The organism is Leptolyngbya sp. CCY15150 (assembly GCF_016888135.1).
Classification (GTDB): domain Bacteria; phylum Cyanobacteriota; class Cyanobacteriia; order RECH01; family RECH01; genus RECH01.
Window position 1 is genome coordinate 1 of sequence record NZ_JACSWB010000113.1, and the last position, 57,671, is coordinate 57,671.

At 51.4% G+C, this 57,671-nt stretch carries 47 protein-coding genes and 1 pseudogene; 23 read left to right on the plus strand and 25 right to left on the minus strand.

All coding sequences use genetic code 11. The annotated features are described in order from the left end of the window. Positions 1 to 524 precede the first annotated feature (524 nt). On the plus strand, positions 525 to 848 hold the full coding sequence (locus JUJ53_RS01480; RefSeq protein WP_204150211.1) for a Mo-dependent nitrogenase C-terminal domain-containing protein: 324 nt from the start codon (positions 525 to 527) through the stop codon (positions 846 to 848). A 52-nt stretch (positions 849 to 900) separates the two neighbouring features. Then, positions 901 to 1,473, plus strand: coding sequence for a phosphate-starvation-inducible PsiE family protein (locus tag JUJ53_RS01485; RefSeq protein WP_204150212.1), 573 nt, complete (start codon positions 901 to 903; stop codon positions 1,471 to 1,473). A gap of 212 nt (positions 1,474 to 1,685) precedes the next feature. On the opposite strand, the gene JUJ53_RS01490 is transcribed toward JUJ53_RS01485, so the two are convergent. Both JUJ53_RS01490 and JUJ53_RS01495 read right to left on the minus strand, forming a co-directional pair. Further along, positions 1,686 to 3,086 carry an acetamidase/formamidase family protein gene (locus tag JUJ53_RS01490; RefSeq protein WP_204150213.1) on the minus strand — a complete coding sequence of 467 codons (1,401 nt, stop codon included), beginning with the start codon at positions 3,084 to 3,086 and terminating at the stop codon, positions 1,686 to 1,688. 178 nt (positions 3,087 to 3,264) lie between these two features. After that, entirely contained in the window at positions 3,265 to 4,521 is a 1,257-nt protein-coding gene (locus JUJ53_RS01495) for a TetR family transcriptional regulator (protein WP_204150214.1), read from the minus strand. A 260-nt stretch (positions 4,522 to 4,781) separates the two neighbouring features. Between JUJ53_RS01495 and JUJ53_RS01500 the strand changes: the two genes are divergently transcribed. After that, complete coding sequence (locus tag JUJ53_RS01500; RefSeq protein WP_204150293.1) at positions 4,782 to 5,609, plus strand: fatty acid desaturase; 828 nt, start codon at positions 4,782 to 4,784, stop codon at positions 5,607 to 5,609. A 246-nt stretch (positions 5,610 to 5,855) separates the two neighbouring features. On the opposite strand, the gene JUJ53_RS01505 is transcribed toward JUJ53_RS01500, so the two are convergent. Both JUJ53_RS01505 and JUJ53_RS01510 read right to left on the minus strand, forming a co-directional pair. Then, positions 5,856 to 8,930, minus strand: coding sequence for an efflux RND transporter permease subunit (locus JUJ53_RS01505; RefSeq protein ID WP_204150215.1), 3,075 nt, complete (start codon positions 8,928 to 8,930; stop codon positions 5,856 to 5,858). Between the two features lie 244 nt (positions 8,931 to 9,174). Continuing rightward, positions 9,175 to 10,497 (minus strand): efflux RND transporter periplasmic adaptor subunit, encoded by a 1,323-nt coding sequence (locus tag JUJ53_RS01510; RefSeq protein WP_204150216.1) that lies wholly within the window; start codon positions 10,495 to 10,497, stop codon positions 9,175 to 9,177. Positions 10,498 to 10,601: 104 nt separating this feature from the next. Here JUJ53_RS01510 and JUJ53_RS01515 point away from each other — a divergent pair, with 104 nt between their 5' ends. Further along, entirely contained in the window at positions 10,602 to 11,174 is a 573-nt protein-coding gene (locus JUJ53_RS01515) for a PadR family transcriptional regulator (protein ID WP_204150217.1), read from the plus strand. 366 nt (positions 11,175 to 11,540) lie between these two features. Here the strand turns inward: JUJ53_RS01515 and JUJ53_RS01520 are convergent, their stop codons facing one another. The 5 genes from JUJ53_RS01520 to JUJ53_RS01540 all read right to left on the minus strand — a co-directional run bounded on the left by JUJ53_RS01520 (position 11,541) and on the right by JUJ53_RS01540 (position 17,791). Beyond that, entirely contained in the window at positions 11,541 to 12,287 is a 747-nt protein-coding gene (locus tag JUJ53_RS01520; protein WP_204150218.1) for a sulfite exporter TauE/SafE family protein, read from the minus strand. A gap of 155 nt (positions 12,288 to 12,442) precedes the next feature. Further along, complete coding sequence (locus JUJ53_RS01525; protein WP_204150219.1) at positions 12,443 to 14,059, minus strand: RluA family pseudouridine synthase; 1,617 nt, start codon at positions 14,057 to 14,059, stop codon at positions 12,443 to 12,445. A 187-nt stretch (positions 14,060 to 14,246) separates the two neighbouring features. Further along, positions 14,247 to 15,686 carry a sodium/glutamate symporter gene (locus tag JUJ53_RS01530; RefSeq protein ID WP_343327872.1) on the minus strand — a complete coding sequence of 480 codons (1,440 nt, stop codon included), beginning with the start codon at positions 15,684 to 15,686 and terminating at the stop codon, positions 14,247 to 14,249. Positions 15,687 to 16,224: 538 nt separating this feature from the next. Next, positions 16,225 to 16,695, minus strand: coding sequence for a hypothetical protein (locus JUJ53_RS01535; protein WP_204150220.1), 471 nt, complete (start codon positions 16,693 to 16,695; stop codon positions 16,225 to 16,227). 625 nt (positions 16,696 to 17,320) lie between these two features. Beyond that, complete coding sequence (locus JUJ53_RS01540; RefSeq protein WP_239124690.1) at positions 17,321 to 17,791, minus strand: hypothetical protein; 471 nt, start codon at positions 17,789 to 17,791, stop codon at positions 17,321 to 17,323. A 546-nt stretch (positions 17,792 to 18,337) separates the two neighbouring features. Between JUJ53_RS01540 and JUJ53_RS01545 the strand changes: the two genes are divergently transcribed. The 3 genes from JUJ53_RS01545 to JUJ53_RS01555 all read left to right on the plus strand — a co-directional run bounded on the left by JUJ53_RS01545 (position 18,338) and on the right by JUJ53_RS01555 (position 20,677). Beyond that, the gene (locus tag JUJ53_RS01545; protein WP_204150222.1) at positions 18,338 to 19,009 is read left to right on the plus strand and encodes a GntR family transcriptional regulator; all 672 of its coding nucleotides are present in this window, start codon (positions 18,338 to 18,340) and stop codon (positions 19,007 to 19,009) included. A gap of 34 nt (positions 19,010 to 19,043) precedes the next feature. Further along, on the plus strand, positions 19,044 to 20,168 hold the full coding sequence (locus JUJ53_RS01550) for a ring-opening amidohydrolase (protein ID WP_204150223.1): 1,125 nt from the start codon (positions 19,044 to 19,046) through the stop codon (positions 20,166 to 20,168). A 92-nt stretch (positions 20,169 to 20,260) separates the two neighbouring features. Further along, a complete protein-coding gene (locus JUJ53_RS01555; RefSeq protein WP_204150224.1) occupies positions 20,261 to 20,677 on the plus strand; it encodes a heme-binding protein in 417 nt (138 codons plus the stop codon). A gap of 180 nt (positions 20,678 to 20,857) precedes the next feature. Here JUJ53_RS01555 and JUJ53_RS01560 read toward each other — a convergent pair whose 3' ends face one another. Further along, a complete protein-coding gene (locus tag JUJ53_RS01560) occupies positions 20,858 to 21,091 on the minus strand; it encodes a WYL domain-containing protein (protein ID WP_204150225.1) in 234 nt (77 codons plus the stop codon). A 64-nt stretch (positions 21,092 to 21,155) separates the two neighbouring features. Here JUJ53_RS01560 and JUJ53_RS01565 point away from each other — a divergent pair, with 64 nt between their 5' ends. From JUJ53_RS01565 to JUJ53_RS01575, 3 genes and pseudogenes are all read left to right on the plus strand, one after another. Then, positions 21,156 to 21,407: a hypothetical protein gene (locus tag JUJ53_RS01565; RefSeq protein WP_204150226.1), complete on the plus strand. Its 252-nt coding sequence runs from the start codon at positions 21,156 to 21,158 to the stop codon at positions 21,405 to 21,407. Positions 21,408 to 21,452: 45 nt separating this feature from the next. Further along, a complete protein-coding gene (locus JUJ53_RS01570; RefSeq protein ID WP_204150227.1) occupies positions 21,453 to 22,067 on the plus strand; it encodes a 2OG-Fe(II) oxygenase in 615 nt (204 codons plus the stop codon). Positions 22,068 to 22,071: 4 nt separating this feature from the next. After that, positions 22,072 to 22,356 (plus strand): annotated as a pseudogene (locus JUJ53_RS01575) (CRISPR-associated endoribonuclease Cas6); the annotation flags it as partial. Between the two features lie 558 nt (positions 22,357 to 22,914). Here JUJ53_RS01575 and JUJ53_RS01580 read toward each other — a convergent pair. The 3 genes from JUJ53_RS01580 to JUJ53_RS01590 all read right to left on the minus strand — a co-directional run bounded on the left by JUJ53_RS01580 (position 22,915) and on the right by JUJ53_RS01590 (position 24,911). Beyond that, entirely contained in the window at positions 22,915 to 23,733 is an 819-nt protein-coding gene (locus JUJ53_RS01580; RefSeq protein WP_204150229.1) for a M56 family metallopeptidase, read from the minus strand. A gap of 20 nt (positions 23,734 to 23,753) precedes the next feature. Next, the gene (locus tag JUJ53_RS01585) at positions 23,754 to 24,176 is read right to left on the minus strand and encodes a BlaI/MecI/CopY family transcriptional regulator (RefSeq protein ID WP_204150230.1); all 423 of its coding nucleotides are present in this window, start codon (positions 24,174 to 24,176) and stop codon (positions 23,754 to 23,756) included. A 114-nt stretch (positions 24,177 to 24,290) separates the two neighbouring features. Further along, a complete protein-coding gene (locus JUJ53_RS01590) occupies positions 24,291 to 24,911 on the minus strand; it encodes a TetR/AcrR family transcriptional regulator (protein ID WP_204150231.1) in 621 nt (206 codons plus the stop codon). A gap of 246 nt (positions 24,912 to 25,157) precedes the next feature. Here JUJ53_RS01590 and JUJ53_RS01595 point away from each other — a divergent pair, with 246 nt between their 5' ends. From JUJ53_RS01595 to JUJ53_RS01630, 8 genes are all read left to right on the plus strand, one after another. Then, complete coding sequence (locus tag JUJ53_RS01595; protein ID WP_204150232.1) at positions 25,158 to 26,444, plus strand: HlyD family efflux transporter periplasmic adaptor subunit; 1,287 nt, start codon at positions 25,158 to 25,160, stop codon at positions 26,442 to 26,444. Beyond that, positions 26,444 to 28,375, plus strand: a complete 1,932-nt coding sequence (locus JUJ53_RS01600; RefSeq protein WP_204150233.1) for an ATP-binding cassette domain-containing protein — start codon at positions 26,444 to 26,446, stop codon at positions 28,373 to 28,375. Before JUJ53_RS01595 ends, JUJ53_RS01600 begins: the two co-directional genes overlap by 1 nt. Positions 28,376 to 28,423: 48 nt before the next feature. Next, positions 28,424 to 29,533 carry an ABC transporter permease gene (locus JUJ53_RS01605; protein WP_204150234.1) on the plus strand — a complete coding sequence of 370 codons (1,110 nt, stop codon included), beginning with the start codon at positions 28,424 to 28,426 and terminating at the stop codon, positions 29,531 to 29,533. 47 nt (positions 29,534 to 29,580) lie between these two features. After that, on the plus strand, positions 29,581 to 30,702 hold the full coding sequence (locus JUJ53_RS01610; RefSeq protein ID WP_204150235.1) for an ABC transporter permease: 1,122 nt from the start codon (positions 29,581 to 29,583) through the stop codon (positions 30,700 to 30,702). Positions 30,703 to 30,855: 153 nt separating this feature from the next. Next, positions 30,856 to 31,083: a hypothetical protein gene (locus JUJ53_RS01615; protein ID WP_204150236.1), complete on the plus strand. Its 228-nt coding sequence runs from the start codon at positions 30,856 to 30,858 to the stop codon at positions 31,081 to 31,083. Positions 31,084 to 31,397: 314 nt separating this feature from the next. Continuing rightward, entirely contained in the window at positions 31,398 to 32,162 is a 765-nt protein-coding gene (locus JUJ53_RS01620; protein WP_204150237.1) for an FkbM family methyltransferase, read from the plus strand. Further along, positions 32,152 to 32,970, plus strand: coding sequence for an FkbM family methyltransferase (locus tag JUJ53_RS01625; RefSeq protein ID WP_204150238.1), 819 nt, complete (start codon positions 32,152 to 32,154; stop codon positions 32,968 to 32,970). Before JUJ53_RS01620 ends, JUJ53_RS01625 begins: the two co-directional genes overlap by 11 nt. Before the next feature lie 240 nt (positions 32,971 to 33,210). Beyond that, positions 33,211 to 34,536, plus strand: a complete 1,326-nt coding sequence (locus JUJ53_RS01630) for a DEAD/DEAH box helicase (protein ID WP_204150239.1) — start codon at positions 33,211 to 33,213, stop codon at positions 34,534 to 34,536. A gap of 297 nt (positions 34,537 to 34,833) precedes the next feature. On the opposite strand, the gene JUJ53_RS01635 is transcribed toward JUJ53_RS01630, so the two are convergent. Continuing rightward, positions 34,834 to 37,557: an amino acid adenylation domain-containing protein gene (locus JUJ53_RS01635; protein WP_204150240.1), complete on the minus strand. Its 2,724-nt coding sequence runs from the start codon at positions 37,555 to 37,557 to the stop codon at positions 34,834 to 34,836. 1,302 nt (positions 37,558 to 38,859) lie between these two features. After that, positions 38,860 to 39,846: a methyltransferase domain-containing protein gene (locus JUJ53_RS01640; protein WP_204150241.1), complete on the minus strand. Its 987-nt coding sequence runs from the start codon at positions 39,844 to 39,846 to the stop codon at positions 38,860 to 38,862. A 190-nt stretch (positions 39,847 to 40,036) separates the two neighbouring features. On the opposite strand from JUJ53_RS01640, the gene JUJ53_RS01645 reads away from it, so the two are divergent. The 5 genes from JUJ53_RS01645 (at position 40,037) to JUJ53_RS01665 (ending at position 44,513) form a co-directional block, all read left to right on the plus strand. Next, positions 40,037 to 40,744 (plus strand): isochorismatase family cysteine hydrolase, encoded by a 708-nt coding sequence (locus JUJ53_RS01645; protein WP_204150242.1) that lies wholly within the window; start codon positions 40,037 to 40,039, stop codon positions 40,742 to 40,744. Beyond that, positions 40,734 to 41,786, plus strand: coding sequence for a ring-opening amidohydrolase (locus JUJ53_RS01650; protein ID WP_204150243.1), 1,053 nt, complete (start codon positions 40,734 to 40,736; stop codon positions 41,784 to 41,786). Before JUJ53_RS01645 ends, JUJ53_RS01650 begins: the two co-directional genes overlap by 11 nt. 283 nt (positions 41,787 to 42,069) lie before the next feature. After that, complete coding sequence (locus JUJ53_RS01655; protein ID WP_204150244.1) at positions 42,070 to 43,134, plus strand: potassium channel protein; 1,065 nt, start codon at positions 42,070 to 42,072, stop codon at positions 43,132 to 43,134. A gap of 21 nt (positions 43,135 to 43,155) precedes the next feature. Then, the gene (locus tag JUJ53_RS01660) at positions 43,156 to 43,680 is read left to right on the plus strand and encodes a hypothetical protein (RefSeq protein ID WP_204150245.1); all 525 of its coding nucleotides are present in this window, start codon (positions 43,156 to 43,158) and stop codon (positions 43,678 to 43,680) included. Then, positions 43,677 to 44,513 carry a sugar phosphate nucleotidyltransferase gene (locus JUJ53_RS01665; protein WP_204150246.1) on the plus strand — a complete coding sequence of 279 codons (837 nt, stop codon included), beginning with the start codon at positions 43,677 to 43,679 and terminating at the stop codon, positions 44,511 to 44,513. Before JUJ53_RS01660 ends, JUJ53_RS01665 begins: the two co-directional genes overlap by 4 nt. Before the next feature lie 139 nt (positions 44,514 to 44,652). Here JUJ53_RS01665 and JUJ53_RS01670 read toward each other — a convergent pair whose 3' ends face one another. From JUJ53_RS01670 to rfbF, 10 genes are all read right to left on the minus strand, one after another. Then, positions 44,653 to 46,503, minus strand: a complete 1,851-nt coding sequence (locus JUJ53_RS01670; RefSeq protein WP_204150247.1) for a GGDEF domain-containing response regulator — start codon at positions 46,501 to 46,503, stop codon at positions 44,653 to 44,655. 92 nt (positions 46,504 to 46,595) lie between these two features. After that, positions 46,596 to 49,751 (minus strand): CHASE2 domain-containing protein, encoded by a 3,156-nt coding sequence (locus JUJ53_RS01675; RefSeq protein WP_204150248.1) that lies wholly within the window; start codon positions 49,749 to 49,751, stop codon positions 46,596 to 46,598. Between the two features lie 441 nt (positions 49,752 to 50,192). Next, positions 50,193 to 50,456 carry a hypothetical protein gene (locus tag JUJ53_RS01680; protein ID WP_204150249.1) on the minus strand — a complete coding sequence of 88 codons (264 nt, stop codon included), beginning with the start codon at positions 50,454 to 50,456 and terminating at the stop codon, positions 50,193 to 50,195. After that, positions 50,447 to 51,043, minus strand: a complete 597-nt coding sequence (locus JUJ53_RS01685; RefSeq protein WP_204150250.1) for a DUF928 domain-containing protein — start codon at positions 51,041 to 51,043, stop codon at positions 50,447 to 50,449. Before JUJ53_RS01685 ends, JUJ53_RS01680 begins: the two co-directional genes overlap by 10 nt. Positions 51,044 to 51,511: 468 nt before the next feature. After that, on the minus strand, positions 51,512 to 51,805 hold the full coding sequence (locus tag JUJ53_RS01690; RefSeq protein ID WP_204150251.1) for a hypothetical protein: 294 nt from the start codon (positions 51,803 to 51,805) through the stop codon (positions 51,512 to 51,514). A 272-nt stretch (positions 51,806 to 52,077) separates the two neighbouring features. Then, on the minus strand, positions 52,078 to 53,415 hold the full coding sequence (locus JUJ53_RS01695; RefSeq protein ID WP_204150252.1) for a UDP-glucose/GDP-mannose dehydrogenase family protein: 1,338 nt from the start codon (positions 53,413 to 53,415) through the stop codon (positions 52,078 to 52,080). Beyond that, a complete protein-coding gene (locus tag JUJ53_RS01700; protein WP_204150253.1) occupies positions 53,416 to 54,528 on the minus strand; it encodes an NAD-dependent epimerase/dehydratase family protein in 1,113 nt (370 codons plus the stop codon). A 131-nt stretch (positions 54,529 to 54,659) separates the two neighbouring features. Beyond that, positions 54,660 to 55,970: a Gfo/Idh/MocA family oxidoreductase gene (locus JUJ53_RS01705; RefSeq protein ID WP_204150254.1), complete on the minus strand. Its 1,311-nt coding sequence runs from the start codon at positions 55,968 to 55,970 to the stop codon at positions 54,660 to 54,662. Further along, entirely contained in the window at positions 55,967 to 56,512 is a 546-nt protein-coding gene (rfbC, locus tag JUJ53_RS01710; RefSeq protein WP_204150255.1) for a dTDP-4-dehydrorhamnose 3,5-epimerase, read from the minus strand. The genes JUJ53_RS01705 and rfbC overlap by 4 nt, the downstream gene beginning before the upstream one ends. 73 nt (positions 56,513 to 56,585) lie before the next feature. Beyond that, positions 56,586 to 57,371 carry a glucose-1-phosphate cytidylyltransferase gene (rfbF, locus tag JUJ53_RS01715; protein WP_204150256.1) on the minus strand — a complete coding sequence of 262 codons (786 nt, stop codon included), beginning with the start codon at positions 57,369 to 57,371 and terminating at the stop codon, positions 56,586 to 56,588. Positions 57,372 to 57,671 lie beyond the last annotated feature (300 nt).

Below are 57,671 nucleotides of genomic sequence, written 5' to 3' on the forward strand. Positions count from 1 at the left end.
CAATGAATGTCCTATCTTGCCCTTGAACTCGCAGCCGCCCATTCCGCAAAACACCCCAGCGTCCATCGCTAGTCGATACTAAAGCCATTGAAAGAATCTCCTTACCAGTGACGTGAACTGAAGCAAGCTCATGCCTGTCTTCCAGCTATTCCTTGCGGTGGGCTGAGAATGCATCAGCGATCGCTCAACCATCGCCACGTCAGCATACCTGATCCTTTAGACCCTTTGAGGGATCATCATAAGAAAACCACACTCGCTCCATTTGAAACGCTAATGTTCATACAACCTTTACACTGCGGTATCGGTCATGGCCCAACGCCTAGGTGTTTTCTGGAGCCCTAGCATCATCGAACTCACCCACGAAATTCCAGAATGATGGGAGCACACAGAGTAAGAGCGATCGCGGAGAGGAGAGTTAAGCAAACATTATCAAACATAACTAAATTTTATATAAAAGAAGAGGTGTTATTTGCTGAAATTATAGCTAGTCTGTGAGGTAACCGTTGTACCTCCTTCTTAACGCCATGTTGAACTCATCCATCTTCAGATCTGTGCTAAAGAATGGCTGGCAGAGCACTAGTTCCTTTTCATGGGATATAGTCAAGCCGCTTCGTCAGTGGCTCAACCAATTAGCCATTCACAATCTCGCCCAGGCCCGTTTAATTTGTCAAATCATTCCCGCTCAATGCCCTTTCGAGCGAGAAATATGCCTGGGAAATCGTTTATCCATCAAAATTCCGCCTCTTTGCAAACTTAACCCGCTCTATGAAGAAGTGGTTGGTCTACGCTTTCGAGCGCTCACCTATCTAGCCGAAGAATGCCCTAACGATGTCCGTCACTATTGCTAAGTTTCCAGTACCTTAAGCAGTCATTCTCAAGCTCAATTTTTTTCAGAATATTATGACTAATCCTCGCCCTTCAACGCTTCCCTGGTATCGCTGGCTTAACAATAGCTATGTTATTCGGCTATTAGAAACCGTCCAAGATTTGATTGTGATTTGCCTTTGTATTGGGCTATTCAGCTTTATGGTTTTGCAGTTGCGAGAGATGGTGTTGTCGCTCCTGCCTCCATTACAGTTTCAGCCAGTCACATCAGACATTTTGTTTTTGCTCATTCTGGTTGAGCTATTTCGTCTGCTGATTATCTATTTACAGGAACACCGAGTTTCTATTGGGGTAGCTGTTGAAGTTTCAATCGTCTCAGTGCTTAGGGAAATCATCGTACGAGGCGTTTTAGAGACCCCTTGGGTGCAAGTTTTAGTCGCCTGCGTATTTCTGCTGGTGTTGGGCGCACTACTGATTATTCGAGTTTGGTTACCTCCAACATTTGATGGCATTGATCCAGAGCAATTAATATCAGAAAGGCATCGTTCACGTCTTCATCAGCAAGAAAAACCTGTCTCGTCTTCATCGACCGTTTTTACCCCCCCAAGGACAGAGGTATTGTCAGACCAACTCAGGAACTCACAATAACGCATTGGTTTAGAACCATGCCACTCTTATCAGCTTTGAGCAAGTGTATCGGTACTATTTCCCCGTTGCCCATGCAGTTGGGGTGACTCAAAGAGCGATCGCTCCCTACCATACCCATTAGCGTAGGAAGAGCGATCGCTCTGTTAGAACATCGAATCTAACTACCTTAACGTAAGATAGTTAGACCCATGACCTAGCGTCATTCATGACCTCTAGCTATCAGCGGGCTTGGGCTTCACATGGTCTGGATCAAAAATTCCCTTGGGTACAATACCATGAACGCCCCAGTTGCCATCCACCACTTGGGTAATAGCAAAATCTGCACCGACGGTGATCAGCGAAAACGCTTCATCTTCCGTGAGGTTCATGCCATTCATCAAAAAGTCGCGTAGCTTGGCCGAGCTATCTTTCAAGGCTGGATCGAGAGACGACAATTCATAGATTTTGGATTGGGCATCTTCTCCCAGAGCTTCCAGATAGTTGGGATAGGTAAAGCCATGAACAATCCAAGAATCTGGCGTTTCCAGTAGCGGATAATTGACCCCTTCTAGAATTGTGCCAGGGAGGTCAGCCTGTTTGTGGAGCACAAACTGAAATACTCCAGTAATCGACGTTTCGATCGCCGTGCCATCCAGTTCCGAGTCTCCTTGGGAGGCATGGGCATCACCGCCGGAGAATAGGGCACCCGGTACGGATACGGGGTAGTACATGGCGGTACCCATGGCGATGTTGCGGTTGTCGATGTTGCCGCCAAAGTAGCTGGGCGGAATGGAATCCACCACGTCAACCTCGCTAGGGGCAACACCCATAGAGCCTAGGTGCAGCCGCAGGGGAATTTTGACGCCCTCTAGGGTATCGTCAATTTCGGTCACGGTGTCGTGGTCAACGATAATGCCGGGATAGTCGATGGTGTCGTGAACGGTTCCATCTGGAGTGGTTTGGGGTGTCCAAACATAGCGATAGGCGGCGGTGGCGTAGTCTAGCTCGCCGGTAGCGTCCATTTCATAGAGGGTAATCACTTCCCGAGGCTTAGGATCGTCTTTATAGTTATCGTATTGAAAACCCCACCAAGCGGAGGCATTGGAACCAAAGGTTTTGCCCGCATAGTCTGGGTTACCGCTGGGACGCAATTTTAGATCGACAACGCGCACCTCTAATAGGTCGCCGGGCTCTGCGCCACAGACATATACAGGCCCCGTGAGAATGTGAACGCCGGGGCCGCGATCGCTCACGGTCTTCTCGTCACTTGTCCAATGATAGATACTCTCAATGGCCGGGTCACCCGCAATCATGCGATCGTAGTCATCACCGGCATGGTGGGTGATGGTTTCCAGGGTGACATAGTCTTGGGAATTGACGGAAATAATCGGGGCTAGATTCTTGCTGTAGAAGCCCCAATGCACCGTTTCAGGGCTAGCGGCGACCTTGTAGTGGCGGGGGCTCGCGGTACTGGTGCTACAGGTTGTGGGTAGGCTGCTTTCCAGGGGTGGAATGCCGTCACTAGCAGCGGTTTGACCAGCGGGCAGGAAGCTGGCTCCTAAACATAGCGCTAGCGTTGCAACAAAGAGCACTGACCAAGTTCTTAGCCAGCGTTTTTTTCGGTTTTCAACCATTCTTCTCCAACAAGGATTGACGCGGGTGTACGGTCTCCATGCTTCTTGATTGGGGAGATCCCGTCTGTATCATGGATATCTATTTCATGAGTGCTTCCACGGAGAAAATAGCTATCCAGCTCCGGGCAGAGTCTATCTCAGCAGCCTAATCTTTCCTAGCTAAGATAAGTTTATCTGTCTAGGATAAACCGCCATCCTCCCGCACAGTCCCTTTTTGATCGATGGCGATCGCTTGCTCTAGGGCAATCCGTTCCCGCGATCGCCTGGCATAGGGCTGTAGCTGGTCTATCGACTCCCCTGTCAAAATACTGAGGTTCTCCAAACTCATACCCCGCATCAACATTTCAATGCACCAGGTTTGCCGAGCTTGATCAAGACGGGGAGGTGCGCCATTGGGGGCTACCAGGCCATCCGTGAGCTGCTGCCACCAAGTTTGTAAGGCTGCCAGCGACCAGCGATCGCCCTCCTCCGTGATAAATAGACTAGGATGATCATCCTTGCGGCTCTTCAGCCATTGGGTCAACGGGTTTCGGGTATGGGAACCATAGCGATGGCCCAAAATCCATCGATTGAGCGGCACCTGACGGATATCGTCCTGCATCACTTGAATCAGATGCTGTTGGCTATCACTCACCTGATGCGATCGCTCCAAAGCGATCACTTCCCCTGGTCGTAGCCCCGCTCCAAATAGGATATAGGCTATGGCATAGTCTTGAGTCCCCTGTTTCTTGGCCCGCAACAACAGCGATCGCACTAGCCCGGGCGGCAAATCTACCACCACATCCCCTAAGGGCTGATGCAGCACCAGGGCAGAGGGCAAGGCGGACGAGGCATCGGTAGCCAACACACCGTTTAACACTAAGGTCGGCAGTTGATCCAAAAAGCGATCGCGATCGCCTCCCAGAAAACCATGGGTATCGCTACTCAATTCCAGCACCGCGTAGCCCAACACCAGCGTGTTCAAAAACTCCGCCACCGTTTCCAGCGGCACGGTCAAGGGCTGGGGATCGTGTGACAGTGCTACTTGCAGATAGTCCTGGGTATAGCGATTCATCTGCTGAAGCTGCTGGCCCAGAGCTTGGCGAGTCTCTGGAGGATAGAGCCCCGACTCACCCACCAGCGATCGCACAAATTCGGGGACTGCTTCCAACTGCTGCAACCAGGCTGCACCATAGCTCCGCAACGCCTGAGACAAACTACTCGGCAGGGGCAAAAATGCCGGAGCGATCGCCTTGAAGGATTCTCCATGACTGGTTTCCAACAGCGCCAATAGCAAACCATGCTTGCTTCTAAAATGACGAAACAGGGTGACTTCATTCACCTCAGCCTGATCAGAAATTTCCCGCGTCGTGGTTTCGGTAATTCCTTGGTGAAGAAACAGGCTAAGAGCAGCCTGCATCAACCGTTCATGGGTAGAAGGTCGAGACTCTGACATGGGTCTTTCTAAAGAAAATGTAAGTATTACTTGCAATTTTGCTGCGAGGGTTGTTATAGTCACAGTGTAAGCATCACTTGCATCCACTGTATCGCATCTTCCCCAACCCTGGTCTCTCGCCAAGGGTTCACCGGAGCAGTCGAGCAAGGTTGAGCGCTTATGATCCTTCACCCTTGAGATGTCAACTGACTATGACAGCAAACCCTCAATCTGCCCCACGTCCTCTGTCTGAGAGCGATCGCTCTCCCCAGAGCGCACCCATGGATCCCTCATCGCTCCCGATCCATTGGGTCAGCATTTTCTTCTTCGGCACTGTCCATGCTGTGGCGCTCCTCGCACCGTGGTTCTTCTCTTGGTCTGCCCTAGGCGTGATGCTTGTTTTGCACTGGCTCTGCGCTAGCATCGGTATCTGCCTTGGCTACCATCGTCTGCTCACCCACCGCAGCTTCCGCGTTCCCAAGCCAGTGGAATACTTCTTTGCCACCATGGGGGCTTTGGCGGTTCAAGGCGGGCCAACGTTCTGGGTTGCTGGACATCGTCAGCATCACATGTACACCGAAGATGTAGATAAGGATCCCTATTCAGCCCGTCGAGGTTTTTGGTGGAGCCATATCCTTTGGCTATTCTATGATCGCCCCAGCGTTTTTGATCGTAAAGAATTAGTTAAATATGTTCCCGACCTAGCCCGCGATCGCTACTACCAATGGCTGGATCGCTACTTCCTGCTCCTGCAGGTGCCCCTAGGTGTGGCTCTCTATGCTCTAGGCGGTTGGTCGTTTGTCATCTACGGCATCGCGGTACGGTTAGTCCTCGTCTGGCACGCTACTTGGCTCATTAACTCGGCAACGCATAAGTGGGGCTACCGTCGATTTGACGTTAGCGATAATTCCCGGAACCTTTGGTGGGCAGCGCTGTTGACCTATGGCGAAGGCTGGCACAATAACCACCACGCCTACCCCAACGTTGCAAAGGCTGGCCTAACTTGGTGGGAAGTGGATCCAACCTGGTGGGTGATTCGCGGCTTGCAAATGATGGGGATTGCCAAGCGGGTGATTATGCCCCCAGATCTCCCAGCCAAAAAGGCATAGATCATTACACTTGATATGAATCAACCAACTGGGCTATGTCAACCATGGCCCAGTTTTCTATGGAGCGATCGCTCTAAGATGAGATTAATCTGGCATTGCATAGCAGTATGATTTTAGAGAATTGGGCATACCGTTCCAGACCCTATAGCTAAACATTTATCTTCTAGTGCAGCAACACCGAGATTCATCTTATTCATCCTATACGTTCGCCTGAATCTTGCTCTCAAGCAGACAATAAGGTGGGGACTACGTTGAGATGCGCTCTAAATCACGAGATCGTCGTTGTGAACCGTTCAACAATAAATGGGCACTAGGTACCGCATATAGCGCTAAGATCGTTGTACCGCCTAGACCTCCAGCGATACAGATTGCTAGGGGTGGCCAAAATCCGGTCGCGTCAAATAACAGCGGGACAAAACCTACCAAAGTCGTTAATGTCGTGGCAATGACATGGCGGGTAGAACGACCTACGACCTGAATCACCTCCTGTACATCGCCATGGCGTGCTAGCGGATGATCTCGCAGAGCAGACAGCACGACAATCGAGTCATTAATCGCCAATCCTACAAGCCCTAGGGTACCCAGAATAGCTGTAAAACCAAAGGGATAGCCTGAAATGTACAGGGCACCTAGACCCAATCCGGCAGCACAGCCAGCGATCGCTAAGATAAGTCCTGCTGCCGCAAAGGAATTAAAGGAAAGCACAAGGGTTGAAACCATCAGCACGAAAAGTACCCCCACCGTAGAGAGTAGGTTGGCGATCGAGGAACCCCGCGCATCTTCTTCCCCTCCTAACTCGATACGATAATCCGGCGGCAAGCTCACGTCACTCTGTTCCAAGCGATCTAGAAAGTCTGCAAGAACCTGAGAGGGCAACACCCCAGCCGTGACATAGGCCTGGATGGTATTCACCCGCTGTCCCTGGCGGCGAGCGATCGCAGGTTGATCGGCCATTAAACTCATCTGTCCTAAGGTGGAAAAAGGAACCCGTTGCTGTCCCACAATATCGAGAGAGTCTATGGTATCCAGACGCGATCGCTCCTCATCGCCCACCCGCACCCGCACGGGCATTTCTTCATTATCTTCAAGAATAGAGCCACCCACGACTCCTTCTAAATAGGCATCTAGCTGTGCAGCAACCTCTGATTTCGTCAGCCCAATACGACGGGTCTCTTCCTCATCTAGGATTAGCCCAAGTTTAGGTAACGCTTCGCTGAGGGTCGCACGGGTATGACGCACCTGTGGCGTTTGGGTCAGAACTTCGCGGATCTGGTCTCCTAGAGATCGCAGGTGTTCTAAATCTGGGCCATAGAGTCGCAGTTCAATCGGTGCTTCAAAGGGAGGCCCTTGTTCCAATTGCCTAACCAAGACCTGAGCAGAAGGAAGAGTGGCATCCAAATCTTGCTGTAAATTTTGGATAAGATCTGCGTCGGCAGTTTGATAGACTTGCACCAACGCTTGAGCATAGTTTGGAGAGTCTTGCTGACCACCCAAGACATTGTAATAGAAGCGGGGAGCAGCCGCACCTAAAAACCAACTCACCTGCTGCACGTCAGGATAGGTTACGAGTTTCTTATAGGCTTGGTCAGCTACGGCTTCTGTGGCTGCAAGCGAAGACTGAATCGGCAAACGCATCTCAATGTAAAACTGATCCCGTCCGGCAGGAGGAAAAAACTGCTGGGGCAAAAGAGGGGCAACGGCAAATCCGAGAATCGGCAGCACTAGACCCAGAAGAATACCTAAAACAGGACGGCGAAAGGTAAGCTTCAGCGATCTGTGATAGAGCTGAGCTAGCCAAGGCGAGTGCCAACCGATCTGCCACCAGGCTGTTCCTGAAGCACCCCCTAGATAATGTAGGCGTCCCATCAGGGATGGAATAACCGTCAACGCTAAGATTAATGAACTGGTTAATGCCAAAATCACCGTTGTGCCAATCGTGCCCGTGAACTCTCCTACACCCCCAGGTGCTAGGGCAATCGGCAAGAAAGCCAGGACTGTGGTTAGCGTAGATCCCAGCAACGGCACTGCCATGAACCGCACACTCTGTTCCACGGCTTGTGAGCCTTTTAGACCAGATTCCAGGCGAATTTTTACCTCATCTACCATGATGATAGCGTTATCGATTAACAGACCTAACGCAATAATCAGTCCCGTAATCGAAATTTGGTGTAGAGGAATTCTAAGCAGGTTCATCATGCCAAACACCATAAGACAAGATAGCGGCAATGCCAGCCCCACAATTAAAGATGACTGCCAGCCCATGATCACCCAAGTTACAAGGATGACTAATCCTGCCCCAATCAATAAATTACCTAGAACAGTATTCAAGCGGGTTTCCACATAGCGACTTTGGTCTAAAATCACCTGCAGTTGAATGCCGCTGGGAAGATAGGCTTGAAACGTCTGTAATTTTGAACGAGCCATCACGGCCCATTCATCTAAACGTTCCTGGGATTCCACCTGAGCAGCGATCGCAATCGCAGGCTGCCCATCCAACAGTGCCTTCTCAGGTAGAGGTTCACGAATGCTGCGCCTCACCTGAGCTATATCGCCCACATAGATAAACTGACCGTCAGTACCGAACTGAATAGGGGTACGGCGGATGCGTTCCAGAGAATCCAGCTCTCCCTGAAGCTCCAGCAATAGTTGATTCTCAAGACCACGCACCTGACCGGCAGATACCCGAGCATCACTGCTCTGTAACTGTGCTGCCAGCATCTGTGGCGTGATGCCCAGTTGCCCCAACTGTACAGGATCCACCTGCACCAAGATCTCCTCCTCAGCCGCCCCAAACCGTTCCACCGTTTTTGTCCCTGGAATGCCGCGTAGATCCTCTTGAAGTGTTTCTGCTAAACGGCTCAAGACTCCGTAGTTTGGAGGCTCTGGCAAATCCCACACCAGTCCTACAATCAAAGCATTAGCAGAAACATTGGCAACATCTACCTCTGGTTCCAAGGCTCCGGCCGGCAATAGAGCCATAGCATCCGAGGCTTTATCTCTCACCTGCGACCAAATTTCATCCACGTTCGCGATCGCCTCTTTGAGTTCCACCTCAATCACAGAAATGCCCAGACGAGAGGTCGATGTAATGGTGTCAATAGCGTCCAGTTCTCGCAGCTCTTGCTCAATGGGATCGGTTATCAACGTCTCGATCCGCTGCGGACTGGCTCCCGGAAAAAGGGTCGTTACTGTAGCATTACGGGCCGTCAGTTCTGGATCTTCTAAACGCGGCAGGGATAAGAATGAGCTAGCACCCCATAGAAGGATCATGACCAGTGTCAAGATCAACAGTTGTACATTGCGGAAAAACAGATTTGACATGACTGAGATCCAGGCTAACAGGCTTGCTTGATCGTTGCAGAAAACAGCAGATAGGCTAGGCTCTGTTTTAAAACCTGCTAAACCCCTTGATCTTTCCTACGAGAGAATCAGAGTTTGGATGAGTTTTAAAACACGCCCTAGAGTTTATTGGCGTTACTGAATAAGTATGATTCCGCAGAACTTTGCAGGAGGCTTCAGCACTGCTAGGTTAAAGGTTATGCCTTGACTCAGCAGCACCAGATTCTTAAGGATGTAACCTGACTATCTGACCGGGCACCAAACGCTGAGAACCTTCAGCCACCAAGCGATCGCCTGGCTGCAGCGTACCTCGTACAAGGACTCGCTCGGTTTCCATATGCAAAATTTCTACCTCTTGCCGGTTGACGAGAAAACGCGCTGGCTCTTGAGCATCTTCATCTGGCGTGACGGTATAGACAGTCCACAATCCCCGTACTCCTGGTACTAAAGCTGTTGTGGGCACCCAATAGCCGTCACTGGAGATGCGATCGCTAATCATCAACCGAGCTGTTTGTCCCGACGGTACACCATTCATATCCACATCTAGTAATACCGTCACAGTGCGGCTCGCGGGATCAACTTCAGGTAAGACCGAAAGCACTTGAGCGGGATAAGACCTATCTCCGATCGCTACCGTTTGAGCCGATCCAACCCTTGGCACATGCTGAGGCGGCACCCCAATTCTCGCCTCCCAAGATCCAGTTTCCACCAGCCGCAGCACTGGTTCTCCAGACCCAACCACCGCGCCCTCATCCACGTAGCGCAGGGCAATGTGTCCAGAAAACGGTGCATAGAGAACGCGTTGGCCCAGGGCAACATCTAGGCTTGCTAGGTTAGCCTGAAGCTGTTGGATGCGGGCCTCTTGGGCCACAATCTGCTCTGGGCGCGTCCCCGTCTGCAGTTCCTGCTGCTGCTGCTGGGCAGCCGTGAGGCGGGCCCGCAAGGATCCGACCTGGTAGGTCACTTCATCCAAATCCTGTTGAGCGATCGCTCCTTCTGTGAATAACATCTGCCGCCGTTGGTGAAGCAGTTCTGCCAGATCCAGTTGATTGCGAATGTCGTCCACCGTTGCAGTCGCAGCCGCGATCGCTTCCTGACGCGGCCCGGCCTCTAGTTCCTGGAGCTGCGCTTGGGCCACAGCGAGCTGAGCCAAGACGGCCTGTTGCTCAGTCTCTAGGGTCTGGGTATTGAGATAAGCTAATGGCGCGCCCTCGGTTACTTCCATCCCCTCCGTCACCGCAATTTGGGTGACTTCACCGCCCTGCTCAAACCCCAACTCGCTACTGCGTCGCGCCTGAATCTCACCGGTATAGGCTCGCTCCACATCATAGGCCTGCACCGGCTCAATGACCAAGGTCGCAACCGGCAGAATCATCTCATCATCCGCCTCAGAGGCCAAACTCTGACGAGATGCCTCCGAAGCGGGTAGGACTTGCAGTCCCACCCACCCACCTACACTCAACAAGGCTCCAGCGATGGCTATCCTAGACGGCCATCGTCGCCGATGGCTGATGGCCAACTGTCCTGCTTTTGTCTGAGTTTCCGTCATGGTTCCTCTGAAACACAAGTTGACTAGCTAAATAGTTGCATACTAAATTTGTTGAGTATGCATGTCAGTGTATTCTAGAGTCATATACCTGTCAAGTACTGTCTATGTCCCTCTCCCATACCATCCTGGCTAACCTAGTACACCATCCCACCACGGGCTATGAGCTTGTTAAGGATTTCAATGAACGCATTTCCTGCTATTGGCAAGCCAGCCAACAGCAAATCTATCGGGAATTAAGCCGCATGGAAGAGCAGGGTTGGATTGAAGGAGAGCGAGTCATCCAAAGCGATCGCCCCAATAAAAAGCTCTATCGTGTCACCGAACTAGGGCTCAACGTTCTAAAAGACTGGCTTGTGCAACCCTCGAACCCAGCAGCGATACGAGAAGAGCTGTTGGTGAAGGTCTTGGCAGGCTACTTGGTGGATAGAACGGTGATTCGCGCTGAGGTAGAGCGGCGACGGCAGTATCACCAGCTTCGCCTTCAACACCATCAGCAAACCGAGCAGGACTATTTCCAGGATCTAGGATCTGCATCACTTGCTATGCAGTTTATCTATCGCACGCTGCGGCGAGGCATCCACTATGAAGCCGACTGGATTGCTTGGTGTGATGAGACGATCGAGTGGCTGGATAGCATGGCTGAAAACCAAGATCCTAACGGTGGTCAGTCTGGTTGAGACTTGGTTGACTGACAAGTCTGGTGTTGCTGAGTCAGTAATTCTCAGGTTAAACAAAGGTACAGTGCCAGCGCTCCCGCGTTGATACCTGTCTTGGTCGCTCCTGCGACTCTTCTCATGCACCCAGACCTAGCCGCAGGAGAAGAGTCGCAAAAGCATTCCCACGCTTAGCATAGGAATGCTATCAAAACCAGGATCACAAGTAGGTGGATCCCATTCAATGAAGCTAAGTTGCCGGGTTTCGACGTCGCTCAACCCTCTTCTCATGAAGAATTGGAGCCTTGAGCAACGTTGAAATGCTTGCCAACAGTTAAGTCTTCCCATTTAGCTGTGGTCAGCCTGGTTGAGACTCATCCTAGATTGAATCTAGGTGATCAACAAGAACAGTTCTCCGCGATTTTCCCACAGCATCAATACACCACTGAGAGCTACAAATGTCAGAATGGCGTGGCGAAACTGCTGACGACTCATATGATAGAGGACATACTTACCTAGCCAGTTTGCCGGAATGGCCGCCAGCCCCACCACCAATCCATAGCCCACATACTGCCAACTGAGAATACCGAGCGCCAGGTAGCTAATCAGCTTCAGGCTGTGCATGAGGGTGACGGTGATCGATTTGGTGGCAATGAGATCCTCTTTTTCCAATCCATAGCTAAGATAAAGCGGATTGAGGATCGGGCCCGTACTTCCTACAAGGCTAGAGATAAAGGCATTGATCAGTGAAAGGGGAAAGAACTGCCAGGCTTGAATCGTGATGCGAAGCTGCGATTGATTGATGAACGCCGTCACCGCCATCACAATCAGCAAAATGCCCATAATTGCTTGCAGCCATTCCAAGTTAATTTCCTTGAACGCATAGGCTCCCAGAACAGCCCCAATTAAGGTACCCGGCACATGCCAGAGCGTTAGCTTCCAGTCGATGCGATTCCAGAAAAAGATGGAGCGCTGGGCGTTTCCCACTAGCATTCCCACGGTGATCACCGGCGCAACGGCCTGCGCGCCAAACCATAGGCTAACCAAGGGAATCAAAATGAGGGGACTGCCGCCCCCCGACAACATACTGACAAACCAAGCAAGAAAGCTGACGAGTCCAAGGAGCAGCAATGGCATGGAGTTACGCAGGTGAGATGGAGGTAACCCATTAAGCGTTGACATAACCACCAAGTTTCTTAGTGTTTGAAGTCAAATTTTAATGTGTTGTTACAATTCTACTCGCAGAGCGATCGCCTGCCCATAAAGATTGATCGAGATCAGCTAGGTGAGCCTCAAAAGGGCAGAGGCGCTGAGAGGGTCAGCCAAGTCTGGCGATGGGGATGGCAAAGGGTGAGGTGATGGGCGTGGAGGTGCAGGCGATCGGCCACCCCCCCGCCATAGAGGCGATCGCCCCAGATAGGACAACCCAGCCCCTGGGCGGCATGAACGCGCAGTTGATGGGTGCGACCGGTGATGGGTGCAAATTCTAGGCGGGTGCGATCGCCCTGGCGATCGACGACGCGATAGTGGGTATGGCTGGTTTTTCCCTGAGGGTGAACGAGCTGGCGAGGGGCATGATCGGGGTCTGCTTGCAAAGGCAGATCGATGTGGCCTTGATCGGTGGCAACGTGACCGATGACGATGGCTTCATAGGTTTTTCGCACTTGGCGAGCTTGAAACTGCTGCCGCAGAGCGCGATCGCTCTCCGGAGTTTTAGCCAGCAGCAGCACCCCAGAGGTATCTTGATCCAAGCGATGGACGGCAGTCACGTGGGGTAGACGAGAGCGAAGGCGGCTGAGGACACTATCCTGGCGATCGCTGGTTCGTCCTGGTACGGAAAGTAATCCTGCTGGTTTGTCTACAGCCACTAGCCAGTCGTCTTCATAGAGGATGGGCAGGGAAGGCTGGGAGGCGATCGCCTGGGATAGCCCTGACAGCATGAAGCCCATGAGCGGCTGGCAACGGTCAGCGCAGGCTTCGTAAAACCGACCCGCCACGCGATCGCCCTGGGATGGCCCCCACCAAAATTCAGCCATGGCCAAGGGGGTGAGCTGATGGGTGGCGGCGTAGTAGAGCAGCTTGGGAGCACAGCAGTCGCCGGTGCCGCTGGGCAGGTGAGGGTTTAGATCAGGCAGCGATCGCCATTCTCCAGCAAAGTTTGTCAGTTGGTAGGCCTCATGGAGCTGACTCTGCAGGCTCCGAGATAGCTGCTTGCGGGCCTGCTTGATCTGACGCATCTGGGCATCGGCTTGGGCGATCGCTTCTTCCAACGGCTGCAGTTGCTGGCGATGCTGGCGTTTCAGGTGGCGCAACTCGCTTCCATCCTGACGGCTTTGCTGATCTAAGGACTCAAGGGCGATCGCCTGCTCTGTTCCTAGGAGAGTTTGCTGGAGAACAACGCGCTGCTGCTGTCGGTGCTGCTGCCGTTGCCGATGGCGATCGCCCATCTGCTGCCGTTGCTGATCACAGAACTGCTTCACCTCTGCATACTGCTGGCGTATTGGTAAGCTGTGCAGCTCCTGAAGCTGCTGTTTCATCTGCTCTAGCTGGTGCAGTGTCTCAATCTCCGCCGTCCTTAAGGTCTGACGAGCCGGCAGAGGCGGCACCCAACCTGGGCGATCAGTCTGCCCCTGCAGGGTTCCTGAAAACGCCTTGAGCACTTGGATCTCTGCCGTTGCCGTTGCAGCCAGCAGCACCCCATACATCTTGCCCTCCTGAGAACAGATGGGATCTACCGCCAACTCATCCATTACCCGCCGCGCTACAGATTCTGCCAAGGGCGATCGCGGCAGTCGCAGCCAGTCCCCAGTGCTCGGACAGCGTCCCTCATACCAGTAGGCGGCGCACGGTGCCTCATGGGGGGCGATCGCTTCTGGTTCGTACAGCGCTAGGGGTAGAGCAACGGTCATGGACAAACGGTTACAGCTTACTGAATCGGGAGCAAGATCCTGCGATTGCCGTCTTCGTGACTAGAAAGGATGCTTGGATGGGGGCGGCGATCGCGGCTAAGGTTTTCTACTTAGGTAAGAAAGATATGTAAGATTATCCCATATCCCTGAGCATTCCACAATCTCGCCGCCCGGTCATCAGAAACCGCTAGGTTTCCCCCATGGACGGCCGTCGGGCTTGGCGGATTAGGCTGTAGCCAACAACGATCCAAAACAGGAGTAGCCCACTAGTAATGGCCAGCATGGGCCCTGCACCCAGACGATTGATCAACGCCGGAGCCGCCGCTGTAAATAAGCCGCCGCCGACAATCGGTTCAAAAAACAGTTGCTTGTAGGCAAACCCTTCAAACGCGCCGGTGTGGTTATCTGAATCCACCATACGAATCAGCAAAATGCCGGTAGCCGTAACCCCCATAGATTGACCCATGTCGCCAATGCCCTTCTCAAACCAGTAGGTGGGAAAAACCCGAGGGGCCCACCAGAGAAAGATCAGCACATTCCACGATACCCCCACCACGCTCAGCACCAGGAATACACCGAGATTTGCGCCGATAACCTGCAGAGAAATGGAGGCGATCGCGGCCACAATCAACACATCCAGCGCCACCCCGGCAATATTTTGTACCATAGGACGGATAATCAAAGACCCCAACCCCAGACGGTTGAGAATCACCTGCACCACAATGCCACCGATCAGAGCCAAGGGAAACAGCGGCACAAAGGGAAATAGGGCAAAACCCGCCTGCCCCCAGGTCACCGACTCAATCCACTTCAGCGCTTCTAGCATCAGCCAACCCACCGCGATCGCCGCCCCCACAATCGCCGCATTAATCGACAGAGGATCGATCAGCAGGTTGTGCAATAATCTAGCCCGCTGCTGGCGAATTTCAGGCGTTTCAGCCAACACATTCAGGTCAGGAATTTCGGCCGGCTCCGTCACATCCCGGTTGAGCATCGACACATGGCCCTTGCGCCGTCCCCAGTCGGCCAAGGCCGTGCCGCAGACAATACCAGACACAATCCCCACGGTTGCCAGACCTAGAGCCAAGTCCCCCCCATCGGCAAAGCCAAGATCCGACAAGGTTTCGATCATGCCGCCCGCCGTGCCATGCCCTCCTTCAAAACCAATTTCAATCAAGGCCGCCGCCATGGGGTTAATGTCAAACAGGGGAATCAAAATCACAATGGTCACCAAGAGACCCACCACATACTGCCCCCAGGCCAAGGTTTGGCCAAAAACAACTTGGGGCGCGGCCTTACGCCAAATATCGCGGGGAGCTGGGATTGATTCACCCAAAAACAGCGCCGCAAACACCACGTTGATAAAGACCCCCGGCATCTGAGACCAGACGGCACTAATATCCGGGGAAAATAAACCGCCAGCCAAGAGCGTATCCTCACCCCCAATGGAGGTAGCGATCGCCCCCAAAACTCCCGGCCCCAGCAGTAGACCCAGCACTCCAGCCATGATGGAGGAGGGAAGATAGAGACGCTGACACCATCGACTTCGTTGTTTTACAAAACGTCCTGCCAGCAGCAATAGTGCCAGCAGGATGAAGGCAAACATTGCCGTGCGTAGGTTGAACACAGATTCTTCTCCCTGATGTTTTCCTAAGTTATAGATGGAGTATCTTGTGGGTCAAAGGTCGAAACGGCATGCTCAACCCAAAACCCTCAAAACCGTCTAAGGTTCCAACATCCTCTATGGATAGCCCCAACTCTGCAGTAACCGAAGGCACACCTTGACCTACAATTTAGCGATCGCTCATGCTAGTGCAGAATGTTGACGAGAATATATCCCGATCTAGCGAGTTGGCATCAGGGAAGCTTGAAAGCTTTAGCTGTCCTCTCCGTTGCCCATGGGCGTTGCTGAATCACGGTATGAACCTATAGCCAGGAGATCTGAACTCCATGCAACATTTGTGGAATCACACTGCTATCCAGCAACACCGGTAGGGTGAGAACTATTAGCCTCTTCCTATCAAATCCGGCTGAATGGTCATGACTGTAACAGCCCGCATTCAATCCCCCGCTTCGCCTCCCTCGATAAGGGACTATTGGTATCCAGGACTGCCGCAGCCTTGAATCAATGGCATAACCAGATTTGATAGCGTCACCCAGAATGGTTACAGCACCCCAAACTCAATGACATCATGGTCACTGCCCCGTAAAACCGAGGCAATTTGCTTGCCCCGCAGCCGTTTTTGGGTAATTTCTTCTAAAGCTCCTTGTACTGCACCGAGAGTAAAGGACAAATTACGGTTAGAACCCTGGGGTTCCCCAGCAGAACAGACCGTTTCCCGACAAAAAACTTGATAGGTTCCATCAACTTCAAGGATGTTGTCTACGAGGCATAGGCGGGTGCCATCTTTTCCTAGAGCCTTATTTAACAAAGCTGCTAGCTGATCCAACGGTGCATTAGAAGCGCTAAGCTGTAACTCCTTAGCTAAATTCTTACCTCGTAGGCGACCAGCAGCTAAGAGAGCGATCGCTGCTGCTTTTTCTCCTAGGGCCTCTTCGACGCCTACTACAACAGCTTTGAAACATACGATGCTACTAAAATCACCAAGTTCTGGACGAAGCAGGTTGGTACTCATTGTAAAATCTCCTAAAGGGAAAGAAAGTGAAAGACTTTGGTCATAGTTGAATGTCAAAACCGACATTGCTGAATTGCTATATGATTTGCCCTCATCCCCAACCCTTCTCCCCAGGGAGAAGGGAGCTAGAACTCCTGTCCCCTCTCCCTAGGGCTAGGGTGAGGGCGGATTGAGCCATTCATACTTGTATTCAGCAACGCCTCAAAACCTTTAAATCTCGAAGGTTTTAGCATTAAGGTCTTGATCAGATGGACTGATATTAAATCCGATACAAGAGCTATAGGATCTCTCCCACGCTAGCCTTGTTTAACCTTGAAACGTCAACGAATCTTAGCCCTTCTCCGGTGACGAGAAAGCTTGGGGTGAGGGCTGCTAGGATAATGACGTCTAGTAGGTTCCTCATGAAGGGATGCATCAGACTACGCTTTGTGACGTATCAGGATTAAGGTGTTGCCTAGATCGGTAAACGTACTCACAGGATCTCTTTCATGTAGTCCTGTTGCTAAGATCGGAAGCTGTTTGATTCTAGCTTGATGTCTTCTCTTAGGTAAACAACTCTCCTAGGTAAAGAATAGGATAAATAGCGTGGAAAAGAGAACATGTTAAACAATCTTGATGACCATAGCTATAAAACTCCAAACTCAATGACATCATGGTCACTGCCCCGTAAGACCGAGGCAATTTGCTTGCCCCGCAACCGTTTTTGAGTGATTTCTTCTAGAGCACCTTGCACTGCACCGAGAGTAAAAGACAAATTACGGTTAGAGCCTTGGGGCTCTCCGGCGGAACAGACCGTTTCTCGACAAAAAACTTGATACGTTTCATCAACTTCAAGGATGCTGTCTACAAGGCATAGGCGAGTGCCATCTTTTCCTAAGGCTTTGTTCAACAAGACGGCAACTTGATCGAGTGGTAGGTTGGCATTGCTAAGATTTAAGTCTTTAGCTAATTTTTTACCCCGTAGGCGACCGGCTGCTAAAAACGCGATCGCTGCTGCTTTTTCTCCTAGGGCTTCTTCGACGCCTACAATAACAGCCTTGAAGCATACGATACTGCTAAAGTCGCCGAGTTCTGGACGGAGGAGTTGGGTAGTCATCATTAATTCTCCTAAATTCTCCTAAAAGGAATGGAAACGATTGAACGTAAAAAACAGAAGCGTTCTTTTTTCTAAATCGTTGAGGTGAATGCACTGCAAGGAGCTCAAGTTTCTATTCAATGGATCGCCTCAAGCAAGTGAGCAATCATCCGGGGGATGGTGATTCATAAGACCGTGAGCCAACCTGATACCCGTAGTCTGCAACTGTAGAGTGGGGGATATAACGCAGTGGACATAGGGGTGATGGATGCAGAGATGGCCATACTCTGCGATGTCTTACTGGGCTTAGTGTGCCCAAGGCAACAATGGGTAATCACTAGAGATGGATCAAACGTTTCAATTCTTTATAGACAAGCATGGGGCGATCGCCTTCAGCTACCCTAGTCAAGCTTAGATCATATATGATATATAATATATAACACCAACTCAATTGCAGCATCCCGTTGTCCTATGGATGGCGAAACCTCTCTTTTGTGGAGTTTCTGATGACCTTAGATAGCCAGTTGCCGCCGGTTGAGGAGCGATCGCTTGTACTATGAGAATCCCATGGCCACCAAACATACGATTCCTAACCTTGCGCCCAGTCCTCGCACCAGCCAGGCAAATGTCACCCAGCACCTGCGACGATTGATTCTGGCAGGGCATCTACCCCCCGGCACTCGTCTGGTTCAGGCTGACCTAGCGGCATCTTTGCATATGAGCGTCACCCCCATCCGTGAAGCTCTGCGGCAACTGAGCAGTGAGGGCTTGATTGACCTAGATGCCTTTCGCGGAGCCGTGGTTCATACCCCTACCCTGGTGGAACTGGAAGAAATTTTTGATATTCGTGCTGCTCTCATCCCCCTCTCCGTACGTAAAAGTATGGGGCAGGTGACCCATGCCCAACTGCAGGCCGCTGAAGCATTGCTGGATCAGATGGACGCCGAACCTGACCAAGCCGAATGGATTGTGCTGAATCGCGACTTCCACTGGCTGCTCTACGGCCCCATCCCCACCTCTCATTTACATAATATTCTCCAACGCCTGTCTGATATTGCCACCCTCTATATCAATCTATCGTTTACCCAGCATCCTGGCCAGCGTGCCTCCGCCGATGCCGAACACCGGGCTATTCTTGCTGCCTACCGCGCTCAGGACGTAGATCAGGCCACCCACCTGTTGCTCAGCCACATTAACTCAACCCTAGACTCAGCTCGCATAGTGCTTGCCCCCCAGTAACCGATCTCTTTTCCCATCCCCTCAGGAGTTTTGCATGGAATCAACTTGGACTGAAACCGGTGTCTATCGTCTACCCATGGCTGCCCCAGACGATGTCAGTGGCTTACAGCAGTTACTGGAAACAAAGGCGATCGCTGCTGACGATATCGTAGCCATCATTGCCCAAACAGAGGGCACCGGCTATGCCCGAGGCTACAGCGCCCTCTGTATGCAACTGCTGCTCTCGGAGTATTTACATCTTACCCCCCAGGCAGTATTTGATCGGATTCCCATGATGATGATCGGTCTCTGTGGTGGGCTGATGAGTCCTCACTATACGGTTTTTACCCGGCGTACCGTTGCTGCTCCTAGCAGTCCACCCAGCGGCAAACGGCTCACGGTGGGTGTGGCCAATACCCGTGTCTTGCTGCCGGAAGACTATGGCACGCTGACGCAAATCAAGCTCGTCGCTGCTGCCGTGGAGGAGGCGATCGCCCAAGCGGGCATCACTGATTTAGCGGATGTTCACTGTGTGGAAGTTAAATGTCCAGCGATGACCCCAGGTCGCTTACAAGACGCGGCGCAGCGGGGCATGGCAGTGGTGAGCAGTAATCTAGGGCAGGCCAGTTCCTTCTCCAAGGGAGCCAGTGCTTTGGGAATTGCCTTAGCGTTGAAGGAACTGACCATCGATCAGCTTAGTGATGACGTGGTCAATCGCGATCGCTCCTTATTTACCCAAAAGGGATCGGTTTCGGCTGGGGGTGAACAATCAGCCTGTCGGGTTTTAGTGATGGGGAATAGCGATCGCTCTATCAGTCCCTATCGAGTTGGGCACGGAGTCATGGTGGATCAGCTTGACAGCCAGGGCATCTATGCATCCTTATCTAGCGCTGGCTTAGAGGTCACGACACTGCTCACGCCGGAGCATCAGCAGCGGATTGTGCAGATGTTTGTGAACTGCGGAGCTGACGCAGTATCGGCCGTGCGTGATCGCCGCCATACGATGCACAGCGATTTTCTGGCAGGCTATGCCGGAATTGTCGCCAAGGCCGTGGCGAATGCAGTGGTAGCGTCGGTGGTGGGGGATCCCATGATCTTGGCATCTGCGGGTAACGAACATCAGGGGGCTCCAGGCAGTAACCTGATTGCGGCAATTGTACGCGAGGACGGCACGGTCTAGCCGTTCCATTCAACACCCATGGATGACTTTGACCTGTGATGCCTAGGGTTGACACCATCTCAGAATAATATTTTTATCTACGAGGCTATGCCATGTATCTACGTTCAACTCAAGAATTAACTCATGCAGCAGCGCAGGTTATCTTACAGGGGGCGATCGCTAAAGCTGAATCCATGGGCGTTCCCCAATGTATCGCCATCGTTGATGCTGGCGGTAATTTGCTAGCGTTCCTGCGCATGGATGGTGCCAAGGTGCTCAGCCAACTGTCTGCCACCCAAAAAGCCATCACGGCGGCCTCGTCCCGCGTTCCTACCGGGGGTGTCCCTGGGGATGTGGAGCTAAAGCTTGCCTTTGCCACGGGCGGGCAATTAACAAACCTCAAAGGCGGTCTACCGATTGTAATTCATGGACAAGTGGTGGGAGCGATCGGGGTTGGCTCTGGTACAGGAGATCAAGATGTGGAGGTAGGCCAGGCAGGACTTGATGCCTTGATGGCTGTCCTCAGTTAGAAATAACCTTGTCTAGATCAGTATTCATTCAGGCAACACAGTTTTAGAGAGCGATCGCTTATCTGGGCGGCTGCGATCGCTCGGACGCCACATTCCATGATTCCATAGAGAACATCGAGAAAACTGTAGTAGCCAAACAAGTTGGGCTGCCGCGGGGGTTATGGCTAACCCCCGTTTTTCTTAGTCTTGATAGCGCTGAGCTAAGGTGAGAATTTTATCCCGAAAGCGATCGCGTACAGACTGAGGAGCAATCAGTTCACAATCATCGCCATAGCGCAAGAGCTCTCGACATAACCAAAATGTATTGCTTACCTGGCGCACCACTCGCCGCACCTCCGATCGCTCTGGGTGCCATTCGTTGACCACATCGACCCCCGTCTTCGACTCATAGGCAGGGGATTTAGACGAGTTCAAGAATGTCTATTTGAATAAACTCTATGCATTTGAAAATTGCCACATCACCAGAATGCAAGGAGACATGATTCGGCCAACTCCCTTGGTCATCGAAAAAACGCTCATCCCCGGAGTCGCGATTTCTAAATCTGCCCAAAATTCCTGGGCGATCGCCCGTCTCCGTAAGCAAGGGTTAGACTGTTATCCGATCAAGGTCTTCGATAGCTTGACATCCAAAGATTATCTATTTTTTACCAGTCTAGCTGGCATTTTAGCGATCGCCTCTGCAGGAATTCGTTTAAAATGCACAGATGACGAGGAGTTTTGGATTGCATGATACAACCGTCCTCGTTGACCACGTTGTTATCATTGCCATTGCCCGATGCCCTACTTCCAAAAGACACCGAACGCGTTCCCTGCTGAGTATCTCAGCAATCTAGGCAGCAAGATTCAAGCTTGCCCCTATTTTTCCATCAACAACCTCAACCGCGACTTCGTAAAAACCAAGGGATTTTCGGTTGTCTTCAAATGCGAGGGTATATCTGAGGTAGAGCGGCAGTTTCCATTTTTCCAGCCCTACCTAGCCAAGGCCCTGAAGCCCGACTGCAATGCTTTCTACCTGAATCCTCTGTTGCTCAGCCAAGGTTCTCGGGTCGATCCTCACATCGATCGCTCCCTGCGGTCATACTGCAAAACCATTGATCCGCCAGCTTGGGTAACGGTGCTCTATGTCCAAGTACCGCCTGAGCTAGACGGTGGGGATTTGATCTTGCGGAATCATCGGCAACAGGTAGGTCAAATCAAGCCTAAGGTGAATACATTACTGCACTTTCAAGGTAATTTAACCCATTCCGTGAATGCTGTGCATAGCGTTGGAATGCGTCTCAGTTTGGTTTGTGAACAGTATGATCTAACAGACTCAGAGTTGCGCGATATTCCTATCTTTACCATTGAATCTCGCGTGATGTCATCCAACGTAGCAAAATCTAAACCATAGACCCATGCCCCATAGCCTGATTCTTAATGTACAGCCGCGATCGCCCATTAAGCCGGGATATCTCAGCGGTAAACATCTCCATGCCTTATTTTTGACTCTGGTGAGTTCGGTGGATCAGGAGCTAGGCGATCGCCTGCATGGACAATCGTCCAACAAGGCATGTATCCTCAGTCCTCTACAGACGACAACAGAGCGATCGCTCATTTTGGACTATCAGCATAAGCATCCGATTGCAGCGGGAACGCCATGTTGGTGGCGAATCTCGTTGTTAGATGATCAGTTATTTGGTCATTTTCAGTGAAGCATCGCAAACGCCAGAAAGAATGCGATCGCTGCCAACAGGTTCAAGCAACCCTATATCGCGTGCAGTGGATCAAGTCACAGACATGGCAGTTCGTTTGTTCAGATTGCTGGGTTGGCCTTGGTGATCACGCTGACTATCGCTATGGAGGGACATGGAAATCAAAGAAGCGCCCTTGATTCCAGACCGCAGCGGATGGATAAACTTGTCTACATCGCTGCAAATTGAACGATAATCGCGATGAAGCTGACCAGGAATAAGGCGAGTGTGGCTAATGATAGCATAGTGTATTGTCTTGAGTCCTAGATATCCTAGCAATAGCCATCCCCGTTAGAACAACGGCTGTGGATCAACCCACACCCCATCAACCAGAATGGTTCCAGCTCCTTGATTCAGGAGATAGCGACAGCGGGAAACCCTATGCAGCATATCCTTATCAAGATGACGATTGCTATATCTACAGGCTACCCAATCAGCGCTGATGTTTGGAGTGAGGATAACCGTCTGCGGGTTTGCCACGCGGGGCAACAGGACGGGGCTCAAGGCTCAATAATGAAACGGTACGATCAGCAACGGGAATAACGCCACCAAAAACCAAAGCCACTGAACAGGATGGTGCGCTGTTTGGGGCGGGGCAGGCGTCAGCAAGGCCTGAATGCGAGTGGTGATGCGATCGCCCATGAGGGTAAGGCTAAACTCGGCGGCGACGGTTGAGAAAAGCGACTGCGGCGCTTGGGCAACCTGGATCAGGGCTTCAGCCAACACAATGGGATCAACAGTCTGAGTTGCCCAGCGGTCAGCCCGGATTTCTCGTAGTAGCAGCAGATCGTGCCAGAGGCGATCGCTCTCAGGCAGCCAAGCTGTCAGCCGTCGTAAGCAACCTAGCCAGAAAGTCCAGAACGTATCTCGATAGTGCCGATGTCCAGCCTCGTGGGCCAACACGGCCTGTAAATGAGGTTCATCAAGAGCCTGAAGCAGCCCTCGACTGACCACTAATTCAGGATTCCAAAAGCCTACTTGAGCACTGTAGGGTAACTCCAGTTCTAAAATACGGCAGGTGTAATGACCTATCTGCGATCGCTCACAGTTGCGCACAGACTGTAGAGCCCGGTACCCATCGATCGCTAACTTCAGCATCCAGACGAGGGCGATCACTAAAATTCCAGCAGACAGACCGTAGGACAACCATCCTTCCCAATACATCACCATATGCCCGCGTGGGCCCATGCAAACAATGGCAATTTCAGTCATGATCGGCAAGAGAGCCGGCACAAGAAACCCAAGAAGGGTCGGTTGCCAATCTTGGAGCATAGATCCATCCCTGCACCAAAACAGCCGCATTCCACAGGCAACCGTGAGAGACACGATGATTAGTCCTAGGTGCATCATGCATCCGACTCCCGCGTTTGCCGGAGGCTATGTAAACGCTGGGCGATCGCATCCAGTTGTTCGAGGCTAGTGGCATCCAGGCTATCCACAAATGCCGCCACAATATCTGGATTACTCACCGCTAAAAAGGCCTGAAGCTGATGATGGGCCTGCAAAACTTGGGCATCGGCACGGGACAGACGCGATCGCCAATAGTAGAGCTTGCCCTGGCGCTGCCGGGTAATCCATCCCTTTTTTTCGAGGCGGTTCAGCACCGTTGTCACCGAGGCGTAGGCTAACTCGCGATCGGGATCGCTCAAAATCTGATCGTGAATATCCCGCACGGTCACCGGATTGTGGTGCCAAATAATGTCCATGACTTCAGCCTCTAGGGGCCCAAGCCGTAGTTGCTGTGGGGAATAGTCTGGTAAAGGAGACATTTAACTCATGACGATGTCCTATGTTGAGTCTAGACCATAGGTTGCTAGACGGGAAGGTGGTTGCTTCAGGTTTCATCGGGCAAGCTGTGCCATCTGAGGCTTGCTGGATGGGCCTTAGAGGTCTTCAGGGGGGATAGGCTGTGGAGCCAGAATAAGACCGATCAAGCAGTCGATCAACAGATCTGGATCCATGGGGGCAATATGCTGGCCATGCATAATTCTCTGGGTCATGGCATAGCTGAGTAATGTGCCCGTAAAAATTCGGGCCACGGCGTCTGAATGAGCGATCGCTAAATCAGGATGGGAGTCAAAATAGTGCGTGAGACTACGCCACACCTTTTGGGGTAGAGATTGAATGAAAAGCTGAGCTAAGGCCGGAAAACGACCTGATTCTCCAATGATCAGCCGCAAAAAGGCCACATATTCATCATCTACCGCCAGCAGAGCTAAAAATTTCTGGGCAATCTGCCGCAAGACCTGAGCAGGGGAATCATCGAGGCAGATAGTGCCGAAGACTTGGTTGAAACGTTGGGCGGTGACCTGCTCAATCAACGCGGTGAACAGGCCTTCTTTATCGGCAAAATGCTTATAAATGGTGATCTTGGAGACTCCGGCCGCCGCCGCCACCCGATCCATGCTAGTGCCCTCATAGCCTTGGTGCAGAAAAATTTCTAGGGCACCCTGGAGAATTTGGGCTCGCTTTAACCCGGTGGTGGAATCTGGGGACGGCGTCATGGGGGTTGATGAATGAAGAAACACAAACTTTATCGTGGAATCTCACAGCTATACTATACCGTATAGTATTATCAAAGACATACCTTGCAGGCTCAACGTCAATACTTCACTTAAAGGCATCTACGTTGCCGGGTTTCGGCTGCGCTCAACCCTCGTCTCATCAGGGTTTGAGCATTCAGCAATGATGACGTTGACTGACCAATATTCTGTTCAACCTTGGTACATGTCTTCTCTATAGGCTTTGTTATGACTCAGGTTGCTCCATCCAATCCTTCATCTAGTCCAACGTCTAGTCCAGCAGGGCAGACGGTTCAAACTGACCCACCGAAGCGATCGCTCTTACGGCTAGCTATTCCCCTGCTACTTGTGATAGTTGCTGCCGCATGGGGGGCAAAGACATGGCTGTTTCAGACCCAGGAGACTGGTCTAACCCTGAGTGGTCGCATTGAAGGGTATGACACCCATCTAGGGGCGAAAACGGGTGGCAGGGTCGAGTCTGTGGCGGTGCGGGAGGGCGATCGCGTTCAGGCAGGTCAGGTGATTGCTCGCCTCGATGATGGAGAACTGCAGGCGGCGTACCAAGCGGCTCAGGCTGCCACCTTGGCGGCAAGGCAGCAGGCCATCCAAGCTGAGAGCCAGATCGCCGTGGTGCAAAGCCAACTTGCTGAAGCAGCCTTGACGTTACAGCAATCGGAAGGGGATACGGTGGGGCGGGTCAGCCAGGCAGAGGCCACGGTAGCCACCACTGAGGCCCAGCTTGCCCAAGCCCAAGCCCAGGTACAGCGGGCTGTATCGGAATTGCACCTCGCGGAAGTGGAGCGCGATCGCCTGCAGTCACTCTTGGCCGATGGGGCAGTGCCGCAGCAGGATCTTGACGTTGCCCAAACCCGCTTTGAAACAGCCCAAAGTAATCTGGCCGCCAGCCAGGCCACCCTGCTTGCGGCTGAACGACAGGTTAATGCGGCCCAAGGTGGCCTGGTTCAGGTACAAACCACCCAGTTGAACCCCGACATTCGTTCAGCCCAGATCACCCGCCTGCAGCGCCAGCTTGAGCAAGCCCAGGCCCAACAGAGGGCGGCCCAAGCAGAGGTCGAGAGAGCGATCGCTCTGGAGCAGGAAGTGGCGGCGCGGTTGGCGAATTTAGCCATTGTCAGTCCCATTGATGGCGTGGTGCTCAACCGCATGGTGGAGCCGGGGGAGGTGATTGGAGCCGGGGCAACGGTGGCAACGGTGGCAACGGTGATTAACCTTGATGATGTGTATCTGCGAGGCTACATTCCCCAGGGTGAGGTGGGCAATGTGCGCGTGGGGCAAGCCGCCCAAGTATTTCTCGACTCGGATCCCAATCAACCGCTGGCAGCAACGGTGATCGCCATTGATACCGAAGCGTCCTTCACGCCAGAAAATATTTACTTCCGTGACGACCGGGTGACCCAGGTGTTTGGTCTGAGGCTAGGCATCGACAATCCTGACGGCTTTGCTAAGCCAGGAATGCCAGCGGATGGTGAGATTGTGCTGTCTGAGGAGGAGTGATGCCAGCCCCCTTGCCGCCAACCTCGTCAGCACCCCTTGGGAGCACATCAGCGATCGCTGTCCAAGGATTGCATAAATCCTACGGCTCCCTCAAAGCTTTGAGGGGGATAGATTTCACCGTGCAACCAGGAGAAATTTTTGGCTTAATCGGCCCCGATGGAGCGGGTAAAACCACCACCTTTCAGATCCTGGCAGGGGTGATGGAGGCTACTGCCGGCCAGGTCAGTCTGTTGGGTAAACCGCCCAGGCAAGCCCAGCTCAACGTCGGCTATGTGACCCAGAAATTTTCCCTCTATCCCGATCTAACGGTGCTGGAAAACCTGCGCTACAGTGCTGGCCTGCGGCGGGTGCCGGCCGCACGCTGGAGCGAACGCGTCCCCCCTCTCCTCAAACAGGTGGGCTTGGATGCCTTTGGCGATCGCCTGGCCCAAAACCTATCCGGCGGCATGAAGCAAAAGCTGGCCCTCTGCTGTGCGCTGGTAGCCAATCCAGCGGTGCTGTTATTAGATGAACCGACGACGGGCGTTGATCCCGTATCGCGGCGGGAGTTTTGGGATTTACTGGCCACCGTCGCCTCCACTGGGGTCACGGTGGTGGTGGCTACCCCCTACCTGGATGAAGCGGAGCGTTGTCACCGCATTGCCCTGATTTACGGGGGCGAACTTCAGCAAATGGGTACCTTAGCTAACCTACGCCAGGGGTTGGGGCTTCAGCGCCTGGAGGTGTGGGCGGCGGATATTGCCCAAGCGGAGACTGTGCTTCAGACTGCAACCGTTCCGGGGTTGGTGGATATTCAGACCTTTGGCGATCGCTTAGATATTTTGGTTACGGATCCAAAGGTGGCAGACCAGCAGGTGCGCCAGCATTTAGCCCAACAGCAAATCCACGTCGATAGAATGCAGCACACGACACCCACCCTCGAAAATGTATTTGTGAATCACCTGCGGCAGCAGGGTCTAGATCCACCCTATTTAAGCTTTCCCACAGCGCGAACCGGTCAAACCTTGGGCAAGGTGGCGATCGCCGCTCGCTCGCTGCAAAAAACCTTTGGGAGCTTCTGCGCTGTAGACCATGTGGATATTACGGTGCGCCATGGCGAAATCTATGGACTCCTCGGTGCCAATGGAGCCGGAAAAACCACCACGATTAAAATGCTCTGTGGGCTGCTGCCGGCCAGTGGTGGAGAGATTGAGCTAGCAGGACAAACCGCCAATCTGAGTCGCCCTGAGGTGCGATCGCGCATTGGCTACATGAGCCAGAAATTTACTCTCTACGATGACCTAACGATTCTGCAAAATCTTACCTTTTACTGCGGCGTCTACGGTGTTCCCAAGCGGCTGCAGCGCCAGAAAATTAACTGGGTTCTAGAGACCTGTGGCTTGCAGGGGCAAGAGCAAACCGTGACCGCGAAGCTACCGGGCGGATGGAAACAGCGGGTTGCCTTTGGAGCCTCGGTGATGCACGAACCCGATATCTTATTTCTCGATGAACCAACCTCCGGTGTCGATCCCTTAGCGCGACGGCAGTTTTGGCGACAGATTCGCGACTTCGCCCGGCGCGGTACTGCTATTTTAGTCACCACCCATTATCTAGAAGAAGCTGAAAACTGCCATGCTATGGGCTTTATGGTTGCCGGACGGGTGGTCGCTCAAGGGTCTCCCAGCCAGATCAAGGCGGAGCAGCCAGGGCAACTCGTAGAATTGGTGACCGACCGAACGCAGGCTGCGGCCGACTGTCTCAAGCAGCACTTAGAGCATTGGCGAGTAGCTATTTTTGGCGATCGCCTCCATCTGGTTCTCGATCATCTCGATGACGATCTGCCTAGGGTGCGGCAGTGGCTTCAGGAGTCCGAAATTCCCATCCAAGCTGCTAACCCCATTCCCTTTTCCTTAGAAGATGCCTTCATTGGCATTGTCCAGCGGGCCGCCTAGCCCTTACCAGGTTGGTTGTCCTATCCTATAGTGGCTGTACCTACGCCTATGAAACGGGTGATCTCCCAGTGTTTAAAGGAATTAGTTCAGTTCCAACGCGATCGCATCACGGTGGCCCTGGCCCTGGTGCTGCCCTTAGCGGTCATGTTGATTTACGGCTATGCTATTCGCCTAGAATCCAAAAATATTCCCATTAGCATTCAGGATTTTGACAATAGTTTCCTGAGCCGTACCTACGTAGAGCGGATTGTGGCAACCAACCAGTTTGTACCCACACCGCTGATGAATGGAGATCCCACTTTGTCCATCGATTGGGGGCGCGCTAAGGCCACCCTCGTAATCCCTCCAGACTTTTCCCAATCCATCCTCACCCAAACACCAGTCACTGTGCAGGTCTTAGTCGATGGTACCGATGTTAACAATGCCCGCGTCATCCAAAATGGCATCCGTGCTGCCACCCAGTTTTTCCTCAGCAGCAGTAACCTCCTGCCCGATCGCCCCCAAATCCAGATCATTGCTGACGTACGGCTCTGGTTTAATCCAGGTCGTGATGAAGCCCTTTATATCGTACCTGGAATTTTTGGTGTCATCCTTTGGGTCTTTCCCTCTATGCTGGCAGCGATCGCCATGGTCAGGGAAAAAGAAGAGGGCACCATTGTGCAGATCTATGCCTCCGACCTCAGTGCTACAGAATGGTTACTGGGTAAAGAATTAGCTTATTTCATCGTGGGTGTGGGTGAAGCGATCCTAGCATTTTCTGTCGCCGCAGTCCTCTTCGGCATCCGCGTGCGGGGCGATCCGACCACTCTGCTGGTAGGTACAGGTATCTTTCTGGCTGCTGCCGTTGCCTTTGGTCTGCTTGTGGGGGCTCGGGCCGGCAACCAGACTGGAGCCGTGCAGGGAACAGCGATCGCAGGTTTCCTCACCGCCCTGCTGCTCTCTGGGTTTATTTACCGCATCGAAAATATACCCATGCCCCTATCCTTACTGTCTAACGTGATTCCGGCACGATATTTTATCCTGATTACCCGTGATGCTTTCGTGCGCGGCACGGGCTGGTCAGGCATCGGTATTGCCCCAGGAGCGATCGCCCTCATGGGTGGCCTCTTTTTCTTTGGGGCCATCCGTACACTAAGCCAAATGCAGTTGTCTGACTAGATTTTTAACAACGTTATCTAAGCTAACGGTTCATGTAAACACCCTCTATGCACTACCTTCGCCATATCCTCAGCGATCGCCTCTGGTCTTTGATCATCAAAGAAGTCCAGCAAATTCTGCACAATAAACAAATTATTTTTCTGCTGCTCTTCCCCCCCACCGTACAGTTATTGATCTTTGGCTTAGCCCTAAACCCAGCCGTCAACCACCTTAGCCTAGGCGTTATGGACTATAGCCACAGCGCAGATAGCCGAGCCTTGGTGTCTGCCCTCGTGGAAAATCAGGTCTTTCAGGTGCAAACCTACGAGTCGCGGCAAGGGGATTTGGAAAACCAGGTTCGCACCGGACAGGTAACGGCTGGATTGGTGATTCCACCAGACTTTAGCCAATCCCTAGCCCGTCACCAACCGGCCCATGTGCAGGTGTTGATTGATGGGGTTGATGCCAATACCGCTGGCATTGCCCAAGGCTATATGAAGCAAATTATCCAGCGCCATACCCAAACCTTACATGCCGGACAGCGATTGCCCGTCGAGACAGAGGTGATTTTTCTCTATAACCCTGGATTATTAAGCAGTTGGTTTTTTGTGCCAGGGGTAATTGGCGTAGTCCTGACCCTCACCGGATCCTTGGTATCTTCAACCACGGTCATCCGAGAAAAAGATGTGGGCACCCTAGAGCAACTCCTGATGACCCCGGCTGCCGGTTGGGAAATCCTGACCGCCAAAATCGCTCCCCTCTTTGTCTTGCTGATGGGCGATGTCTTACTGGCCTCCGCCATTGGTCGGGGAATTTTTGGTCTTCCTTTTCGAGGCAACTACGGTCTATTTCTAGCCCTATCCGCCCTGTACGTCCTAGTTTGTATTGGCATTGGGATCCTATTAGCAACCTTAGCCAATAATCAACAGCAAGTTGTGTTGATCTCATTTTTCTTCAACGTGCCGCTGATTCAGCTCTCCGGAGCGATCGCCCCCATCGAAAGTATGCCACCCTTTTTTCGTGCCCTATCTTTTTTGGATCCCCTACGCCACTATGTACAGATTGCCCGCAGTCTGATTCTCAAAGATGTAGGTATTGAAGCTCTGTGGATTCATATCCTAGCCCTCGGTGTTTTTGCGGTGCTGTTTCTGGGCGTCAGCATCAATCGATTTCGAACCCAGTTAAGCTAGGGTCTGGCCGTCCAATCAGCCCAGCGCCATCGCCCCCTCCCACAGGGAATGCGATCCCAGGTTTTGTAACGTGAGAATTGCTGGCACAATGGAGCAAGGCCTGTTTCCACCCTAGGGCAGCAGGTCTCAACTGTAGTCATCAAAGGGCGATGTATGTGGCGAGTCATTATTCAATGTTCTGCTGATAGCTGGCGTGACCATGCGGTGGCCTTTAAGGCGATCGCTGCCCAATATTCCGAGACGCCCTTGGCATCGAAGAAGATGAAAGACGATGAACGCCGGATTATGGAATTTCAGGTGGAATCGGTGAGTGATGCGGAAGATTTTATGGAAGAATGTCTGGCGCTGGAGGGCTTCACGGCAACGTTTGAGGCCCTTTAGCGACATGCTGGGCCACACCCACTGTAGCGATCGCCCAATCTTCTAAGATCCCGTAGGAACACTTAAGATCCCGTAGGGACAATCGAAAGGAGACTGAGTCACATCTGCTTCACGCTGCATTGCCCGCCATCCTGAGCTGTAGCTCTTCAACCGGATTGGATATGAAGGGGATCAGCAGGATGTCGGCCCACAGCCAAGGTTCATGAGATAGCGCGATCGCTCGGACACTGACCCATCCCCTCAGTCAACCAGACTCTTCGCTGTTCAAGGCCTGGTTTAGATGAGGATTCACGCCTGCCCTGATGTCATGAGTTATGCATTATTTAAACCAACTATCGCCCAGCAAGCGAGGCTACGCCCTAATCAATCGCTCCATCCACTGGCTCTCTAAATTCCTGGTAAAAGACTGGGATCGCCGTCTGCTCGGGCTTTCTAGTCTACCCATTCATTCCATCTTGGATATTGGAGCCAATGAGGGACAGTTCTCCAAACGGATGCGATCGCTCTTTCCTGATGCTCAGATCTATGCCTTTGAACCCTTGCCCGATGCCCTCAAGGTTTTAAACGCCTGGGCCAAGACCCAGCGGGGAACGGTGCAGGTGTTTGATGTGGCTTTGGGGGAAACAGAGCAGGTGTTGGCCCTTCAGCACCATTTGTATTTCAGTGCCTCATCCTCCCTGCTGCCCACCACCGCCCTGGGTGAGGAGGTCTATCCAATCATGAGTCGGCAGCAGCCCATCTCCGTGACCCAAACCACCTTGGATGGAGCGATCGCCCAATTACCCCAGTTTCCCCAGCCCGACGTTCTGATCAAGCTGGATGTGCAAGGCTATGAAGATCGGGTGATTCGAGGCGGTCTGCAAACCTTTGCCCAGGCCAAGGCCTGCATCGTCGAGATTTCCTTAGATGCGCTTTATGATGGGCAAGCGACGTTTCAGACCATTTTTGAGCTGCTGAGCGGTTTGGGCTACAGCTACTGCGGTAACCTAGACCAGATTCAGGCTCGGGATGGTCATGTGATCTATTTCAATGCCCTGTTTATCAATACCCACCCTACCCTACCCCATCATGCGCGTTGAAGCTTGCTGTACCGCTTTGCTGAAGCAGATCCTGCCGACCCTTGATCCCCAGCGTCAGGGGCTTTGTTTAGATGTCGGGGTTGGCACCTTCGCCTTCTACTGCCAAATGTTTGCCCAGCTCGGGTTTTCCACCATTGCCATTGAACCCTTACCCATCCCCAAACTGCGGCAGATCTGTCAGCGCCACCATATTCAGTTGCTAGAAACCTGTTTATCCAATCAAACAGGCACGCAGACCTTCTATGGCGGTCAGTTTGCCCGCCTAGGCAATCAGAACTTTAACTCTCTGGCACCAGACTGGTTTGGCTCATCAGCACGGAGCCAGCAGGTACCCACCATCGATCTACCTGACTTGATGGAGGCGATCGCCGCCCAGCAGATTACTTGCCTAAAACTGGATATTGAAGGCTGGGAACCGGTGGTCATCCAGCAGTTTGCTGACCTCCCCGCCTCGCTCTTACCCAAGGTCACCATGTTTGAATATGGCGGCGGCACCGATCGCCAAGCGGGAGCCAAGGGCTGGGCACCCAAGTTCCTCGAAGGCACCATGCAATGCCTCACAACCCTCCAGCAGCGCGGGTATGGGCTGAGTATTATGGTGGACTATTGCCACGGTACCGATGTCAATGTGTTTGACCTACAAACCATGGACCTCAATCCAGCCAACGTGTTTCCCCCCAATGCCGTCTATGGCAACATCATCAGCTTCTATGAAGGTAGCTATCCTCAGGAAGCGATCGCCCAAATCTGCCAGCGCTACCGTGGTGGGGTGATTAACTGGTTGGTGAGCCAGCTTGTATCGACCTAGACGAACATCTATCAAGTCTACCGGTTGAATAGCAATTGCTCAGAAACCCAAGACTAGCGTCGTCAGCTCTCCCTAAGTTTGCTAGGATGAAGTCTTAGATAGCGTAATCTAGTCTGCGCTTGGTTTGATCAGAGTAAACACGTTAGGTTTATGCCACGTCAAATCCACTATTCATTGCTCTTAGACTGGTTTCATACCGATGGTATGAAGTAGGGGCAAGCTAGGAGCAATTCTTAATCTATGTCTTTTCAAGACCTCGGTCTTTCGACCGAACTTCTGCGTGCCGTTGCCGATCAAGGGTATACCGAACCGACCCCCATCCAACAGCAGGCCATTCCCTTGATTCTCCAAGGTCGAGACGTTATGGCCAGTGCCCAAACAGGCACAGGTAAAACGGCTGGCTTCACCTTGCCATTATTGCAACGTCTGATCGTCCAAGGTCGCGGACAGCGGGGTGTACGCGTTTTAGTCCTCACCCCCACCCGTGAACTGGCAGCCCAAGTCGGCGAAAGTGTCCAGACCTACGGCAAATACTTACCGTTGCGGTCAGCGATCGTGTTTGGCGGCGTTAAAATCAACCCCCAAATCGATAAGTTGCGCAAGGGTGTGGACGTCCTAATTGCCACACCGGGGCGTCTCCTCGATCACGTGGGACAGCGCACCGTTGATCTATCCCAAATCGAGATTTTGGTGCTCGATGAAGCCGATCGCATGTTGGATATGGGATTCATCCACGATATCCGCAAGATTTTGGCCCTCGTGCCCGCCAAACGGCAAACCCTCATGTTTTCCGCAACCTTTTCTAAGGACATCAAGAAGCTAGCCGATACCCTCCTCGACAATCCTGCCTTGGTAGAAGTAGCGCGACGCAACGCTCCCGCCGACAGCGTCAGCCAAGTTGTTCACCTCGTCGATCGCCAACGCAAGAGCGAGTTGCTATCCTACATGATTGGGTCACGCAACTGGCAGCAGGTGCTGGTATTTACTCGCACCAAGCATGGAGCCAATCGGTTAGCCCAACATCTGGAGCGAGATGGTTTGCGTAGTGCGGCCATTCACGGCAACAAGAGTCAGGCAGCCAGAACGCGAGCCCTGGCCGACTTTAAGCGAGGTGCCGTGCGGGTGCTGGTGGCCACAGACATTGCAGCGCGGGGTCTAGATATTGATCAACTTCCCCATGTCGTCAACTTTGAGCTGCCCAACGTGCCGGAAGACTACGTGCATCGCATTGGCCGCACCGGCCGGGCAGGCTATGAGGGCGAGGCCGTATCCCTCGTTTGCGTTGACGAACATGGTTTGCTGAAGGATATCGAACGCTTACTCAAGCGAGAAATTCCTCGGGACAGCATTCCTGGCTATGAGCCAGACCTATCCATTCCGCCGGAGCCCATTCAAGCAAAACGCAATGGTTCCGGTGGTGGACGGGGTGGTCATCGCTCATCGTCATCCAAGCCAAAGTCGAGCGCCAGCAGTCCTAAACACTCACCGCGCCGCGCCAGTCCAGCGCCAGCACCCAAAACCCATCGCGATGCTAGCAGTGCGCCCAAACGGTTGCGCTCTTCCTAACTCATGGTTGGCATGAATTGGCATAGCTACGGGTTCTACATCGAGTAGTTTGCCATCACAGCATAACCCAGCACCCCCAGAGTTTTTTGACCTCTGGGGGTGTTTGGAGCTGGGATGGTGTAGGCTTTCATCGTCTGCGTTCAGCGGTATCGCGATCGCCGCCCACGTCAGATCAACTTCGGTTAACGAGGTACATGATCTATTGAACACAGCTAGACAGTGCTCATAACCTGCTAATAGAGGGGCGATCGCTGCTCTCGATCCATCAGGATCCTCTCTCGATCCATCAGGATTCTCCTAGGGCGTAGAAGACTGGACATGACTGATGCCTCGACTGCCCCAGGTTTGCAGCAGTTGAACACCTGACCAAAAGGCAATACCACCCAAGACACCGACACCGAGGTGAATGATTGGAGATTCTAGCCCTACCTTATTCGCTAGGCTGAAGAAGCCTACATGGGTTAGATAAATGTAGTATGATGCGGCACCAATCATTTGCATAGGCAAAATCAATAGCTTTGGTATGACCACATGCTTTTTCCAGATGATCAATGTCCCACCCATCAACAACCAAATGATCTCTGATGGAATCAAATCTCTTAGGGTCAAAACAGACAAGACATAGATGCTGGTAACGGCCATACGCTGTATCTTAGTCTTGGTGAAATAAGCTGTCCAGCCCAAAAGAAATAGCCATAGCATCATATGGGGAACTCGATGGTACAAGTCAGCCGTATCCCAGACATGGGGGCCCACACAAGCCATAACCCCAGTGATTCCCACAAGGGATAGGGAAAATCCCCAGGGACTAGCATCAGCGGTCTCCCGTAGCTTACGGATACTAAACAGCAGCACTAAAATTACTACACACTGCACAAATACTTGAATAAACCATACCTGCAAAAACATCGTCATCACCTCCGGCCCCATGAAGTTGCTAACCATCAAGAGGGAACCAATGCTGAAATCTTGGGTATAGACTTGGAAGAAAGCCTCTAAGATAAGGTATGGAATAATCAGGCTGCTGAGTAGCGAAGTCAGAATCTGCTTCTGGTTGCCCTGGAATAAGTTATGGCTCTGAAACCGAGCAAAGTTAAGACCAGCAATAAACAACAGCAGCAACGCTCCTCCCTGAACATAGGGTAATGGAACCAAGCGAGCATGATTTGCTACCACACCGCAGATGGCTAAAGCCCGCAGCAAGATATTGGTTTCAATGATAGGAAATGCGCTACGCTTCTGGGGTTGTTGATCAAGTTCGGCAATGGTCATGCTCTCCCAGTCGGAGGGAACGTAACCCAGATGGCGTTCTAGCTCGATGGAAAATTGGACGTAGAGGAGGGAGTGCCCTCCCAAGGAAATGAAGGTATCTTCTAAATCTAGGCGCTGGAGATGAAAGGCTTTACAAAAAATAGCCTGAATGGGCGTGTCAGCTTGAACATCTGCTGAGGACTGCGCCTCTAGGCTCGATGGTTTGATCAGGCCTCGACGATCGAGCTTACCGGATGGGGTTTGGGGTAGAGCATCCAAGTCTACGAACAGGGCCGGTACCATATAGTCTGGCAGATGCTCGCCTACAAATGTTCGCAGGTCTTGATGCCAGCGGCTGGTCGATTGATGGGAAGGTTGGGGGACAACATATCCCACCACTACTGTGTCACCCGTGGGAGAGTCATGGGCAGCGATCGCCGCTGCTTTGACCGTAGGATGCTGCTCTAGGGTAGCGGCAATTTCGTCTAATTCAACGCGCATCCCCCGAATTTTGACCTGAAAGTCCGTGCGCCCCAAAAGTTCTATGCAGCCATCAGGGGAGCAACGAGCTAGGTCTCCAGTTTTAAAGAGACGAGATGGCCCATGGGCCCATGGTTGGTCAATAAATTTCTCTGCTGTGAGATCCTCACGGTTCATGTACCCGTGGGCTAAACATCCACCTGCCATATGGAGTTCGCCCACCTCGCCATCAGAGACGGGATGGAGATGCTCATCCAAAATATAGGCTTGGTTATGGGGGTATGGATAGCCAACCGGTACATAGCCCTGGTGCTGATCAAAACTAGACGGTACTAGGTAGGCAGTATTGCCAATGGTTTCTGTTTGCCCATACACGTTAGCAAACTGAACGCGATCGCCGAAAAACTGGCGGAGATTATGCAGTAGGATACAGGGCGTTAGCTCTCCTGAGAGGATCAAGAAGCGCAGGTTGAGTTCAGACGCTTCCAGTCGCAGTTCAGCCGATTCGTTGATGATTTGCAGTGCATAGCGCCAGATGGATGGAACGCCATCAAAAATAGTGACGCGCTGCTGTCGCATCAGGTGCAGGAGGTGGATCGGATTTTTAGTTTGATCACGGGTGGCAATGACAACTGTGGCACCTGCCATAAGGGGCAGAAACAGTTGCCGCACTGACGATGAAAAAGAGAACGAGGCAACGTGTAAATAGATATCCTGGGTCTGCACTGGAACAAGTTGATGCAGTGCGGTGATATATCGCACAATGTTGGCCCGGGGCATCTTCACGCCTTTAGGTTTGCCCGTAGAGCCAGAGGTATACATGACATACGCCAAGTAATCGGCATTTAGCTCAAGCGTTAGGGGCTCCCGACTCTCTTGGGCGATCGCATTCCAATCGGTGTCTAGGCAGATCAACTGAGTGGCAGGTACATGGGGAAAGCGATCGCGTAGATCGGTGTGAGTTAACACAATCGATAGCTGCGTCTCTTGGGCGATGAAGTGAATGCGATCGCTTGGATAGTGAGGATCTAGGGGAACATAGGTCAACCCAGCTTTGAGGATACCGAGCATAGCCACCACCATCTCGATGGAGCGATCGAGATAGATGCCAACGAGGGCATTGGGCTCAAGATGGGCGTGGTGGAGATAGTGGGCTAGCTGGTTAGAACGCTGATCTAGGTCATGGTAGGTCAGTTGGCGATCGCCGCAAACTAAAGCGATCGCAGTGGGAGGACGCTCTGCTATGGTTTGCAGCAGCATACACAAAGGATGAGTGATAGGTTGAACCATAGTTGTCAAAGAAGGAAACTTTCTTGAGGTAGATGAACAGCAGCCTGCCAAGATAGCCGGATAGATGCCAACCCAAAATTACCTTAGCCCCATAGCACTAATGGAGATAAGATTAGCAATAGTGCCTAGAATCTGACAGCAGAGCTGTTAGCAAGGCATGAATAATGTGACAGCAATTCTCCTATTTGTCACGACGACGATCTTATTTCTTCGTGAACTGGATTCACAGAGAGTCTCAGAGACATATATCTCTGGATCGTCAGGTGTAGCCTACTCTGCCCATGGAGTTCAACAACAAGTAGGTTGAATAGCGCTAACGTCTATTCCTTGTATCTATTGAGCATCATTAAGCCTGGCTTATGCCTATCTATCGTTTTCGACCATTAAGATGATCATGACAACTAGTAGATTGACCTGATTTATATCGTCATAGCTCTCGTACCGAGGGCACTCTAATCAGTTAAATGTCGTTGTTATGCAGTTAGTCTATAAACACCTCTAAGTTGACGTTGAACAGCTACCTTAAGGTTCCCAGTAATTCCCGCCAAGTAACGGCTAAATTGATCATCTACAAACAACGCTAACGAAAACTTCACACTAGCTTGATACCTCACTCCGGATATTAGAAATAGAGACAGCTAAAGCACAACTTAAGGCTGTAGCACCATCTCTTTTTGAATGATTCATCCATATAGCATAGAGATTCCGCAATCTCTCTCAAGGAAGTCTCCCTCGAAAAAAAGCTTGAACAGCAGGCCATATCAACGTCGGTTGAACGTTCATGGCTAGAATATCCTGCATTTAATCCCCTACTGAGCTGCTCTCTTTAAGCAGGCTAAAGACATCTAGGTATGGCCAAAGTCTTGAATGCCTAGAATGTCCAACCGGATTTGATATCAATGCACTATCACGAGATAGCTGAAGTTTATGGTATGCCCAATCTTTGATGACCTGAACCAAGTCACTTTTACCCCAAACGCTTTGCCCATAGGGCGAAGGGCTTAGAACGTAATGACTTATGGTTTGTACAAAAGAAGGCCAATAAAGGTTTATATAACGAAGCGTGTGGGGGTGGAACTAGTACACTCCCACACCAACGTGAACCAAGTGAACAATTGACGTTTAAGTGGAAGGACGCAACGCCTAGCAAGCCTTTCGATGTTACTCAATGCTCAAACCCTAAGGAGAAGGGGATTGAGCGTCGTTGAAACCCAGTAGCCTCGCTTCATTTCATTGAGTCCGCTTACGTATGATCACCCTAGAATCTTCTCTGCCATTGAGATTGCATGATGCATGGCTAGACTAAACCGAAGCAGTTTTGCTGACACTGTTGCCTAGATTTGGACTGGATACCTGTCGTCGTACGGCTCGAAACATACCAAATCGACAAAGTCCTGTACCAAAGGCTAATCGCATCAGTAAAAGGGTGGGCACCTCGCGGATAGACTTTACGAAGCCAGCAGGGCCAAATTTGACGAGCCCGGCAGGACGAATGATACCTTGCCAAATAGAATCTAGCCAGGAGGGTAGGGTTTGTTTCGACCAGTCTGCTGTATCCACCGTGCCCTCTACCAACCCCGTTGCCATCAACTGCTCTGAGAATCCTTCAATGCTGGCAAATTCTGGATGAGACCATTGGTCGAGCAGTTGGCGCATGACTGGCTTTTCCCAAACATTAAGCGGTTTACGGCGATCGTCCCGCTGGTTCCAATCAGCCACCACCAGAACTCCGCCGGGCTTCAGCACCCGCAGTAATTCTCTGGCAAAGACTGCCTTATCTGGCATGTGGGGCCCGGCTTCTACCGACCAAACCACGTCAAAGCTAGCATCAGGAAACGACAGCGCCATGGCGTCATCGACCTTAAATTGGGCGGTGATGCCGTCGGGGGTGAGTTGACGAGCACGGTTGACCTGCTGGGGGCTGATGGTGACCCCGGTGACGTCAAAACCATAGTCCCGCGCTAAAATTCGACTGCTGCCACCAATCCCGCACCCCACATCGAGAAGCGTGGTGCCGCGAGGTAATTGATCCAACCGCCCCCAACGCACCATCTCATGGACAAAGTCGATCTTGGCGGTGAGGAAGTCCTTGCGGCGGGGTGGTGATCCGTAGTGACCTAAGTGGATATGCTCTCCCCAGTAAAATTCCAGGATGCCGTCTTCTGTCCACTGGTCGTAGGCATTCGCCACCGAATCGGCGGACTGATAGCGGCGAGCCGTCACCAGATAGAGAATAATGCCCAAGACAAGCAGTCCAAGAAGCAACCCGATCGCAGAAAATAAACCCATGGGGAGAACACTGTTGAATGCTGTTACATCGTTATTATAGTGAGCTTTGAGCCAATGGTTCAGCCGGGCTGGCTAGCGACTGCGGAATCTACGGAGGCGATCGCCCCAAAAGCCAACGATAGGTGACATAGGGGATGTTACAGAAGGCGTGACCCCATCTACAATAGCTTCATTCTGCTGGTAGTTTCCTATGTTTCATCTTGATGCCCAACCCTATGCCTATCCCCTACCGGGCGATCGCTCCCTAGCCCTGGTGATTATTGACATGCAGCGCGATTTCTTAGAGCCCGGTGGCTTTGGGGATGCCCTAGGCAATGATGTCAGTCTGCTCCAGGCGATTGTACCCAAGCTCAAAACCCTGCTCGACTTCTTTCGCGCCCACCATCTGCCGGTCATTCATACCCAAGAATGCCATCAGCCCGATTTGTCCGACTGTCCTCCCTCCAAGCGCGATCGCGGTAACGGTACGCTGAAAATTGGTGATCAAGGCCCCATGGGACGCATCTTGGTCTACGGTGAACCCGGTAATCAAATTATCCCGGAACTGGCTCCGCAGCCCAACGAACAGGTGATTACTAAGCCTGGGAAAGGTGCTTTCTACAACACACCCCTGCAAACCTACCTACAGCAAGCTGGTATTACCCACCTGCTGTTCACCGGGGTGACCACCGAGGTATGCGTACAAACCACCATGCGTGAAGCGAATGATCGCGGCTATACCTGTCTGATGGTGGAGGATTGCACGGAGAGCTATTTTCCTGCGTTTAAGCAATCGACCCTGGAGATGATCCGGGCCCAGGGGGGCATTATCGGCTGGACAGCAACGGCCGATCAGGTACAGTCTGGTCTAACCCCATGGCTAGAAGCGTTAACAGTCGGAGGTGCTCATGCGGGTTGATGTCTTCAAAATTCCCCAGGCTGGGCCAGATGATGTGTCGGGGCTTCATCACCTGATTCAATCGGGAGCGATCGCTCCCCAGCAGATTGTGGGCGTTCTTGGCAAAACCGAGGGTAATGGCTGTGTGAATGATTTCACGCGCGGCTTTGCCACTCAGTCTCTCAAGGTTTATCTAGCCAAATATCTATCTCCTGAGGCGATTCAGGAGATCGTCTTTGTCATGTCTGGCGGTACAGAAGGGGTGATCAGCCCCCATCTAACGGTCTTCACCCGCCAACCGGATGATCCCCAGCGATCGCCCCGTCTTGGCCTTGTATTAGGTACCGCCAGGACCCGTCCCTTTTTGCCCCGGGAGATTGGTACCATGACCATGGTAACCACCGTGGCCGCGGCGGTTCAGGAGGCGATCGCAGACGCCGGTGCCGCTGCAGAGCAGATTCACTTTGTCCAAATCAAATGTCCGTTGATGACCGCCAGCCAACGGTCTAGTCAGGCAGAGGTGGTGCAGATTAGCAGCTATCAATCCATGGCCCTGTCCCGGGGCGCATCGGCATTGGGGGTGGCGATCGCCCTCGGTGAATTGTCCCTCAACGATCTCCAGGAGCCCGATATTGCCCATAACTTTGATCTATATTCTGGGGTAGCCTCAACCTCCGCCGGAGTGGAATTACAGAACTGCGAAATTATGGTGTTGGGCAATGCTCCCTGCACCAGCGCCTACGTCATCGGCCACAGCGTTATGGATCATGCGCTCGATGTGGAGGCGGTTCGCCAAGCCATGGCTCAAACAGGTCAAGGGAGCGATCGCATGGTTCAAATTCTCGCAAAAGCCGAAGCTTCTCCCACGGGACAGATTCTGGGTCGCCGCCATACTATGCTGGATGACTCTGATATCAGCCACACGCGCATGGCCCGCGCTGTTGTTGGGGCAGCGATCGCCTCTGTTGTCCAGGATCCCATGATTTACGTATCTGGCGGCAGTGAACATCAAGGGCCGCCGGGTGGAGGGCCTGTGGCAGCGATCGCCTGTTTAGACGAATAATTATGATCACTCTTGGAGGCCTTTCATAGATAAAACACTAGGACTATCTAAGGTTGATGTTGCTTGTTGTTGATCAGCAAGAAGGCGATCGCACAGGTATCGAAGTATGCCTAATCCTTGAATTGACGCTATGGATTATCAAGCTCGACTAAGTGAACTGTAGACGGAACAGGTTTTCTGAGTACTCTAAAGTCTGACATAAATAGAACAGATGTTTGACCGGATTTAATCGTATCCACTTTTCAGGTATTTTTCATCAACCACTGTTCAGGACGTAACCCCCATGCAAGGCTCGTTTCAGCGTATTCTTACCGGAGCCGTTTTCTTTAGCATTACTCTCATTGTAGCTATCTTTGGCTACACCCTCTTTGGTTGGTCATTACTAGAAGCTATCTACATGGTGGTCATCACCATTTTTGGAGTAGGATACGGAGAAGTGAGACCTCTCGACACTCCCACCCAAAAGATATTTACCATGATTGTGATTATCGCGGGTACATCGTCTGCCGTATACATTGTAGGAGGCTTTTTACAGATGGTGACAGAAGGAGAAATTAACCGAGCACTGGATGATCGCCGTAAGCAAAAAAGTATTGATAGCCTGAAGGATCATGTGATCATCTGTGGTTTTGGACGCATTGGCCAAGTCTTAGCACGACACCTAGATGATGCTCAGCATCCCTTTGTGGTCATCGACTCTGCCCCCCAGCAAATTGAACAGGCAGAAGCATTAAAGTATCTCGCTTACAGTGGCAATGCTACGGATGAAGATGTTCTCAATGCTGTGGGTATCAATCGAGCTAAGGTTTTAGCTACAGTTTTATCCGATGACGCCCTCAATGTCTTTATTACCTTAACGGCTCGTGAATTAAATCAAAATTTAGTGATTCTTGCCCGGGGCGAAGTGCCCTCCACGGAGAAGAAACTGCGGCTAGCTGGTGCTGATCATGTAGTTTTACCCGCGACCATTAGCGCGTTACGTATGTCGCATTTAATTACTCGCCCGACCACCACCGATTTCCTCACCGAGAAAGACGAGCGTAGCTATATTAACGATCTGCTCACCCAAATCCATGTACAAATGGCAGAACTAGCGGTGCCAGAGGGATCTGCTATGATTCGCAGGACGATCAAGGAGGTCGAGATCCGGGGCAAAGGAACGTTCATCATTGTGGCGCTGCGCCGGGCCAATGGAGAGCTCGTCCTGCAGCCGGAAGCAGGGCTAATGCTGGCAGCCGGGGATGCCCTAGTTATTCTAGGGCACGAAGGCGATATTCCTCAGTTTGCGCAAAACTATGAGCTAGATCGACAGAAATTGCGCTACCGAGGCGCAAAAGTTGATGGATAATCAGAAAAAACTACTCTTACCATGGTCAACCTATCATTTTGGCTGATGCCCAAAGAGGAGCACCGTATCCCCCTAGCCATCCTCATTGAGCAGCTCAGCAATCGCTTCCAGAGCACACCCTTTACCCCCCATGTTACTCTAGGCAGTGGTGCCGTACCTTGGGCGATCGCTGACTTTCCCGCCCACCTAGATCCACTGGTCAAGACCATCCCACCCCTGAGCCTCAAGACTGAACCCCTACAAACCAGCGATCGCTTTTCAAAAACTCTGTTTATTCCCCTACAAACGACTCCAGCCCTCACCTACCTAGTGACCAGCCTGCAGCAGACCGTTCCCGCCTCCCTCACCGATTGCAATCAGCCCCACATTAGCCTACTGTATAAAACCGGTGTCGATGCGGCGGCGATCGCTGCCTCTCTCACCCTTCCCTTGGCAACGGTAACGTTCAGCGAACTATGGGCGATCGCTGCGCCCCAGCAGTTTGAAGGTCAAGCGGATGTGCAGCAACTGCATTGTCTATATCGGGGTCAATTGGGGGACGCATGACAAAACGCGTGATTGGTTTAGTACCCGCAGCGGGACAAGGTACCCGCATCTCACCTTTACCGATGAGTAAGGAACTGTTCCCCATTGGCTTTCAAACCGTGGGCGATCGCCCCGGACTACGCCCCAAGGTGGTCTGTCAGTACCTGTTGGAAAAAATGCGGCTAGCGGGAATTACAGAAGCTATCCTGATTCTGCGTCCTGGCAAGTGGGATATTCCTGCCTATTTGGGAGATGGAGCCCAACTGCAGATGCACCTGGCCTATCTCACCGTTCATGTACCCTTTGGTGTGCCGTTTAGCCTCAATCAAGCCTATCCATTTATTCAAGATGCGATCGTAGCCACTGGCTTTCCCGATATTTTATTTCATCCAGATCATGCCTATCAAGCGCTGCTGAATCATTTGAACCATAGTGATGCTGACATAGTGCTAGGGGTATTTCCCACCGATCAACCCGAGAAAGTCGGTGTCGTCGATTGGGATGCCAGTGGGCGTGTCTCTCAAATTATCGAAAAATCGCCCCACACAACTCTGCGGCACATGTGGGCGATCGCCGTTTGGCAACCAACTTTTACCCATTTTTTACACAACTTTATTCAAGCGCGCCAGCAAGAGTGGATTGGGGATCAGGTACCTCAACTGATGTCAACCATTCCATCGCAGACGGAAATCCCTATCGGTGATGTCGTTCAAGCCGCTATTCATGCTGGACTACAAGTGGAGGCAGAAGTATTCGCTGATGGTACCTATCTTGATATTGGCACGTCTGAGAATCTTATCGCCGCTGTTCATCAATTTATCCCAGAGATAAATTCTGAGCCGCATCCTGATTAACACAAGCTAGAGGATCTCTGAAGGGCATATCGATGACGCCCCTATCAACGATGCTGCAACACCTCGAAGATGCCCTAGCGAGCATCTATCACGTATCATCAATTGTATAGTCACTTGAGATTTCGTGATAGCCAAGTGCCTAATCATGAAACATTAGTTTTTCAATCTGTGGAACTGAGAGAGGTTTATGAAACAAATAACCTTGACCAAACTCACACCCTAGGGAATGAAGATAAGTTTGATGATAGTCAGTTTCAACACCCTCTGCTACGATTGATATATTAAGGCTCTTAGCAAGAGCAACGATCGCTCGAATGATTTCCAGATTTTCACCTTGTTTTCCGATACGATTGACAAATGAGCGATCAATCTTAAGAATATCAACTGGAAAACGATGAAGATAGCTAAGCGACGAGTAACCCGTACCAAAATCATCAATGCTAAGTTGAATTTGGCGTGCTTTAAGTTGCTGCAGAATTTCCATAGCCGACGTAGAATATTCCATAATGGCGCTTTCGGTGATTTCTAGCTTCAGTAGTTGGCTATCCAAACCAGTCTCAGCTAAGATGCAATCGATGCGTTCCATGAGATTAGGTTGGGTAAACTGCCGCACAGAAAGATTAACGCTAACGCTGGGAAAAGCCTGATCGACTAGATCACTGCTGTGGGTCGCCTGCTGCTGGAGTCGTTCCTTCCAAGCTTGAAACTGCTGACAAGCTTGGCGCAGAATCCACTCACCCAAAGGAATAATGAGTCCTGTTTCTTCAGCTATGGGAATGAAGTCTGCAGGTGAGATGAAACCCTGTTCTGGATGCTGCCAGCGAATTAAAGCCTCAAAACTCACAATGCGGCGATCGCTAAAGGCCACAATCGGCTGATATTGGACGGAGAATTCTTGATGCTCAATAGCTCGTCTCAAGTCTGTTTCTAGGTGAAGGCGCTGTACAACATGGGCATGCATAGATTGAGTAAAAATACGATAACATGCCTTGCCCTCTGCCTTAGCTTGGTACATAGCTGTATCTGCATCGCGGAGGACGTCTTGAGGATGGTGATAATGGGGAGCACTGAAGACGATGCCGATACTAATGGACATGAAAATCTCCCGCCCATGGATTTTGAACGGCACCATCATGGAGTGCTGTAGCTGTTCAGCCAGTTGGGTTGCCTCACCCGTTTGGTGGACAGGTTTAACAAGAATGGTAAATTCATCCCCCCCCAAACGCATAAGGGTTTGTTGAGGAGTCAGTTGAGCCTGGATCCGTTGAGCGATCGCCACCAGCAGTTGATCGCCAACTAAGTGCCCCAGGGAGTCGTTAACGGTCTTAAAGCGATCGCAGTCCAGAAACATGAGCGCAAAAAGAGTGCTGTTACCGTCTGCGTCTGGTTCTAAAACCTGCTGGAGGCGTCGCATAAGAAGCGATCGATTGGGCAAATTAGTGAGCGGATCATGCCAGGCTAAGTGCTGAAGCCTAGCTTCAATTTGTTTGCGCTCAGTAATTTCTGCCTGTAGGGTTTGATTGAGGCCTTCCAGCTCAGCCGTGCGTTGACGTACCCGCTCTTCTAGTTCGTCATTGAGCGATCGCAATCGTTGTTGAAGATTACGGAGATTGAGATGATTTTCAACCCGGGCGAGGACTTCTTTAACCTGAAATGGTTTTGTAATGTAGTCTACACCGCCCACGCCAAAAGCCTTGACTTTGTCTAAGGTTTCATCAACAGCGCTAACAAAAATAACTGGTATGTCGGCTGTCTCTTCCATCATTTTAAGGCGTTGACAAACCTCGTAGCCGTCCATATCTGGCATATTAATGTCTAATAAAATGAGATCCGGTGGAGCAGCCGTTGCTCCCATAAGACCCATTTCTCCATTAATAACACTACGTACCTTATATCCTTGTTCAGACAGCACCGACGTCAGCAATCTGAGATTGTCTGGGGTGTCATCGATCAGCAAGATATTCCCTTTGGAGTAGTCCAACACTGTCATAACAGGATAGTATGAATGTAGTTAATTCAAAGTCAAAGTTAATGCTTGCTAGCGTAAATCACTTCAGTCTATCCTAGCCTTTCAGCAACCTTCTATGTAGACTCCGCTCGCTCTAGGTAGGCATGGGTGATTTCTATGATCTGGTCAAATCGAAAGTGATGCACCAAGTGGAGAATAGCTTGTGCAAGTTCAGGATGACTATCATCAATCTGCTGCACACATTGATGGATTTGATCCCCGTCCACTTGGGTAGCAGCTTGATGAAGCTGGATGACCCAGGTAGCTGGCAAGGTCATGAGATCCTCGGATTGAAAAGGTGAACGTTGACTAGATTGTGATGAGAGGGGCGGTGCAGGAGGGGGGCTATGATCAGTATAAACATATTGAACCGGTAACTGGTCTGCAATTTTGCCAAAGAGAACGGAGTCTTGAAACGGTTTGAGAATCATATCGTCCCAGGGGTAGGAATCTGGACTGATAGGTTCTTTCCTAAAAGCATTAGAAGTGAGGACAATAATTTTGGTTCCTGTAGGCGATCGCTTAGGGTTGTTGTTGTTCTCGATTGATTGTAGAGACTGGATTGTGGAAGCAGCAGATTGCCCCGTGAGAGAGTCGTTTAAAAGGAGAAGATCGGGTTGCCATGTTTGCCACTGTTCCGCTAGCGCATCATAGTCTTCCACAACCCGCACTCTAAAACCGATAGATTCTAGTAAACGGCTTAATAAATGCTGCTGATCAGGGGTGTTATCTGCTACTAGAATACGATACTGAGGCTGATTTGGGACTAAGCCGACAACTGTTCTAAAGGACTCTTGTACATGATCAGCAACTTCGGCAATCTCTGCCTGAATGCTGAAACGGAATATGGAGCCGTGATCGACCTGGCTACTGACGCTAATGTCTCCTCCCATCAAATGGACAAATTGGCGACTGATGGCCAGGCCTAGTCCTGTACCTTGTTGCGATCGCCGCCCACTTTCTGTTTGCTCAAAGGGCTTAAAGAGGTGGCTCAGTTCCTCTGCTGAAATGCCAGGGCCAGTATCTTCAACACTAAAGTGGAGAATACAAGGCGTAGGATGACTTGGTGATTGACCGTTGCCAGAGGGTGAAAGGATCTGCTCTGCTTGAGCAGATAGCATAATTTGCCCCTGGGTCGTGAACTTAATGGCATTACTCAGTAAGTTAATGAGCACCTGGCGAAGCTTGCTTTCATCTGCAATGACATATTCTGGCAACTCTGAATCATAGTTAAAGATAAGAGCTACATCCTTAGGTTGAGACTGGAGAGAAAACATATGGCGTAATGTTTCCAAAAGCCCATGCAGGCTAAAGCGAACTGGTTTAAGGATCATCCGCCCTGCCTCAATTTTAGACATCGTCAACACATCATTGATCAAGTCTAGTAAATGCTCACCACTGCGGCTAATAATTTGAACGGAATCTTGCTGGGCTAGCGAAAGATTGCTATCGCGTCCAAGAAGCTGAGTAAACCCCAAAATAGCATTCAGCGGAGTACGCAGTTCATGGCTCATGGTTGATAGAAACTGACTTTTGGCTTGATTGGCTGCCTCTGCTAACTCTTTCGCTGCTTTAAGTGCCAGTTCTGCTTCTTTACGATGGGTGATATCTCGCGCCACCCATAGTACAGTGTGGTCTGAAAGGGGTGAGATATTGGCAGAAAACCAAATTTGAGTATCTTGGATGGGCAGGCAATATTCCACGGTGATATCTGGCTGATGATGATAGACAGCAGGGCGATCGCTGCGAAAATATCCCCCAATACGATATCGATACAAGGTACGCTTAATCGCATCTAAGCTAAGATCTGCAACGTGCTGAGGTAAGATATCATGAACGGTGCGGCCAATGCGCTGAATGCCAAGCTTATAGGATAGTCTTGGGTTAGGTTGGCGATATTTGAGGTAATGTCCTTCTTCATCAAAGACAATAATCGTGTCGGTCATGGCCGCGAAGAGTAGGTTAAGTTCCGCCTCTGCCTGTTGGCGATCGTGAATTTCCTGCTCAAGCTGTTGATTTTTGTCCTGTAGCTCTAGGGTACGCTGCGCTACTTTTTGCTCTAAGGTTTGGGAGTATTTTTCTAATTCTTGGTTGGATAGAAGGAGGTTAGTCCAAAGAACATAGCCTTTATTGAGTAAGGCTGCTCCCATCAGGGCCAGGATAGTGGGAATAATCGGCACCCACCATCCTTGCAGGAAAAGTAAGTAGGCCGTTATTCCTAAAATGGTGCTGGTTAAAATAGCACTACTAGCGGTGCTGAGGGGCGATCGCATGGTCCACCCGTACATAGCTCCGATGATGGCTCCTCCCAGAATCCATAACCATTCGACTGGTTCTGCAAAAGGGCGCAGCAGGGGGCGTCCATCTAGGGCCGCACTTAAGACCTGACTGACAAAGTCTGCATGAACGACCACACCCGGCATCCCCGGCAATTCAGTGTAGCGATCTGAAAAGGGGGTTTGAAAGCGATCGCCTAAGCTAGCGGCGCTGGTACCAATCAGCACGACGCGGTCATAAAAAAAGCCCTCGGGGACGCGCCCTTCGAGTACCTGGGTTAAGGGGATGCTCTCAATGGGATTTGCCCAATGCCGATAGCTGGAGAGAATTTGGTAACCTCCCGCATCAGCTTGTACATACCCGCCACTATTGGGGTGTAGAGGTAAAAATTCAGCCTTACCTAGACCTAAATGTTGGCGATCGCTTTGAATACTGGTTAGCGTAACGCCTTCTTGTTCTAGATAGGCTAAGGATAGACGAGCAGCCAAGCTTAGAATGGTTTGCCCTTGGGGATCGCGAATGGATAGAAGAATGCGGCGTACCATGCCATCCCGATCAATCACAATATCGCTAGCGCTGACTTGCCCTAGGTCACCTAAGATAGGTGGAGGGGCGATCGTGGCTCCGTAGGCATCCCCCACGGCTTTTTCAATGCCAATCAGGTTGGGTGTAGTTTGAAAGACCTGAACCAGACGATCATGTCCGGGCTCAATGGGTAAATTGCGATATAAATCAAGCCCAATGACCCGGGGTTCCTGTTGACGGATTTCTTCAATCAGCCTAGCGAGGGTGCTGTCTGAAATTGGCCACTGCTCCAAGTTTTCAATGTCAGACTCTTCAATGGAAACAACGACAACTCTCGACTCAGCGGCTTCGATGGGACGCAGGCGGGTAAATTGATCGAGGGACATCCACTCTAAAAACTGAAGAGCCCCAGTGAGGCGGACACTCAAGACGACACCAGTGACAAGAGGAGCCGTTATCCCAACCCCTCTCCATTTCCAACACTGACGTTTGATAGCATTCCACATAGATTGCATGAGTGTAGCAGCTCTCGCGAGACCGATGCTCTCCAACATCGTGCCGTTGGGTTCTTAACCAGTGTGGCATACTTCCGTCAACGTGAGTTCAATGATGGGATCACGATAGGGCATTGCTGAATTATAAGATGATGGGCGCTAGCGAACCGTGGGCGAGACGCCCATGCCCAACAATTCATGCACCATCTAGGTAGGGTGAGCATCTTGCACACATTCCGATGTCCTGCCTTCATTCAGCAATACCCACGATACGACCGTTCTGATCGGCTTGAATCATCCTGTCTTCTTGGGTGGGCGACGTTGCTAAGCCGTAGAATAGCTGCACGTTGGCTGGCGGTTTCAGTGCTGTTAGGCTCAGGATGAACCAGGCGCAGCCCAGACGATATCGGTCATCGCCCCAGTGCCAGAGGCTTCTGGAGCCATAACGTTATAGAACTCATTTATCAAACACCATGCTGTATCCCAAGTCTTCCAGGCGAGGGAACCGCTTGATAGACGCTGAGGCTGGTTACTAAAGCGATCGCTGGCGATCGCTTTAGAGGGCGCAGTCGTCCCAAGCCCATGACATCTTAGACCTGTCCCATGAATGCTGGGTGGGCAATGAAGCGTTACTGCCAAGATGGCTGGGAGGCGTGGGAGTCCACCCGATGGACGGTACCACCAATAGCAACGTCTAGTAAGCGATTATCTGGATCGCAGACGAGAGCAAACATCCAGTAATATCGCTCCCCAACATCTAAGCCTGGTTGATGCTCAGGTAGAGCGACTGAGACGATACCTGGAGCTTGTTCAATGGGAATGGCTGCTTCGTAAACGACATGGCCTTCCCCGGTGAGGAAGCTAAAGGTGGCGGCGGTTGCTGAGGTTTTGGGTACTTGGATATCAATGGTGGGATAGGGCTCGGTGGTTTCTTCTCCAGAGACAACCCTGAGGGCGACAGGCTGGGAAGCCTCGCTTGGGTTAGCATCGGAGTTAGCTGTAGTCAGGTCGGCCGGGCATTGACGTTCCCCCCGCGATCCGCCTCCTGCGGTTTGATCTGGACTATCTTGGCCAGGAGGAGGCTCAAAGGTGGTTTGGCTGATCTGCGAAGCACTGCTGACCACTTGGGCGATCGCTTGTTGCGGTAGCCCTAGGGTGATCAGTAGGCTGGTGATCGAGAGCCCGGATAGAATGGATGTCAGGATGAGTAATGGTTTACTTGCCATGATTTAACCTTGTTGGATCTGAGTGATCTGTCATCTTGGCGTTGGTAGACGCAGCCCGGTCATCCTAACGTATGCTGTCAACAGGAAGGATACTTGGCCGCTGGGATCGTTATCCCATGGGGTACGCAAAGAGGTAGGAGCGATCGCTAGTCTGATAAGTGCATCTCTAGAATGATTGAGCACTCTACGTCCGTAACTGCAGATCTAATCCCTACGTTGATACGATGCCTCTACGTTAAAGTAGTCTATTAGCCTATAAAATTGCGACCGAGTTTCCACCGACTAAGTTCCCTAAACCCTAGGGCAGTTCAGTCCGCATATTCACTCAATAGGCTCAGCCTCCAGATCACCTAGCCCTCAGGGGCCTGTCTTGATGCATGAGGCTACCTCACAACAAAGCCCGCCTTGGCGGGCTTTCACATGGATAGGGAGCGTGGAGAGCTCCCCTGAAATCTGCCCTACCGGAGTTTACTGATCCTCAGGGCTTTCATCCGTTGCGCTGCCTTCAGATTCATCCGTTTCTGGCGTGGATTCTTCTAATTTTGGCGGTTCAGGTGCGGGCTTGGGCTTGGGCCCACGCATGAGAGCTTGGGGCACTGCAGGAGTTTTTTCTTGGCGATCGCCCCGCCCTTTTCGGTTACCTGATGATTTTCCTTGTCCGCCCCGATCCGAACGACGCTCGTCTTGGGATTGAGGAGTATTGGCCGGCTCTGCGCTGCTACGTTCTGCCCGCTCTGATTTCTTAATCGGTCGCTCGCCCATGACTGAACCATCGTTAACGCCTTGTCGATTCTACATCGAAATCGGTGGAGATCGGCGTCATGACCAGACGAATTTGTCTCCTTGGGCTGATTTTTGATCCGGGATAGAGGAAGATGCTGGGATAGCCGGGGATCGGTATGGGCGATCCCCGGTCATCCCAGAACAAGGCTCTCCCATCGGCAAAAGGAACTTGTGCTCTGATCAGTGCCGGGATCACGAGCCAGTCTCGTGATCCCTCGTGCTCTAAGTCTCCCTAAAGGTCTAGGAGAGAGCTAGAGGCCAATGCCTTCGTAGATGGCAACACTATGCTTGTCTAACATGCGTCGTCCGTCGATCACCACCGGCTGAGGATCCAGGGAAGCAATCATCTCCGGTAGGGCTTTGAACTCTGCCCAACGGGTAATGATGATAATGGCCTGGGCTCCAGCGATCGCCGTATCGACATCAGGGCAAAAGGTCACCGTCCCTTCCCCAAACACTTTTTGTGCTTCATGCTGGGCGATGGGATCGTATCCCTGCACCACAGCCCCTGCATCTAAAAGGGTTTGAGTCACTGGCAGAGCCGGTGATTCGCGAATGTCATCGGTTCCTGGCTTGAAAGCATAGCCCAACACCGCAACCTTGACGCCTTTTAGATCAGGATAATGTTTTTGCAGTAAGGTGATCAGCCGAGCTGGCTGTTTCTCATTAACCGCAATCACGGAGTCTAGGATTTGCATGGAGTTGCCCTGTTTTTTGCCGTAGGCAATCAAGGCCTTGACGTCCTTAGGGAAACAGCTTCCCCCAAAGCCGCAACCCGCTTCAATATAGGTAGTGAACGACGGGACAATGCGGGTGCCGTCTTCGAGAATGGGGGTGAGACGCTTATCTAGGTGAACGCCACGGGTGACTTCCGTGACATCAATGCCGCCGGTGGAGGTGCAAAGATTGGCAATCTCGTTCGAGAAGGAAATCATCGTAGCCAACAGGGAATTAGCCGTGTACTTAATCATCTCGGCGGTGCGGCAGTTGGTCGCCAGTTGATCCACACCTTCAAACACCGCATAGAGCTCCTGTAAAACCTGGATACTCTTATCGTTGACACCACCGTAGACAATGCGATCGGGATACATGAAGTCTTCGATCGCTTCCCCTTCCTTGAGGAATTCAGGATTCATGCCCACCCCAAAATCCACACCAGCTTTTTTACCCGATGCTTCTTCTAGAATTGGCAGCACGACCTCGTCGGTGGTGCCTGGAACCACGGTACTTTTCACCACAACGGTGTGATACGTGGTCTTGTCCTTGATGACTTCACCAATTTGCCGCGCCACTGTCTTGATGTATTTGAGATCAATCTCATTGCCATCAAACGGTGTGCCAACCGCAATCAGCGAAATATCTGTATCTAGAACCGCTTGGCGCAGGTTGGTCGTAGCCGACAGGGACTGACCAATGTTTTTCTTGAGCAGATCTTCTAGGCCATCTTCATAGATGGGAGGGATTCCCTGGTTAATCTTATCGACTTTGACCGGGTCAATGTCAATACAGATGATCTCATGTCCTTTTTCTGCCAGGCAAACTCCCGACACCAAACCGACATAGCCTGTACCCGCAACAGAAACTTTCATTTATGCCTCCTCTGCTTCGCGGTTGTCTTGATACCAAACGAGCGATCGCCGTAGTCCATCATCAATCATAATGCCAGGGGTGTAGCCCAAATCGGTGCGAGCTTTGGTGATAATGGGACAGCGACGGTTGGGGTTATCCACCAAATAGGCTTTATCGTCACTTTCTTGGCGAACCACCTTCCCGGTATAACCAAAGAGTTCCTTGGCCAGTTCCACTACGCGATCGGCTAGGTTAGCCATGGAAATTTCCGGCTCTTCTACCCCAATGTTGTAGGCTTCCCCAGGATGTCCCTTAATCAGGATTTTGTAGTATCCCACAATGGCATCGGCGATATAGCAAAAGGTACGGGTAGGCGATCCATCCGATAGCATGATGATATCTCGCCCGGATAAAACATCCCGGGCAAAATCTGGAAGCACGCGCTTGTCGGTGATTTTTAGACCCGGCCCATAGTTATTGAAGGGACGAGCAGTTTTGATCGGTAGCCCATGCTGCTGAGCAAAGTTAACGCAAAGCGTTTCCCCATAGCGCTTGGATTCGTCGTAGCAGGCCCTGGGCCCTGTGCAGGAGACGTTACCGCGATAGGTTTCCGGGGTGGGAATATTTTCGGGGGTTGGATCACCGTAAATTTCGCTGGTGGAGTAGAACAGGAACCCTTCAACGGGAATGCCCTTTTCCTTTTGTCTTAGGCAATATTCTAAGAGCGATCGCAGCCCGTTTACATTCGCATCCATAGTTTCAATGGGATACTTGCGATAATAGGTGGGAGAAGCGATCGATGCGGCATGGATGATGAACTGAAAGTCCTCTATGTCAGACGGCAGAGGATGGGTAATATCGTGCTTGGTAAGGGTAAGCGTAGGATTATCCTTGAGGCTCACCAACCAATCAGGAACACCGCGAATGTAATTATCAAATACGGTGAGCTGAATCTGTTGATCGGCATCCACCGTGTCATTCCAGTACAAAATCATCTGAACTAGATAATAGCCTAGAAACCCACCTCCTCCTACGATCAGGAGTTTTTTCCCAGCCATTACACTCAGTTCTTCCTGTAAATTGCCCCGCATGTAGTCTAAATCGGCAGCAATTACATCACGCGCTGTTTTCATATGTCAAAACCTAAGATAGACAGGATTGTCATAACGCCTGTAGAGAAACAGGAAACTCCTTTTAGAATGCCCAGAACTCCGTAATTCTAACCAGAGTTTTCCTGAATCTCTCAAATTAGTCCCGGTCAAACTTAAACGGTGGCTAACGGTTTGGGAGCAAAGTAAGCATCCTGCTCTAAACGGAGTTTGACCGCTAAGCTATCTGTGGGCAACTCAACATCATCATAGGTGAGAACCTGATCTTTCGGGACATCTCGCTTGAGTCGGCAGCCCTCGGCAATCCCCATGGGCAAGAGACGCTGCTCCATGACAACATCAGTGTTTTCACACATGCCGTAAGTCATGTAGAAGCCCAGCCCATCAAGGGTTTCGCCGGCTTTAAGGTCAATCTTAGCTGTAGTCACTACATCAACAACCTGACCGCCCAAGGGGGAAATCACGGAGTCGTTAAATAGGGCTACCCGCGCTGCGGAAAGGGGAACCTCAAAAATAGTCAGGTGGTAGGGGACGTAGAAGCTATAGAGCGGCCCCTGGCCGAGTTTGCCGTAGTTGAGGTAGTGGGCCTGCTGGGCATCATTTTCGTGGGCGGCGTAGACAAACACCCCCGGGCTAGGTTTGGTCTTCACCACATACTCAACAATTCCGCCTAGCTCTCGCAGTTGGTCAATATCATAGCGATCAATCATGTCGTCAATATGACCGTCGTAGTCGTAGCCCAACATACCGCGCTGCGCCACCTTCATACCCGTAGCATTGGCAACGATCGCCTGTTCAAACGAAATTTTGGTACCATCTGCAAAGCTGGTGACCATAGAAGGCGTTTGCCCCCACTGTTTGGCAAAACTTTCTTGGGTTGTGGGGTTGCGGTAGCGATCCTGCAGACCCTTGATGTTGCCGCAAATCAAAGGCGTTAGCCCAATACTTTTGACAAACCGGTAGAGGTTCATTTGTACCCCTGGCTGATCGCCATCACAACCGGTGAGAATCACGCCAGCGCGGTCAGCATAGACCTTTAGAATGGGGCCAACCGTGCCATCTAGCTCCGCATTCATCAGCACCATGTGCTTCTTGCACTCGATCGCCTTCATGGTGACCTGTGCGCCGAATTCTACATGTCCGGTAGACTCAATGAGCACATCAATGTTTTCGGCTTCACAGAGCAGATCGGCATCCGCGGTGACTACAAACTTACCGGCAGCGATCGCTCCATCCAACTGTTCTACGGTATAAGCCTCCGTGACCTCATCAGCTCCAGCTAAGGCATAGGCCTGCTTCGCGTTTTCCACCGTGCGGTTAGAAATAGCAACTAGCTGCATTCCGGGAATGTAGTTGAGGATTTGGTTGGCGATGCCGCGCCCCATGAATCCTGCCCCAATCATGCCCACTCGTACAGGATTGCCTGCTTCTTCCCGTGCCTTTAAAGCTGTATCTACAATAATCATGACCGAACTCCTTCAGATGTTAACAACGACCAAGACTGATCCTTCTCGGAGACTTCGACAGCCGGCAGGGGCCATTCAATCCCTAAGGCTGGATCGTCATACCGTAATCCTCCCTCCACACCGGGCGTGTAAAATTCACTCACCTGGTATAAAGCTTCTGACCCATCTTCCAAGGCTTGATAGCCATGGGCAAAGAGATCGGGGACATAAAATGCTCGGTGATTATCTGCAGATAACTCCACGCCAACATGTTGCAAGTAAGTTGGAGAGTCAGGACGCATATCTACAATCACATCATAGATAGCTCCACGAATACAGCGGATTAGTTTAGCCTCAGTAGCCGGAGGACGTTGATAATGTAATCCGCGTAGCGTTCCTTTTTTGGCGTTAAACGATAAGTTACATTGAGCTACGGCTGGATTGAGCCCGTGAGCTTCAAACTCTTGTTGACAAAATGTGCGTGCAAAGAAGCCACGATGATCGCTTCGAGGCTCCAAATCAATCACATAGGCCCCTTTGAGCTTGGTTTCAATAAACTGCATTCATCCTCCTGTAGCGATCGCTTTATCCCTAAACTATAGACGGCACTTCTGCAACAAGATGTCGGCACAGATGCTACCAAATTTTCCAGGGGGCTTGACCGCTGTGCCAGAGTTTTTCGAGGTAGTTTTTGTCCCGCAACGTATCCATGGGTTGCCAAAATCCATCATGGCGGAAAGCAGAAAGTTGTCCATCATGAGCAATTTTCTGGAGGGGAGTATGCTCCCACATCACCGAGTCTTCGCCAGCATCATCGGGCACATAGTCGATCGCTTCAGGCTCCACAACAAAGAAACCTGCGTTGATGTAGGCACCATCGCCCTCAGGCTTTTCCTGAAAACTATCAATCTTGGTTTGCCCTTGAGCTAATTCAATCGCACCAAAGCGTCCAGGGGGTTGGACAGCCGTTAACGTCACTAAGGTTTTTTGCTCTTTATGAAACTTAATCAACTCAGTGATGTTAACGTTACTGACCCCATCTCCGTAGGTAAAGCAGAAGGTTTCCTTACCAATGTATTCGCGAACCCGCTTGAGTCGCCCTCCGGTCAGCGTGGTTTCACCCGTGTCGGCTAGCGTGACCTTCCAGGGTTCTGCTTTGGCTCCATGAATATTCATTTGGTTGTAGCGCATGTCAAAGGTGACATCAGACATGCGTAAGAAGTAGTTATTGAAAAATTCTTTGATCACATAAGCCTTATAGCCGCAACAAATCACGAATTCGTTGATGCCATGGGCTGAGTAGACCTTCATAATGTGCCACAAAATGGGCAACCCACCAATTTCAACCATGGGCTTGGGTCGAATACTGGTTTCCTCACTGAGACGAGTTCCTAACCCACCTGCGAGTATTACTGCCTTCATTCTAAACTTGCCTCACATTGTGTCAGTTGTGGATAGTGACGGACATGGGCTAGAACCAAGATCGGGGCAAGACGACCCAAGCAGCGATCGCACCTGACCCAGATTCTTTTCAACCTTAATTGCGCTAACCCAGAAAAACGCAATCACATTTTGCTTGTAAAGCTTGGCATATTTTTATGGGTATGGCATCCCCTTTCCCATGGTGCTGATGTGAAAACGTCCTTATAGCTGAGCCGAAAGGGCATTCCTAGTATTCACTGGTCTTCATGCAACTCCGTAAAACTACTGTTCAGCATTGAC

What these genes read in the sequence shown, in the direction of transcription:
- JUJ53_RS01585 (WP_204150230.1), bottom strand. Translation starts at nt 24,176, where the DNA reads ATGTCTCCTTTACCAGACTATTCCCCACAGCAACTACGGCTTGGGCCC.
- JUJ53_RS01565 (WP_204150226.1), top strand. Translation starts at nt 21,156, where the DNA reads ATGATTCGGCCAACTCCCTTGGTCATCGAAAAAACGCTCATCCCCGGA.
- JUJ53_RS01640 (WP_204150241.1), bottom strand. Translation starts at nt 39,846, where the DNA reads ATGGGTTTATTTTCTGCGATCGGGTTGCTTCTTGGACTGCTTGTCTTG.
- JUJ53_RS01610 (WP_204150235.1), top strand. Translation starts at nt 29,581, where the DNA reads ATGCACTACCTTCGCCATATCCTCAGCGATCGCCTCTGGTCTTTGATC.
- JUJ53_RS01655 (WP_204150244.1), top strand. Translation starts at nt 42,070, where the DNA reads ATGCAAGGCTCGTTTCAGCGTATTCTTACCGGAGCCGTTTTCTTTAGC.
- JUJ53_RS01495 (WP_204150214.1), bottom strand. Translation starts at nt 4,521, where the DNA reads ATGTCAGAGTCTCGACCTTCTACCCATGAACGGTTGATGCAGGCTGCT.
- rfbF (WP_204150256.1), bottom strand. Translation starts at nt 57,371, where the DNA reads ATGAAGGCAGTAATACTCGCAGGTGGGTTAGGAACTCGTCTCAGTGAG.
- JUJ53_RS01570 (WP_204150227.1), top strand. Translation starts at nt 21,453, where the DNA reads ATGCCCTACTTCCAAAAGACACCGAACGCGTTCCCTGCTGAGTATCTC.
- JUJ53_RS01635 (WP_204150240.1), bottom strand. Translation starts at nt 37,557, where the DNA reads ATGGTTCAACCTATCACTCATCCTTTGTGTATGCTGCTGCAAACCATA.
- JUJ53_RS01510 (WP_204150216.1), bottom strand. Translation starts at nt 10,497, where the DNA reads ATGACGGAAACTCAGACAAAAGCAGGACAGTTGGCCATCAGCCATCGG.
- JUJ53_RS01670 (WP_204150247.1), bottom strand. Translation starts at nt 46,503, where the DNA reads ATGACAGTGTTGGACTACTCCAAAGGGAATATCTTGCTGATCGATGAC.
- JUJ53_RS01650 (WP_204150243.1), top strand. Translation starts at nt 40,734, where the DNA reads ATGCGGGTTGATGTCTTCAAAATTCCCCAGGCTGGGCCAGATGATGTG.
- JUJ53_RS01615 (WP_204150236.1), top strand. Translation starts at nt 30,856, where the DNA reads ATGTGGCGAGTCATTATTCAATGTTCTGCTGATAGCTGGCGTGACCAT.
- JUJ53_RS01515 (WP_204150217.1), top strand. Translation starts at nt 10,602, where the DNA reads ATGTCCCTCTCCCATACCATCCTGGCTAACCTAGTACACCATCCCACC.
- JUJ53_RS01555 (WP_204150224.1), top strand. Translation starts at nt 20,261, where the DNA reads ATGTATCTACGTTCAACTCAAGAATTAACTCATGCAGCAGCGCAGGTT.
- JUJ53_RS01545 (WP_204150222.1), top strand. Translation starts at nt 18,338, where the DNA reads ATGGCCACCAAACATACGATTCCTAACCTTGCGCCCAGTCCTCGCACC.
- JUJ53_RS01690 (WP_204150251.1), bottom strand. Translation starts at nt 51,805, where the DNA reads ATGGGCGAGCGACCGATTAAGAAATCAGAGCGGGCAGAACGTAGCAGC.
- JUJ53_RS01630 (WP_204150239.1), top strand. Translation starts at nt 33,211, where the DNA reads ATGTCTTTTCAAGACCTCGGTCTTTCGACCGAACTTCTGCGTGCCGTT.
- JUJ53_RS01480 (WP_204150211.1), top strand. Translation starts at nt 525, where the DNA reads ATGTTGAACTCATCCATCTTCAGATCTGTGCTAAAGAATGGCTGGCAG.
- JUJ53_RS01520 (WP_204150218.1), bottom strand. Translation starts at nt 12,287, where the DNA reads ATGCCATTGCTGCTCCTTGGACTCGTCAGCTTTCTTGCTTGGTTTGTC.
- JUJ53_RS01645 (WP_204150242.1), top strand. Translation starts at nt 40,037, where the DNA reads ATGTTTCATCTTGATGCCCAACCCTATGCCTATCCCCTACCGGGCGAT.
- JUJ53_RS01590 (WP_204150231.1), bottom strand. Translation starts at nt 24,911, where the DNA reads ATGACGCCGTCCCCAGATTCCACCACCGGGTTAAAGCGAGCCCAAATT.
- JUJ53_RS01600 (WP_204150233.1), top strand. Translation starts at nt 26,444, where the DNA reads ATGCCAGCCCCCTTGCCGCCAACCTCGTCAGCACCCCTTGGGAGCACA.
- JUJ53_RS01525 (WP_204150219.1), bottom strand. Translation starts at nt 14,059, where the DNA reads ATGACCGTTGCTCTACCCCTAGCGCTGTACGAACCAGAAGCGATCGCC.
- JUJ53_RS01485 (WP_204150212.1), top strand. Translation starts at nt 901, where the DNA reads ATGACTAATCCTCGCCCTTCAACGCTTCCCTGGTATCGCTGGCTTAAC.
- JUJ53_RS01705 (WP_204150254.1), bottom strand. Translation starts at nt 55,970, where the DNA reads ATGATTATTGTAGATACAGCTTTAAAGGCACGGGAAGAAGCAGGCAAT.
- rfbC (WP_204150255.1), bottom strand. Translation starts at nt 56,512, where the DNA reads ATGCAGTTTATTGAAACCAAGCTCAAAGGGGCCTATGTGATTGATTTG.
- JUJ53_RS01505 (WP_204150215.1), bottom strand. Translation starts at nt 8,930, where the DNA reads ATGTCAAATCTGTTTTTCCGCAATGTACAACTGTTGATCTTGACACTG.
- JUJ53_RS01540 (WP_239124690.1), bottom strand. Translation starts at nt 17,791, where the DNA reads ATGACTACCCAACTCCTCCGTCCAGAACTCGGCGACTTTAGCAGTATC.
- JUJ53_RS01660 (WP_204150245.1), top strand. Translation starts at nt 43,156, where the DNA reads ATGGTCAACCTATCATTTTGGCTGATGCCCAAAGAGGAGCACCGTATC.
- JUJ53_RS01490 (WP_204150213.1), bottom strand. Translation starts at nt 3,086, where the DNA reads ATGGTTGAAAACCGAAAAAAACGCTGGCTAAGAACTTGGTCAGTGCTC.
- JUJ53_RS01700 (WP_204150253.1), bottom strand. Translation starts at nt 54,528, where the DNA reads ATGAAAACAGCGCGTGATGTAATTGCTGCCGATTTAGACTACATGCGG.
- JUJ53_RS01500 (WP_204150293.1), top strand. Translation starts at nt 4,782, where the DNA reads ATGGATCCCTCATCGCTCCCGATCCATTGGGTCAGCATTTTCTTCTTC.
- JUJ53_RS01665 (WP_204150246.1), top strand. Translation starts at nt 43,677, where the DNA reads ATGACAAAACGCGTGATTGGTTTAGTACCCGCAGCGGGACAAGGTACC.
- JUJ53_RS01595 (WP_204150232.1), top strand. Translation starts at nt 25,158, where the DNA reads ATGACTCAGGTTGCTCCATCCAATCCTTCATCTAGTCCAACGTCTAGT.
- JUJ53_RS01535 (WP_204150220.1), bottom strand. Translation starts at nt 16,695, where the DNA reads ATGAGTACCAACCTGCTTCGTCCAGAACTTGGTGATTTTAGTAGCATC.
- JUJ53_RS01550 (WP_204150223.1), top strand. Translation starts at nt 19,044, where the DNA reads ATGGAATCAACTTGGACTGAAACCGGTGTCTATCGTCTACCCATGGCT.
- JUJ53_RS01685 (WP_204150250.1), bottom strand. Translation starts at nt 51,043, where the DNA reads ATGGCAAGTAAACCATTACTCATCCTGACATCCATTCTATCCGGGCTC.
- JUJ53_RS01605 (WP_204150234.1), top strand. Translation starts at nt 28,424, where the DNA reads ATGAAACGGGTGATCTCCCAGTGTTTAAAGGAATTAGTTCAGTTCCAA.
- JUJ53_RS01625 (WP_204150238.1), top strand. Translation starts at nt 32,152, where the DNA reads ATGCGCGTTGAAGCTTGCTGTACCGCTTTGCTGAAGCAGATCCTGCCG.
- JUJ53_RS01695 (WP_204150252.1), bottom strand. Translation starts at nt 53,415, where the DNA reads ATGAAAGTTTCTGTTGCGGGTACAGGCTATGTCGGTTTGGTGTCGGGA.
- JUJ53_RS01620 (WP_204150237.1), top strand. Translation starts at nt 31,398, where the DNA reads ATGCATTATTTAAACCAACTATCGCCCAGCAAGCGAGGCTACGCCCTA.